Source organism: Limisphaera ngatamarikiensis (genome assembly GCF_011044775.1).
Lineage (GTDB): Bacteria > Verrucomicrobiota > Verrucomicrobiia > Limisphaerales > Limisphaeraceae > Limisphaera > Limisphaera ngatamarikiensis.
In genome coordinates this window covers 5015-62685 of record NZ_JAAKYA010000048.1, presented here as the reverse complement: position 1 = coordinate 62685, position 57671 = coordinate 5015, and the positions used below count along the sequence as shown (strand labels likewise).

At 64.7% G+C, this 57671-nt stretch carries 44 protein-coding genes, 1 tRNA gene and 1 pseudogene (1 of these 46 cut by a window edge); 32 read left to right on the top strand and 14 right to left on the bottom strand.

Features of this window, described 5'->3' with window-relative positions:
* From G4L39_RS07180 to G4L39_RS07170, 3 genes are all read left to right on the top strand, one after another.
* Nucleotides 1-618, top strand: partial view of a cellulase family glycosylhydrolase gene (locus G4L39_RS07180; protein ID WP_165107042.1) — the final stretch only. It extends 675 nt beyond the left edge of the window; only the last 618 of its 1293 coding nucleotides appear in the window; its start codon lies off the left edge, out of view; the stop codon is at nucleotides 616-618.
* Nucleotides 619-726: 108 nt separating this feature from the next.
* On the top strand, nucleotides 727-1656 hold the full coding sequence (gene grpE / locus G4L39_RS07175; RefSeq protein WP_165107040.1) for a nucleotide exchange factor GrpE: 930 nt from the start codon (nucleotides 727-729) through the stop codon (nucleotides 1654-1656).
* A complete protein-coding gene (locus tag G4L39_RS07170) occupies nucleotides 1640-2458 on the top strand; it encodes a WecB/TagA/CpsF family glycosyltransferase (protein ID WP_165107038.1) in 819 nt (272 codons plus the stop codon). Before grpE ends, G4L39_RS07170 begins: the two co-directional genes overlap by 17 nt.
* An 83-nt stretch (nucleotides 2459-2541) precedes the next feature.
* Here G4L39_RS07170 and lipA read toward each other — a convergent pair whose 3' ends face one another.
* From lipA to gcvH, 3 genes are all read right to left on the bottom strand, one after another.
* Nucleotides 2542-3477 carry a lipoyl synthase gene (gene lipA / locus G4L39_RS07165; protein WP_165107037.1) on the bottom strand — a complete coding sequence of 312 codons (936 nt, stop codon included), beginning with the start codon at nucleotides 3475-3477 and terminating at the stop codon, nucleotides 2542-2544.
* Between the two features lie 14 nt (nucleotides 3478-3491).
* Nucleotides 3492-3752 (bottom strand): glutaredoxin domain-containing protein, encoded by a 261-nt coding sequence (locus G4L39_RS07160; RefSeq protein ID WP_165107035.1) that lies wholly within the window; start codon nucleotides 3750-3752, stop codon nucleotides 3492-3494.
* A 63-nt stretch (nucleotides 3753-3815) separates the two neighbouring features.
* Nucleotides 3816-4202 carry a glycine cleavage system protein GcvH gene (gcvH, locus tag G4L39_RS07155; protein WP_165107034.1) on the bottom strand — a complete coding sequence of 129 codons (387 nt, stop codon included), beginning with the start codon at nucleotides 4200-4202 and terminating at the stop codon, nucleotides 3816-3818.
* Between the two features lie 272 nt (nucleotides 4203-4474).
* On the opposite strand from gcvH, the gene G4L39_RS07150 reads away from it, so the two are divergent.
* The 10 genes from G4L39_RS07150 to G4L39_RS07105 all read left to right on the top strand — a co-directional run bounded on the left by G4L39_RS07150 (nucleotide 4475) and on the right by G4L39_RS07105 (nucleotide 13483).
* On the top strand, nucleotides 4475-5176 hold the full coding sequence (locus tag G4L39_RS07150) for a carboxypeptidase regulatory-like domain-containing protein (protein ID WP_165107032.1): 702 nt from the start codon (nucleotides 4475-4477) through the stop codon (nucleotides 5174-5176).
* 65 nt (nucleotides 5177-5241) lie between these two features.
* Nucleotides 5242-6438 (top strand): COX15/CtaA family protein, encoded by a 1197-nt coding sequence (locus G4L39_RS07145; protein WP_165107031.1) that lies wholly within the window; start codon nucleotides 5242-5244, stop codon nucleotides 6436-6438.
* Nucleotides 6439-6446: 8 nt separating this feature from the next.
* Complete coding sequence (cyoE, locus tag G4L39_RS07140; protein ID WP_165107029.1) at nucleotides 6447-7370, top strand: heme o synthase; 924 nt, start codon at nucleotides 6447-6449, stop codon at nucleotides 7368-7370.
* Between the two features lie 24 nt (nucleotides 7371-7394).
* Nucleotides 7395-9224, top strand: a complete 1830-nt coding sequence (locus tag G4L39_RS07135) for a cytochrome c oxidase subunit I (RefSeq protein ID WP_165107028.1) — start codon at nucleotides 7395-7397, stop codon at nucleotides 9222-9224.
* A gap of 27 nt (nucleotides 9225-9251) precedes the next feature.
* Nucleotides 9252-10028 carry a cytochrome c oxidase subunit 3 gene (locus G4L39_RS07130; protein WP_165107026.1) on the top strand — a complete coding sequence of 259 codons (777 nt, stop codon included), beginning with the start codon at nucleotides 9252-9254 and terminating at the stop codon, nucleotides 10026-10028.
* 4 nt (nucleotides 10029-10032) lie between these two features.
* Nucleotides 10033-10365, top strand: a complete 333-nt coding sequence (locus tag G4L39_RS07125; protein WP_165107025.1) for a hypothetical protein — start codon at nucleotides 10033-10035, stop codon at nucleotides 10363-10365.
* 4 nt (nucleotides 10366-10369) lie between these two features.
* Complete coding sequence (locus G4L39_RS07120; RefSeq protein ID WP_165107024.1) at nucleotides 10370-10579, top strand: hypothetical protein; 210 nt, start codon at nucleotides 10370-10372, stop codon at nucleotides 10577-10579.
* Nucleotides 10576-10842, top strand: coding sequence for a hypothetical protein (locus G4L39_RS07115; protein WP_165107022.1), 267 nt, complete (start codon nucleotides 10576-10578; stop codon nucleotides 10840-10842). The genes G4L39_RS07120 and G4L39_RS07115 overlap by 4 nt, the downstream gene beginning before the upstream one ends.
* Entirely contained in the window at nucleotides 10839-11591 is a 753-nt protein-coding gene (locus tag G4L39_RS07110) for a cytochrome c oxidase subunit II (RefSeq protein ID WP_165107021.1), read from the top strand. Before G4L39_RS07115 ends, G4L39_RS07110 begins: the two co-directional genes overlap by 4 nt.
* 371 nt (nucleotides 11592-11962) lie before the next feature.
* Entirely contained in the window at nucleotides 11963-13483 is a 1521-nt protein-coding gene (locus tag G4L39_RS07105) for a hypothetical protein (protein ID WP_165107019.1), read from the top strand.
* Nucleotides 13484-13637: 154 nt separating this feature from the next.
* Here G4L39_RS07105 and G4L39_RS07100 read toward each other — a convergent pair whose 3' ends face one another.
* Genes G4L39_RS07100 through lgt form a run of 3 tightly spaced genes read right to left on the bottom strand, consistent with a single transcriptional unit; the run spans nucleotide 13638 to nucleotide 16052 of the window.
* A complete protein-coding gene (locus G4L39_RS07100; protein ID WP_165107018.1) occupies nucleotides 13638-14219 on the bottom strand; it encodes a thioredoxin family protein in 582 nt (193 codons plus the stop codon).
* A 52-nt stretch (nucleotides 14220-14271) separates the two neighbouring features.
* Nucleotides 14272-15234: a tRNA (adenosine(37)-N6)-dimethylallyltransferase MiaA gene (miaA, locus tag G4L39_RS07095; RefSeq protein ID WP_165107017.1), complete on the bottom strand. Its 963-nt coding sequence runs from the start codon at nucleotides 15232-15234 to the stop codon at nucleotides 14272-14274.
* Nucleotides 15235-15260: 26 nt separating this feature from the next.
* Nucleotides 15261-16052 carry a prolipoprotein diacylglyceryl transferase gene (gene lgt, locus G4L39_RS07090; RefSeq protein WP_165107015.1) on the bottom strand — a complete coding sequence of 264 codons (792 nt, stop codon included), beginning with the start codon at nucleotides 16050-16052 and terminating at the stop codon, nucleotides 15261-15263.
* 363 nt (nucleotides 16053-16415) lie between these two features.
* On the opposite strand from lgt, the gene G4L39_RS07085 reads away from it, so the two are divergent.
* Together G4L39_RS07085 and G4L39_RS07080 are read left to right on the top strand one after the other, a co-directional pair.
* Nucleotides 16416-21692, top strand: coding sequence for a beta strand repeat-containing protein (locus tag G4L39_RS07085; protein WP_165107014.1), 5277 nt, complete (start codon nucleotides 16416-16418; stop codon nucleotides 21690-21692).
* 167 nt (nucleotides 21693-21859) lie between these two features.
* Nucleotides 21860-23218: an SGNH/GDSL hydrolase family protein gene (locus G4L39_RS07080; protein WP_165107013.1), complete on the top strand. Its 1359-nt coding sequence runs from the start codon at nucleotides 21860-21862 to the stop codon at nucleotides 23216-23218.
* 44 nt (nucleotides 23219-23262) lie between these two features.
* Here the strand turns inward: G4L39_RS07080 and G4L39_RS07075 are convergent, their stop codons facing one another.
* The gene (locus G4L39_RS07075; protein WP_165107011.1) at nucleotides 23263-24147 is read right to left on the bottom strand and encodes a CbiX/SirB N-terminal domain-containing protein; all 885 of its coding nucleotides are present in this window, start codon (nucleotides 24145-24147) and stop codon (nucleotides 23263-23265) included.
* Between the two features lie 243 nt (nucleotides 24148-24390).
* On the bottom strand, nucleotides 24391-25527 hold the full coding sequence (gene hisC, locus G4L39_RS07070) for a histidinol-phosphate transaminase (RefSeq protein ID WP_165107010.1): 1137 nt from the start codon (nucleotides 25525-25527) through the stop codon (nucleotides 24391-24393).
* A gap of 522 nt (nucleotides 25528-26049) precedes the next feature.
* On the opposite strand from hisC, the gene G4L39_RS07065 reads away from it, so the two are divergent.
* The 3 genes from G4L39_RS07065 (at nucleotide 26050) to G4L39_RS07055 (ending at nucleotide 28805) form a co-directional block, all read left to right on the top strand.
* Nucleotides 26050-26126: transfer RNA gene (locus G4L39_RS07065), tRNA-Asp, on the top strand.
* A 351-nt stretch (nucleotides 26127-26477) separates the two neighbouring features.
* On the top strand, nucleotides 26478-27848 hold the full coding sequence (locus G4L39_RS07060; protein WP_165107009.1) for a 3-isopropylmalate dehydratase large subunit: 1371 nt from the start codon (nucleotides 26478-26480) through the stop codon (nucleotides 27846-27848).
* Nucleotides 27849-27929: 81 nt separating this feature from the next.
* Nucleotides 27930-28805 (top strand): alpha/beta fold hydrolase, encoded by an 876-nt coding sequence (locus tag G4L39_RS07055; RefSeq protein WP_165107007.1) that lies wholly within the window; start codon nucleotides 27930-27932, stop codon nucleotides 28803-28805.
* Here G4L39_RS07055 and G4L39_RS15780 read toward each other — a convergent pair.
* The 5 genes from G4L39_RS15780 to ppdK form a co-directional block, all read right to left on the bottom strand.
* On the bottom strand, nucleotides 28797-29129 hold the full coding sequence (locus G4L39_RS15780) for a DUF2752 domain-containing protein (protein ID WP_205880845.1): 333 nt from the start codon (nucleotides 29127-29129) through the stop codon (nucleotides 28797-28799). The two genes, G4L39_RS07055 and G4L39_RS15780, sit on opposite strands and share 9 nt — an antisense overlap.
* 420 nt (nucleotides 29130-29549) lie before the next feature.
* A complete protein-coding gene (locus tag G4L39_RS07045; protein ID WP_165107004.1) occupies nucleotides 29550-30440 on the bottom strand; it encodes a radical SAM protein in 891 nt (296 codons plus the stop codon).
* A 159-nt stretch (nucleotides 30441-30599) separates the two neighbouring features.
* The gene (locus G4L39_RS07040) at nucleotides 30600-31718 is read right to left on the bottom strand and encodes a phytoene/squalene synthase family protein (RefSeq protein ID WP_165107003.1); all 1119 of its coding nucleotides are present in this window, start codon (nucleotides 31716-31718) and stop codon (nucleotides 30600-30602) included.
* A 43-nt stretch (nucleotides 31719-31761) separates the two neighbouring features.
* Entirely contained in the window at nucleotides 31762-33174 is a 1413-nt protein-coding gene (argH, locus tag G4L39_RS07035) for an argininosuccinate lyase (protein ID WP_343203315.1), read from the bottom strand.
* Nucleotides 33175-34108: 934 nt separating this feature from the next.
* Complete coding sequence (ppdK, locus tag G4L39_RS07030; RefSeq protein WP_165107000.1) at nucleotides 34109-36877, bottom strand: pyruvate, phosphate dikinase; 2769 nt, start codon at nucleotides 36875-36877, stop codon at nucleotides 34109-34111.
* Nucleotides 36878-37186: 309 nt separating this feature from the next.
* Here ppdK and G4L39_RS07025 point away from each other — a divergent pair, with 309 nt between their 5' ends.
* Entirely contained in the window at nucleotides 37187-38929 is a 1743-nt protein-coding gene (locus G4L39_RS07025; RefSeq protein WP_165106998.1) for an endonuclease/exonuclease/phosphatase family protein, read from the top strand.
* A gap of 7 nt (nucleotides 38930-38936) precedes the next feature.
* On the opposite strand, the gene glgP is transcribed toward G4L39_RS07025, so the two are convergent.
* A complete protein-coding gene (gene glgP / locus G4L39_RS07020) occupies nucleotides 38937-41117 on the bottom strand; it encodes an alpha-glucan family phosphorylase (protein ID WP_165106996.1) in 2181 nt (726 codons plus the stop codon).
* 205 nt (nucleotides 41118-41322) lie between these two features.
* Between glgP and G4L39_RS07015 the strand changes: the two genes are divergently transcribed.
* From G4L39_RS07015 to G4L39_RS15045, 13 genes and pseudogenes are all read left to right on the top strand, one after another.
* Complete coding sequence (locus G4L39_RS07015) at nucleotides 41323-41991, top strand: glutathione S-transferase N-terminal domain-containing protein (protein ID WP_165106995.1); 669 nt, start codon at nucleotides 41323-41325, stop codon at nucleotides 41989-41991.
* Nucleotides 41988-43301: a PhoH family protein gene (locus tag G4L39_RS07010; RefSeq protein ID WP_165106993.1), complete on the top strand. Its 1314-nt coding sequence runs from the start codon at nucleotides 41988-41990 to the stop codon at nucleotides 43299-43301. The genes G4L39_RS07015 and G4L39_RS07010 overlap by 4 nt, the downstream gene beginning before the upstream one ends.
* 86 nt (nucleotides 43302-43387) lie before the next feature.
* Nucleotides 43388-44527, top strand: a complete 1140-nt coding sequence (dusB, locus tag G4L39_RS07005) for a tRNA dihydrouridine synthase DusB (protein WP_343203314.1) — start codon at nucleotides 43388-43390, stop codon at nucleotides 44525-44527.
* A gap of 1272 nt (nucleotides 44528-45799) precedes the next feature.
* The gene (gene dapA / locus G4L39_RS07000) at nucleotides 45800-46738 is read left to right on the top strand and encodes a 4-hydroxy-tetrahydrodipicolinate synthase (RefSeq protein WP_165106991.1); all 939 of its coding nucleotides are present in this window, start codon (nucleotides 45800-45802) and stop codon (nucleotides 46736-46738) included.
* Between the two features lie 29 nt (nucleotides 46739-46767).
* Nucleotides 46768-47520, top strand: coding sequence for a 4-hydroxy-tetrahydrodipicolinate reductase (gene dapB, locus G4L39_RS06995; RefSeq protein WP_165106990.1), 753 nt, complete (start codon nucleotides 46768-46770; stop codon nucleotides 47518-47520).
* 324 nt (nucleotides 47521-47844) lie between these two features.
* Nucleotides 47845-49119 carry an MFS transporter gene (locus G4L39_RS06990; protein WP_165106988.1) on the top strand — a complete coding sequence of 425 codons (1275 nt, stop codon included), beginning with the start codon at nucleotides 47845-47847 and terminating at the stop codon, nucleotides 49117-49119.
* A gap of 190 nt (nucleotides 49120-49309) precedes the next feature.
* On the top strand, nucleotides 49310-50266 hold the full coding sequence (locus G4L39_RS06985; RefSeq protein ID WP_165107048.1) for an ABC transporter ATP-binding protein: 957 nt from the start codon (nucleotides 49310-49312) through the stop codon (nucleotides 50264-50266).
* A 75-nt stretch (nucleotides 50267-50341) separates the two neighbouring features.
* Nucleotides 50342-51085, top strand: coding sequence for an ABC transporter permease (locus tag G4L39_RS06980; RefSeq protein ID WP_165106986.1), 744 nt, complete (start codon nucleotides 50342-50344; stop codon nucleotides 51083-51085).
* Nucleotides 51086-51103: 18 nt separating this feature from the next.
* Nucleotides 51104-52975 (top strand): GldG family protein, encoded by a 1872-nt coding sequence (locus tag G4L39_RS06975; RefSeq protein WP_165106985.1) that lies wholly within the window; start codon nucleotides 51104-51106, stop codon nucleotides 52973-52975.
* Nucleotides 52972-54210: a DUF4340 domain-containing protein gene (locus G4L39_RS06970; RefSeq protein WP_165106983.1), complete on the top strand. Its 1239-nt coding sequence runs from the start codon at nucleotides 52972-52974 to the stop codon at nucleotides 54208-54210. Before G4L39_RS06975 ends, G4L39_RS06970 begins: the two co-directional genes overlap by 4 nt.
* Nucleotides 54211-54489: 279 nt before the next feature.
* On the top strand, nucleotides 54490-55335 hold the full coding sequence (locus tag G4L39_RS06965; RefSeq protein WP_165106981.1) for an AAA family ATPase: 846 nt from the start codon (nucleotides 54490-54492) through the stop codon (nucleotides 55333-55335).
* Nucleotides 55325-56458 (top strand): glycine cleavage system aminomethyltransferase GcvT, encoded by a 1134-nt coding sequence (gcvT, locus tag G4L39_RS06960; protein WP_165106980.1) that lies wholly within the window; start codon nucleotides 55325-55327, stop codon nucleotides 56456-56458. Before G4L39_RS06965 ends, gcvT begins: the two co-directional genes overlap by 11 nt.
* Before the next feature lie 972 nt (nucleotides 56459-57430).
* Nucleotides 57431-57671, top strand: a pseudogene (locus G4L39_RS15045) (serine--tRNA ligase); the annotation flags it as partial.

The following is a 57671-nucleotide window of genomic DNA, read 5'->3' as shown; positions in this document are numbered from 1 at the left end:
CGGCGCCCGCCGGAGACGGCCGCGGTGGATTACCAACGGTTGCGGGAGCAGGTGGACCGTCATGCGCCGGCGGACCGGGCCGGGCGGGTGCCGATTGTGAGCAGCGAGTGGGGGTGGTCCACGGATGGCAAGGATGTGTCCCTTGAGACCCAGGCGGCGTATTTGGTGCGGCAGCAGTTGTTCCATCTGTTTGTGGGGGTGCCGCTTTCGATCTGGTACGATTGGAAGAATGACGGGCGGGACCCGCAGGAGCGCGAACACAATTTCGGGGTGGTGGACGCGGATTTGAAACCGAAGCCCGCCTATCATGCGATGCGGACGCTGGCGCGGGAGTTGGCGGGCTACTCCGTGGAGCGGCGGCATTCGGTGGGGCGGGAGTCGGACTGGGTCCTGGTGCTGAGGGACGGGCGGGGTCGGGTGAAGCTGGCTGCGTGGACTCTGGAGGAGCCGCACGAGGTGCGGCTGAATGTGGATGGTCCGGTGCCGGCGGACGGGTGGCGGGTGGTCCGTGGAGATGGTCGTGTGGAACGGGTCGCCGGCTCTGGCGACACGCTGGTGTTGGAGTTGCGGGAGTTGCCGCAGTATGTGGAGTTGGGCACGGCCCGGCCACGACCTTGAGGGTCGGGCGGGGCGTGTCGGGAGCCGGGCGAGGGCCCGGCCTGGGTGCCCGGGGTGGCTGCGGTTGGGACCTTGAAACGGTGGGCGTGGCCCGGCAGACTGCGCGGCATGGATTCATCGGAAGTGCCTCGGGTTCGTGTGTGGCCGTTTCTGGTGGGGGATGCCCTGTTATTGGCTGCCGCCGTGTTTTGGATTGTGCAGTCCCGGCCGCCCATGGGGGCGGCGGTGATCTGGGGAAGCACGATTTGTTTGGTGGCGGGGGCGGTGCTGGGGGTGTTGCCGTTTTGGCTGGAGTATCGGGCGGCTTGTCGACGGCTCGAGGCGGCGACGCTGGCCGAGGGGCTGAGTCATGCGCGGCATGCGGAGACGGTTGCCCGGCGGATTGCAGAGGCGACGGACAACTGGCAGGCCATTCATGATCAGACGGCCCGGACGGCGGCGCAGGCGAGGGAGATTGCGGAGCGGATGGCTGCCGAGGTGCGGGAGTTCACGGCTTTTTTGCAGCGGGCGAATGACGCGGAAAAGGCCACGCTGCGGTTGGAGGTGGAGAAGCTGCGTCGGGCCGAGGGGGAGTGGCTGCAGGTGTTGGTGTGGATTTTGGACCACGTGTTTGCGTTGTATACGGCGGGGCTGCGGTCGGGGCAACCGCGGTTGATCGAGCAGTTGACGCAGTTTCAGAACCACTGTCGGGATGCGGCCCGGCGGTTGGGGGTGGTGCCGTTTGAAGTGGCGCCGGGCGAGGCTTTTCAGCCGGATCGGCATCAGACGCCGGATGGGCAGACGCCTCCGGAGGGTGCGGTGGTGCGCGAGACCCTGGCCACGGGGATCATGTTTCAGGGGCGGCTGGTGCGGCCGGCGGTGGTGGCGGTGGAAGCCGGGCCGGGGACCGTCCTCCGTGGGGGGGACAGCGAACCGGCGGGCCAGCCGGGGGTGTCCGCGGCGGAGTCCGGGGAGGCTGCCGCCGTCGCGGCCCGGGAGGCTTCGGAGGCCGGGACAGTGAGCCCGGGAGAGGGACGTGGCGATGAAGGCAGGGTCTGAGCAACCTCGTTACGTGCATGTCCTGGGGGCACCGCTGTTGGTGACGACGTATGCTGATCTGACGAGGCGGTGCGTGGAATGGGCGGGTTGGTCGCGGCCGACCACGGTTGCGTTTTCCAACACGCAGATCGTGACGATGATCCGGCACGATCCGGCTTTTCGGCGTGTGATGGGGACTTTTGATTGTCTGGTGTCTGACAGCACGCCGCTGACGTGGTGCATGAATTGGGCGGGGGCGGGTTTGCGGGATCGGGTTTATGGGCCGGCGTTCATGCGATACTTTTTGGAGCGCGCGCCGGCGGGCAGTACGCATTATCTGGTGGGTGGGAGTGAGGAGTGCGCCGAGCGTTTGCGGCGGAGGTTCACGGCTGCGAATCCGGGTCTGCGGTTTGTGGGTGGCTACCACGGGCGGTGTTTGGAGGACGGGTCGCTGGACCCGGCGGACGAGGCCCGGGTGTTGTCGGAGATCAACCGGCTGGGTCCGGATTTTTTGTGGATTTGCTTTGGTGCGCCGAAGCAACAGCGGTGGGCGGCCCGGTACAAGGAGCGGCTGCGACGCGGGGTGGTGTTGGTGGTGGGGTTTGCGTTTGAGGCGAATGCCGGGTTGAAACCGGACGCACCGGCATGGATGCAGCGGGCGGGGCTGACGTGGTTGTACCGGATGGCGACCGAGCCGCGCCGGTTGGGCCCGCGGTATTTGAAGTACAACACGCTGTTTTTGTGGTATTTGCTGCGGGATGGGATGCGGGGTCGGGCGTGGGGCCCGTGGCCGGTGGCGGGGTCGCATCCGGTCCGGGTTTGAGTGATGCGGGTTTCGGCTTGAGTTCGCGCATCCCCGGTTGCTGAGGGGTGTGGGGCCGGGCGGGGCACTGCAGACGGGGGCGGTCAATGTCGGTCCGGCTCTGTTTCGCGCGGTTCGATTTGGAAATCGTCGGCGTGGTAGGAGCTTCGGACCATGGGGGCACTGGCGACGTGACGGAAGCCCATGGCGCGGGCCTGTTGGCCGTACCAGTCGAATTGTTCGGGGGTAATGAATTCCACCACGGGCAAGTGGGCGGGGGTGGGCCGGAGGTACTGCCCCAGGGTGACGATTTCGCAACCGACCTGGCGGAGGTCTTGGAGGGCGGTGAGGACCTCGTCCGGGGTCTCGCCCAGGCCGAGCATGAGGCCGGACTTGGTCCAGACCCTGTCCCCGCCGATTTGCCGGGCCCATAGGAGGACCTGGAGCGAGCGGTCGTAGGTGGCGCGGTGGCGGACCTGGGGCGTCAAACGGCGGACGGTTTCCAGGTTGTGATTGAAGATCTCGGGCCGGGCGGACAGGACGGTGGCGATGTGTTCGGCCCGGCCGTTGAAGTCCGGGGTGAGGACTTCGATCACAACGCCGGGGTTGAGCTCGCGGACGGCTTCGATGGTGCGACGGAAATGGTCGGCGCCGCCGTCGGGCAGGTCGTCGCGGGCCACGGCGGTGATGACGACGTGGCGCAATCCGAGGTGGCGTGTGGCCTCGGCTACGCGCCGGGGTTCATCGGGGTCCAGTGGAAGTGGCTTGGCGGTGGTGACAGCGCAGAATCGGCAGGCGCGGGTGCAGCGGTCTCCGCCAATCATGAAGGTTGCGGTACCGCGGCTCCAGCATTCCCAGTGGTTGGGGCAGCGGGCGCTTTCACAGACGGTGTGGAGGCGGAGTTCCTGGAGGAGGTTGCGGGTCTGGGCGAAGACGGGGGTGGTGGGCAGGGGTCTGCGCAACCAGGCGGGCAGGCGGGGTGCGGATGCTGTGGTGCCGGTACCGCAGCCTGCTGGTGGTGGATGGATTTTGATGGCCATGGGATCCGATACGCCTACCGGGGCTTCCGGGTGACCTTTTCTTCCCAGAACCTGGCGAGTTCTTCAGGGCCGAAATCGGCCAGGACCGCGCCGTCCACTTCGAGGACTGGCGCGAGGGTTTGGCCGGAGAGCTGGACCATTTCCTGCCAGGCCTGGTGGTTCCGCGTCACGTCGAGTCGTTCGTAGGTGATGCCCCGGGTTTGGAGCCAGGCTTCGGCCCGTTGGCACCAGGGACACCAGGGTTTTACGAACAGTCGCACCCTTTGAGGTTGCACGGCGGGAGAGTAGCCGGGCCGGGCAGGCGGTGCAAATCGGCCACGGGCTGGTCGGCGGCCGGATCAGGTTTCGCCCAGCTGGGCGCGGTATTGCTCGGGGGTGAGGAGCTGGTCCCATTCCTCGGGACGGCCGGTGACCAGCTTGAAGAGCCAGCCCTGGCCGTAGGGGTCGGTGTTGATCCAGCCGGGGTTGTTTACCAGGGCTTGATTGACCTCGGTCACGCGGCCGGTGAGGGGGCTGTAGAAATCGCTGGCGGTTTTGACTGATTCGACCACGCCGCAGGCTTCGCCGGCCTGGACCTCCCGTCCCACGGAAGGCAGTTCCACGAACACGATGTCGGTGAGCTCCTTTTGGGCATGGTCGGTGATTCCCACGGTGGCGATTCCGTTGGCAAGTCGAACCCATTCGTGGGTTTTTGTGTAACGCAAATCCCCAGGCACGTTTGACATGGCGACATTTGGGCACTGGCGAGTTCTGGGGTCAATGGGTTTTCGCGGGCTCAACCCGGGACATGGCGGGCGGGTTGGCGAATTTGGGCTTGATAGGGGGCTGGGTCGCTGCTCAGGGCGGCGCGGCCGCGGGTCTGGATGAGCCGGGACCCGGCGAACCGCTCCCGGATGGTGGGGGTGGGTGAACGGGGTGGGCTTGACCCGGGGCCGGGCGTGCATAGATTTGGGGCGCAAACGGGTTACTGGGCACGATTATTGGGTCAAAGGGTACCATGAAAGCGAACATTGGGCTTTGGATGGCAGCGGTGGTGGCTGTTGCCACCTCCGCAGGGGCTGGGGAAATTCGGGGCAAAATTACGTTGAAAGGATCGCCACCGCCGAATCCGGTGGTCAAGGACCTGTCGGCCGATCCCAACTGCAGCAAGCTGGTCAAGGAAGCCTTCCAAATTCCGATGCACCGCGTGGCGCCGGACGGGGGGCTTGCGGACGTATTCGTGACCCTGGCCGGGATCACCGGGAAGAGCACGGGCGCCAGTGCCAAACCGGCGGTGCTGGATCAGAAGGGTTGCCAGTATGTGCCCTATGTGCTGGCCATACAGACCAAGCAGACCTTGTTGGTGAAGAACTCGGATCCGCTGCTGCACAACGTACATGTCACGCCAACGGCAGCGGGGAACAAGGTGCGAAATTTAGCGCAGCTTCCCGGCGGTCCGGATCTGGAGTTTTCATTTGATGCTCCCGAGAAGTTCGTGCGGTTCAAGTGCGACGTGCATCCGTGGATGTTTGCCTATGTTTGCGTGGAAGATCATCCGTGGTTTGCCCTGAGCGGCGAAGACGGCACGTACGTGATCCGGGATGTTCCTCCGGGCAAGTACACGCTGGAAGCATCGCACCGGAAGCTCGGCACCTTGAAGAAGGAGATTGAGGTGACCGACGGTGTGGTGAACGTGGACTTTGTGTTTGAGGTGAAGTAAGGGGCAAGAGAGGCGGCCGCGCCGGGGTCGGGTCGGGTGTGGATGCGGCGGCCCTTTGTGGGAGCGTGGAAGTGTCGAGTGGTTCAAATCGAGCGCTGCACCGTTTTGCGGTCCTGACGGCCGGTTTCGTGCTGGTGTTGATCGGGGCGGGCGGGTTGGTGACCAGTCACGGGGCCGGCCTTGCAGTTCCCGACTGGCCGAACACGTACGGGTACAACATGTTTTTTTTCCCGGTGTCGGCCTGGATCGGGGGCATTTTTTACGAGCATACGCATCGGTTGCTGGGCGCGTGGGTGGGGCTGCTGACATTGATCCTGGCGGTGTGGATGCACGGGGCGGCGGCGCGTCCGTGGCTGGTGCGGGGCGGCTGGGTGCTGGTGGGGCTCGGGGTTGCGGTTCTTGGGTTGGCGCCGGGGCGGTGGCAGGATGCGGTGGTACTGGCCGGGGCGGGCCTTGCGGCGGTGGTGGCGGGTCGGTTCTGGCCTCAAGGGGCGCCGCAATCCCGGCGGTTGCGGAGATTGTCGCTGCTGGCCGTGGGGTTGGTGGTGTTGCAGGGGATTTTGGGCGGTCTGCGGGTGGTTTGGCTGAAAGATGAGATTGGGATCGTGCACGCGACGCTTGCCCAATTGTTCTTGATTCTGATGGCTGCGTTGGCCCTTTTCACGTCGCCCTGGTGGAAGCGTTTTGAGGAAGGGGGCGGGGTGGCAATGCTCCGACAGCTTCGGCCGTGGTACGTGGCGGCAAGCGTGCTGATTTTGGTGCAACTGATTTTGGGTGCAACCATGCGTCATGAACATGCCGGCCTGGCGGTGCCGGATTTTCCGCTGGCGTACGGGCGGCTGTGGCCGGCCACGGATGCGGAATCTGTTGCCCGGTACAATCGGGAGCGGATTGTTACGCGTGCCTATAATGACATCACCGCCACCCACATTCATGTGCACATGGCGCATCGGGTGATGGCGCTGGTGGTGACCGGGGCGATTGCGGCGGCGTGGTGGCGGACGCGACGTTGTTTGCCGCGGGGTCATATGGTGCGGCGTGTTGCCGGGTTCTGGTTGCTCCTGGTGTGTGTTCAGTTTGGGTTGGGCGCTTGGACGGTTTGGTCGGACAAGGCGGCGGATGTGGCCACGTTGCACGTGGTGACGGGGGCGCTGACGTTTGTGACGGGTGCATTGTTGAGCGTGGCGGCCTTTGGAGCGCGCGTGCAAGGGAGGGAGTCGGCACTGGAGACCGTGGCGGTGGCGCCGGCGACGGTTTCGTGAGGGGTGCAATGCAATCCGGGTATCCAGTCAAGACTGCCGAATCGGCCCTGGCGCGTGCCGTGGGGCGAGAGCGGTCGGGTTGGTGGTATTGTTGGGCGGAGCTGGTGAAGGCCCGGCTGACGTCGTTGGTCCTGTTGACGACGTTGGTGGGGTTTTACCTCGGTCTTTCCGGGCCGGTGGATGGCGTGCGGCTGGTGGCGACTCTGGTGGGGATGGCGTTGCTGGCCGGGGGCGGGGCCGCGTTGAACGAGTGGATGGAACGGGACGCGGACGCTCTGATGCCGCGGACCCGGCACCGGCCGTTGCCGGCCGGGCAGATGCAGCCCGTCACGGCTTTATGGGCGGGGACCGGGATGGTGGTGGCGGGTCTGGGCGTTTTGGGTGTGGGGGCGCACGGGTTGGCAGCGGTTTTGGGGGCCGTGACCCTGGCGGCATACCTGGGTTTGTACACGCCGTTGAAACGGGTGACCTGCTGGAACACCTGGGTGGGCGCAGTTCCCGGGGCGTTACCGCCCGTGGTGGGGTGGGCGGCGGCGGCCGGTTCGGTCCCGGCGGAGGCGTGGTCGTTGTTTGGCATCGTGGCCTGTTGGCAGATGCCGCATTTTTACGGGATTGCCTGGCTGTATCGGGATGAGTACGCGCAGGCCGGGTTTCGGATGTTACCCCAGGTGGATCCGGACGGGCGTCGGACGGGGCGCCAGGCGGTGTTGTGGACGAGCCTGCTGGTGCCCGTGTCCCTGTTGCCGTGGTGGCAGGGTGTGGTGGGTTCGATGTATGCAGGGGTGGCGGCGGTACTGGGTCTGGCCTACCTGGTCACGGCGATTTGTTTTGCCCGGGAGCGATCCCCGGGATCGGCCCGCAGGCTGTTTTTGGCGTCCATTGTGTATCTGCCGTTGTTGCTGGTGTTTTTGACGATCGACAAGGTGCGGTAGAGCAGGGAAGCGAGGAAGGGAGCCATGGTACAGGCGACATCCAAGACCGTGACGGTCCCCGGCGTGGGGGGTGCGGTGCATGACCACGAGCTGGGATTCTGGCGAAAGTACGTTTTTTCCACCGATCACAAGGTGATTGGCATTCAGTACGGGCTGACGGCACTGTGCTTTTTGCTCCTGGGATTCTTTTTGATCCTGGTGATGCGCTGGCAGATTGCGCATCCGGGTGAACCGGTGCCGGTCGTGGGGTGGTTTTTGGAGAAGGTGCTGGGCAGCCCGGCCAGCCGCGGGGTGATGTCGCCGGACTTGTACAACATGTTCGGGGCCATGCACGGGACCATCATGGTGTTTCTGGCGATCGTGCCGCTGGCGGTGGGTGCGTTTGGCAATTACCTGGTGCCGTTGATGATCGGGGCCAATGACATGGCCTTTCCGCGGCTGAACATGCTGAGTTACCAGCTGTATTTCCTGGGCGGGGTGGTGATGCTGGCGAGTTTCCTCATCCCGGGCGGGGCGGCGCAGGCGGGTTGGACCTCGTATTCGCCGTTGGCGACGGTGATTCCCACCGACGGGCAGACGTTCTGGTTGATCGGGATGGTGCTCCTCATCACCTCGTCCCTGTTGGGTTCGGTGAACATCATTACGACGATTGTGCAGTTGCGGGCGCCGGGCCTGACGTGGATGCGGTTGCCGTTTTTTGTGTGGGCGCAGTTGGCGGCGTCGTTCCTGTTGTTGCTGGCCTTCCCGCCGTTGGAGGCCGCGGGGATCATGCAGTTGATGGACAAGGTGGCGGGCACGAGTTTCTTCCTGCCCACGGGCCTGGCCGTGGGTGGTGCGACGGCAAACATCAGCGGTGGCGGGAGCCCGTTGTTGTGGCAGCATCTGTTCTGGTTTCTGGCCCACCCGGAGGTGTACGTGCTGATTCTGCCGGCGATGGGGATCGTGGCGGAGGTGATCGCCAACAACATCCGGAAACCGCTGTGGGGTTATCGCACGATGGTGTACGCGGTGCTGACGCTGAGTTTCCTTTCATTCATTGTCTGGGCGCATCACATGTACCTGACCGGGATGGGGACGAGGATTTCGACCTTCTTTCAGACGACGACCATCATCATTTCGATTCCGTCAGTGATTCTGCTGACGTGTCTGTTGATGTCCTTGTGGGGCGGGAGCATCCGGGTGCATACGCCGATGCTGTTTGCGCTGGCCTTTCTGCCGATGTTTGGCATTGGCGGGCTGACGGGGTTGCCCCTTGGTTTTGCGGCCAGTGACATTCAACTGCATGACACGTATTATGTGATCGGGCACTTTCACTACGTGGTGGCGCCGGGGACGATCTTTGCCCTGTTTGCCGGCATTTATCACTGGTTTCCGAAGCTGACCGGTCGGAAAATGAACGAGTTCTGGGGTCGGGTGCATTTCTGGTGTTCGTTGTTGTTCATGAACGCGGTTTTCCTGCCGATGTTTGCGCAGGGTTTTGCCGGGATGCATCGGCGGCTGTCGGATGGTGGGTTGAGTTATTCGACGCGGATGGGGCCGGGGATTGAGGGAACGCTGAGTGACTTCATTTTGGGGTTGAACAATTATATTTTGTGGGCGGCTGTGGCTCTGGGACTGGCGCAGATTCCGTTCATTATCAACCTGTTTGTGAGCATCTGGCGGGGTGAACCGGTGCGGAGCGACAATCCCTGGCAGGCGACCACGCTGGAGTGGCAGACGCCGACCCCGCCGCCGCATGGCAACTTTGTGGAACCTCCCCGGGTTTATCGGGGGCCCTACGAGTACGGTGTGGCCGCCGGAGATGCTGATTTTCTGCCGCAGAATCGCGCGGCCGGGGCGGCGACGCCGGCCTGAGGATTGGGAAAGGGATCGAAGCGAGCCATGGAAATTGCCTACACGGTCGAGCCGCGACCCGACACGGGCGTCTACAACGCCAAGCTCGGGATGTGGTTGTTTCTGGCTTCGGAGGTGATGTTGTTTGGGGGGTTGTTCAGTGCGTATGTGTTTTTGCGCGTGGGGGCGCCCCCGGACACATGGCCCCGGGGTTGGTTGAGCGTGCCGTTGGGGACGTTGAACACGCTGTTGCTGGCGTCCTCGGCCGTGACCACGTTTCTCGCATGGGCGGCCTGCCGGGCGCGGCGGTTTGATCTGTTCAAGTTGCACATGGGTTTGACGTTGCTGCTCGGCACGGTGTTTCTCGGGATCAAGGCCTACGAATACCACGACAAGTGGACGCATTACGAGGTGCGACTGAAGGACGGGCGGATTGCTGATGGTCACCTGGTGAAGGCTCGTACGACGGAAGCGGCGGTGGTGTTGAAGGGACGTTGGGTGACGGATCGAAGGGAATTGTTGGACGGGCGATCGGCTCACGGGGCGCATGAGGAAATGGTGATTCCGCGGGACCAGATTGAGCGAATGCAGAACTATGCGCCCCGTCACAACACGTTTCTGGCGATTTACTTTACCCTGACGGGGCTGCATGGTTTGCACGTGCTGGGTGGGCTGGTGGTATTTGCGTACTTGTGGGGGCCGGGGAGCCGGTTGTGGCATCTGGATCCGGCGCACTTCACCAACCGGGTGGAGGTGGCCGGACTGTTCTGGCACTTTGTGGATCTGGTTTGGATCTTCCTGTTCCCGCTCCTTTATCTGACGTGAGATCATGAATGAGACGACCCAGACTGGCGAGTTGTACAGGGCGGCGGTAACGCGAGGGCGGACCGTGCTCCTGGTGGTGGCGGCGGTGACGCTGTGCATGGTGGGGGTGGCGTATGCGCCCCTGCCGGATTCGGGTTGGCGGGTGGCCCTGATTTTGGGGGCGGCGGCGGTCAACGCGTTTCTGGTGGCGGGTCATTTGATGCATTTGCTGCAGGAACGGTACGTGGTTTATTTCCTGTTGGCGTTTACGGTGTTGTTTTTTGTGGCGCTGATGGGCTTGTGCATTTGGGCCCATGGGGATGTCCCGCACCCGGGTGCCGGCCCTGCGAAAGGCTGATGTTATGTCGCTGAAGGTTGTGCATGTGGTATTTGTGACGGCGTTGAGTCTGTTGTGTTTTGGCACGGCAGGTACGCTGCTTGCCCGGGCGGCAGGTGAGGGGGGCACCGGATCCGACCTGGCCTGGGGACTGGTTAGTGCGGTGTCCGGGGGCCTGGTGGTGTTTTACGGAGGGTACGTGTTGAAGAAGCTCAAGAGGACGGCGTACCTATGAGGGTGGCGACGCATCGGATCTGGAAGGGGCTGCTTGCGGGAGGTACGGTTGCGGGGTCACCCGGTGTGGCGTGGGCGTGCGCGGTCTGTTATGGCGATCCGGGTGCACCTGCGGCGAAGGGGCTGACGTGGGCCGTGGTAACCCTGGTGCTGGTGGTGGCGTTGGTGTTGAGCGGGGTGGTGGCCTTTTTTGTTCACGCGGTGCGTCAGGAATCCAGGCAGGAACTTGCCGAGAACGGTCGGAGAGCGGAGGAACGGCTATGACGAAGTGGCTGGGATTGCCCGAGGTGGCTTCGGCTCACGGGGTGGCCATTGACCGCTTCATCGGGTATGTCCACTGGTTGATGGCCATTCTGTTTGTGGGCTGGCTTGTGTATTTCGTGTACGTGTTGTGGCGGTTCCACCACCGGCGGAGTCCTCGGCCGGACGTGGTGGGTGCGCGGAGCCATGTTTCAACGTATGCCGAGGTGGCGGTGGCGACGGTGGAGGGGTTGCTGCTGGTGTTTTTGGCAGTGCCGATCTGGGCTTACATGAGCGAGGCATTTCCCCCGGAGGAGGAATCCACGGTGGTGCAGGTGATGGCGCAGCAGTTCAATTGGAACTTTCGCTATGGGGGTGCGGACGGGCGATTGGGCCGGCAGGATCCGCGTTTCGTTAGTGAGACCAATCTGTTTGGCATCGACCCGGAGGATCCGGCCGGCAGGGATGACGTGACGTCGCTGAATGAGATGCGCGTGCCGGTGGGCAAGCCGGTGATCGTTTACGTGAGTTCGAAGGATGTGATCCACTCGTTCAAGATACCGTCCATGCGGTTGACCGTGGATGCCATTCCGGGGATGCGGGTGCCCGCTCATTTCACACCGACGCGGGAGGGGCGGTTCCGGATCATTTGTGCTCAGTTGTGTGGGAACGGGCACGCGGCGATGGCGCAGGGGGTGTTGGTGGTGGAGAGTGAAGAGGCCTTCCAACGGTGGCTGGCATCGCGATCGGGTGGGAGCGTGAGTTACGAGTAGGGCTGGGCTGCCGCCGGGGAACCGGGTCAAAGGAAGGGACACAAGGACGCTGAGGCGGGACAGGGAGCGGCCCAAGTCGCCCGCCTTGCGGGGCGGTGTTGATCGCGGTTTGGGATGATCGTCTGGGGGGCGGCTCCGTCCCCGGCGGTGCGGGAACCCGCGCGGTAAGGGTGAAGGGCGCGCGTTGCGGGTCAACCCTGGGGGCGCTTGAGATGGGTCGCGAGGCACGGGCCTGAGCGGGCGAAGGTTACGGGTGGAGTCGGGTCCGGAGTCTGGATCCGTGGGGACAGGACGGGACGCGGTCCCGGGCGGGCGGTGCTGCGCAGGCTTGTCGGGGGCCGCCGACCGGTTTGGAGCCAGTGAGGCTGACCATGGGACAAAACTCGCAGGGTGGCCGGGTGAAGGCGTGGGTCCGGCGGATGGCCAGGGTATTGGTCCTGGCTTTGTTGCTGCTGGCGGTGTTGTTCGGGGTACGTTGTTGGTACGCATTTCGGGATCGAACTCCGGGGTACCGGCTGGATCTCGAGCTGACGCCGGAGAGGGAGGCGGGGGTGTTCCGGGTGGGGTTTGGCCGGGTACGCATCACGCCCGAGTTGGAAGGGGGCCGGCCGGTTTACCTGGCGGGGTTTGGTGCGAACCGGGTGGCGGCACGGGTGCAGGATGATTTGTGGGCGCTGGCGTGTGTCATGGACGACGGGCGGCGGCGGGTGGGGTTGGTGGCGTTGGACGCGATCGGCTTTTTCCATGACGATGTGGTGCGGGTGCGTCGGCGGCTGCCGGAAGCCTGGGGGCTGGATTATGTGATGATCTGCAGCACACACAATCATTCCACACCGGATTTGATGGGGTTGTGGGGGCCCGTGCCGTGGCGGAGCGGTGTGGATCCGGAGTATCTGGAGCAGGTGCGACGGGCTTGTGTGGACGCGCTGGGGCAGGCGGTGGCGCGTTTGGAACCGGCCGGGCTTGTGTATCATCATGTGCCGTGTGAGCCGCAGGGGTTGCTGGCCGACACGCGTCCGCCGGAGGTGTACGATGCGGATCTGCGGGTTCTTCAGTTTGTGGCGCCGGGGACGGGTCGGACCCTGGGCAGCCTGATCAACTGGGGGAATCATCCCGAGACGCCGTGGTCGGGCAATCGTGATGTGACGGCTGATTTTTGCGGGGTTTTGCGGGATGCGCTGGAGCGGGGTGTGCGGGAGGGGGATCAGGAGCGGTTACCGGCGGTGGGTGGGGTGCATGTGTTTGTGAACGGGGCGGTGGGGGGTCTGATGACGACGTCGCCCGGGGTGACTGTGCGGGATCCGTGGTCGGATCGCGCGTGGAGGGAACCCTCGCATGAGAAGGCACGCGCGCTGGGGTATCAGTTGGCAGCGCGGCTGGCGCCGGTGTTGTTGTCGGCGCGTGAACCGGAGGAACGCGGGGTTGTGCTGGGGGTTTGGGCGCAGACTGTGGAGGTGCGGGTGACCAACTGGCGTTACTGGCTGGCGGGCGTGTTGGGGGTGCTGGACCGGGGGTATGTCCGGTGGCCGTATGTACGGAGCGAGGTGGCCTTGATTCGCGTGGGCGAGGCGACGTTGGCGTGTGTGCCGGGCGAATTGTATCCCGAGATTGCGAATGGCGGCGTGGAGAGCCCGAAGGGGGCTGATTTTCCGGTGGCTCCGGTGGAGGCTCCGCCCTTGCGGAGTTTGATGCCGGGGCGGCTCAAGTTGGTTGTGGGCCTTGCGAATGACGAGCTGGGGTATTTGATTCCCAAGAGCCAGTGGGACGAGCGCCCGCCGTTTGCTTATGATCGGGACCGGCCGCCTTATGGCGAGATCAACTCTTGTGGTCCGGACGCTGCCGGGGTGGTTTATGAGGTGCTGGCACGGATGTGCCGTGCTGCGTCGTGGTAGAGTCGGGTTCTGTCCATGACCCGGCCGCCCGGACGGGGGTCCGGTGGTTGCGCTTGGTGTCGGCACCGGACCGCGGCGTGGGGCCGGGTCAGGTCACCGGGGCTATCCGGCTCTGGTGGGTTGGGGGTGGGCATTGGGCGACGGCCCGGGGAGGTTATTTGAAGTAATCGGGCTCGTTCCCGGGCTTCCACTTGATGTTGCAGCCGATGCTGGGTTTCTGGTTGGCGGGGACGGGACGGCCGGCCAGCACGGCGTCCAGGGCGGCTCGCAGGTCCCGGCCGGTGACCGGGATACCATTGCCGGGGCGGCTGTCGTCGTATTGACCGCGGTAGACCAGTTTGCGCTCGCGATCGAACAGGAAGAAGTCAGGCGTACAGGCTGCGCGGTAGGCTTTGGCGACCTCCTGGGAGGCGTCGAAGAGGTAGGGGAAGGTGTAGCCGGCTGACCGGACTTCTTCCTTCATGCGTTCCGGGCTGTCTTCCGGGTAGCGTTCCACGTCGTTGGCGTTGATCCCGACGATGGCCACGCCCTTGGACTGGTATTCGCGGCACAGGGTGGCCAGGTGGGAGCGGATGTGCTTTACGTAGGGGCAATGGTTGCAGATGAACATGACCAGGTAGGCCGGCGCGCCATTGAAATCGGCAAGTGAAACCAGCCGGCCTTCCGTGTCCGGCAGGCGGAAATCGGGGGCCGGCGTGCCCAACGGTAACAGCATGGTGGAAGGTGTCAGTGCCATGCGCTGAATATGACGGGCGGAGGGGTTGCTGTCCAGTGGGTGCGGGCGGAGTTCAGGTTGAGCGGGGTCTGGGAATGTCGCCGGCGGCCCGCCAGCGTTCCAGAATGGTCTGGGCGACGGATAGGGCTGGTGTTTCCGGGTAGATCTCGATCCAGTCCAGGGGCATTTGGTGTCGGAGCCATGTCATTTGGCGGCGTGCGAATTGCCGGGTTCGGAGTTTGACCTCGGCAATGGTTTCGTTCAGGGACCGGCGGCCTTTGAGGTGGTCCAGCACCTGTCGGTAGCCCAGGGCTTGGAGGGCGGTGGCGGTTTCCGGCACGCCCCGCTCCAGGAGGGCGCGGGTTTCCTCCACGAGGCCGGCGCGGAACATGTGGTCCACTCGGAGTTCGATGCGGCGCCGGAGGTCGTCGGGATGCCTGCGGAGGGCGAACATTCGGCCCCGCCATGCTGTGGGCCAGGCTTGTGGGTGCCAGGGAGCTTGTTGGGCGGAGAAAGGTCGGCCGGTCAGGCGGATGACCTCCACGGCACGGATGACGCGGCGTGGGTTGCGTCGGTCGATGCGTTCGTAGGTTACGGGGTCTTTTTCGGCGAGTTCACGGAGCAGTTCCGGCAGGGGGGTGGCCTCGAGTTGTGCGCGCAGGGCGGGATCCGGTGCCGGCGTCCTTCCCAGGCCGAGGGCGAGGGCTTTGAAATATAGTCCGGTGCCGCCGCACAGGATAGCCGGCCGGTTGCGGGCGGCGATTTCCGCCAGGGCCGACCGGGCCAACTGCACGAATCGGGCGGCATCGAACGGCTCGGTGGGTTCGACGACGTCGATCAGGTGGTGTGGGATCCGGGCGCGGTCCGCGGGAGGCGGCTTGGCCGTGCCGATATCCATGCCGCGATAAACCTGCATCGAGTCCACCGAGACGATTTCGCCGTCGATTTGCTCGGCCAACAGCAAAGCCAGTTCGCTTTTGCCCGAGGCGGTCGGGCCGGCCAGCACGAGCACCGGGACGGTGGGCGATTCTTCCATGAGTCGGCTGGAGACCGTGGACGCGATCAGTTTGTGCGGTTTGGGCCTGGCGGCGCGGCTGTGCGGGCGCGGGTGTAGAGCACGGTGAAGCCGGCCAGGAACACCAGGAGACTGGTCCAATGGCCGGGGGTGAGTCCGAGTCGGATGTGCTCGGGTGGATAATCGCCGCGGAAACACTCGACGACGGACCGGGTCAGTGCGTAGCCGATGAGGTAGGCGCCGAAGACCTGGCCGTCGAAGCGCCGGCGTCGGAACAGCCAGGCCAGTGCGCCGTAGAGCCCGAAGGACAGCAACGAATCATAGACCTGGGAAGGGTGGACCGGGAACGTGGGCGGACCCAGCGGGTTGTCGGGCGGGTAACGGACCGCCCATCGGAGGTCACAGACCCGGCCGTAGCAACAACCGTTCAGGAGGCACCCCCAACGCCCCACGGCGTAGCCGAGGGCGATGCCGGGGGCCAACACGTCGGCGGTCCGCCACACGGGAAGTTTGCGGCGGTGGAGGAACACCAGGCCGGCCAGGACGGCTCCGGCAAGGCCGCCGTAGAACACCAGGCCGCCGTGATGGACCATCAAGACCTCCCACCATGGCGCCCGGGCGAACTGTTCCCGCCAGTAGGTGAGCACGTAGAGGAGTCGGGCACCCAGCACGGCGCCCACGATCAGCCAGGGGCCCATGTCGGCGACGGCTTCGCCGGACAGGCCGGCTGCGGGTGCACGGCGGGCCGCGTTCCAGAGTCCCAACAGGAATCCCAACGCGACCAGCACGCCGTACCAGTGCACGGTCAAGGGTCCGAGCTGAAAGGCCACCGGATGCATTGCCGGTCTGTAGGGTACGCGGGTCTTGGTGGCAGGGAAGGAAATTTCCCCTGGCTGGCTGAGGTCTTTCGGAGGTTTGGCCCGCGAATTTAACCGCCTACAGGCGGGGGAGGCTTCGGGTAGTTTCCGGTGGGCGTGCTTGGGCGGCTTCGGCGCGTTCCAGGCGGCGTATCCCCAGAATTGGCCATGTGCAGGGAGGAGGGCTCGGGGTAGAGTAGGACGCGGTATGAACCCGGGTTTTGTTCGGATCCGATCTGTCGGCGTGGGGCGGGTACACCGCCGGGCGGGTGTGCCTCCTGTCTCCGGGCCGGGATCCGAACCCTTGCCAACCCTGCCAACGGAGGTATGAAACCAGTGAAAGCCATGAAGCCAGCCAATCGGTTGATCTGTTTGGTCTCTCGGTCGGCTCTGCACATCTGCAAGGTCGTCACGGGCGTTGCTGTCGGGGCCCTGGCGTTTTGTGCGTGGGGCCAGAGTGGTACGTGGTACAGCACCCTGCCCGGATTCTGGAGCGATCCCAACAACTGGGTGAACGGCATTGTGGCGTACGGGCCGGATCAGACGGCGCTGTTCCAGGCGGATCCGGCCAGTGGGAGCACCGTGGGTGTTACGGTGGACCCGCGCAACGGCGTGGACCCGGTGGTGATCGGGCACATCACCTTTGAGGATCCGGACCCGTCGACCGTGGACAACTGGTCCCTGGACAACGGCGGTGCTCCCCTGGTGCTGAGCAACAACACCGCGCCGGTGGCCATTGTGCGGGTGAACCTTGCCCAGGGCGGGATGACGAATCTTCTGACCGGCTGGGGGCTGGCCACCATCACGGCCAACCTGGTCACGACCAACACGTTCGTCAAAGCCGGTCCGGGCACGCTGGTGCTGAATCCGGATCCGAACGGCCCGCTGATGGGGATGAACCAGTTCAGCGGGGGCACGATCATCAGCAATGGCATGTTGCAGTTGGGGCCGACGGCCCGGGACGATTCGCGCAATCCTGTCAACAGCACGGCGCTGGGCGGTGCGGCCGGCGGTCCGGTGATTTTCCGGGGCGGGATTCTGCGCAGCTACCTGGCGGCCATTCCCGGCAGCAACCCCAGCACGACGCCCACGGTTAGTGGTTTGCCCAATGACCTGGTGATTGAACCCGGGCAGACCGGCACGCTGTACCTTTCGCCCCGTGCGTTTCCTGCGTTCAGCGGTAGCGTGTACGGTGGCGGCACAATGAATCTTTTCGTGGACTTTGTGCGGGATAATCTGGGCGGCAACTGGAGCGGGTTCACCGGCCGTGTGGTGGTGGCAGCGTCGCCGCGGGGCAACGGTGATCTGCGGTTTACGGATGAGTTTGTGAACAACGGTGGTTGGGCCAATGCGCGCGTTTACATCACCACGAACGGGGTCAACACCAGCACCGTGAACGTTTACAACAACGGCACGGCCGGCAACCAGGTGGCGATTGGTGAACTGGCGGCGGACGTGCCGGGGATTGCCACCCTGTTTGCGAACAACACCACGGCAGGCGCGGGCAACTCGCTACCTTTTGTCTTGCGTGTGGGTGGGTTGAACACCGACGCCACGTTCAGCGGCAATTTTGCCGCGCCGGGGGTGGCCAACGGTGTGGGCATCATCAAGGAGGGCACCGGTACATGGATTCTGAACGGTCCCACGATTGAGTACAACGGCATCACGGTGGTGAGCAACGGCGTGTTGCAGTTTGGGAGTGGTACCAGTGGCAAACCGGGTCGCACGCCGGTGATTACCAATTATGCCACCCTGGCTTTTGGCCGGAGTGATGACCTGGTGGTGACGAACCTGATTGACGGGCCGGGCAACGTGGAGCAGCGCGGTACCGGCACGTTGTTCCTTGCTCCTGCCGGCGGCGCCAACCCTTATACGGGTCGCACGATTGTGCGCGCCGGATTTCTCAGCGTGAGCAACGAGGCGGCGCTCGGTCCTGCGCCGGGCAGTTACCGTGCCGATGCCATCACCCTGGCCGGTGGTGGTTTGAGGGCGGTGCAGGACCAGACCCTTGGCGAGCCGACTCGCGGCATCCAGGTGGATCCTGCAGGGGGTTCTCTGGCCGCCGACGCCGGCACGACGCTCACCGTGGGCAACGTGATTTCAGGTACCGGCCCGTTGCGGATTGTGGGGCCGGGCAATGTGCGTTTGACCGGTGCCAACACCTGGACCGGGCGGACCATCCTCCAGGGCGGAACCCTGTTGTTGGAGAGCGAATCGGTTCTGGGCAATGCCCCGGCGACGTTTGCGCCGGATCAATTGACCCTGGACGGTGGCAGGTTACAGTCCACGACTTCCTTTGCCATTGACGATGCCAACCGGGGTGTGACGGTGGCGGCCGGTGGCGGCGTGATTGCGCCGGATGCGGGCACCACACTCACCCTTGCCACACCGATCACGGGTCCGGGCAACCTCGTCAAGAACGGTGCGGGCACGTTGCGACTGGCTGCGGTGGACAATCGGACCGGAGCGACCACGGTCGAATCCGGCACCCTGGCCATTGCCGCTGGCGGGAACCTGGTGACCTCCACTCCGATCACGGTGGCTGGCGGTGCGGTGTTGGACGTGAGTGCAGCGGGTTACACCCTCAACAACGGCCAGACCCTCACCGGGTCGGGTGAGATTCGCGGTCACCTGACCGCCGGCAACGGCAGCACCATCAGCCCCGGTGAAAGCGTGGGTACGCTGACGGTGAACGGGGACCTGGACCTCACCGGTGGTGCGACCTTGCGACTGGATGTGGCGGCGGCGTCCCGCGATCAGCTGGTGGTGTCCGGCAACCTGGGTTTGTCCGGGGTCAACACGGTGAGCGTGAATCTGTTGGAGGCGCTTCCTCCGGGTTCGTACCGCCTGATCACCTATGGTGGCACTTTGAGTGGCGGCGTGGGGAATCTTACGCTGGCCGGTTACCCGCCTTCCCGCCTGGTGCCCTCGTTGACGCACGACGCCGCTGCGAAGGCGATTGACCTTACCATCACGGGGCAGGCGGCCCAGTTGATCTGGAGGGGTGGCCTGGCAGGGAACGCTTGGGACGTCAACACCACGGCCAACTGGCTCCACAATGGCGCCCCGGATGTGTTCCTGAACGGTGACACGGTCCAGTTTGACGCCACCGGTGCGGACAACTCGCAGGTGAACCTCGTGGGGAGCCTTTCACCCGGCCAGGCCATCGTGGATGCGGCGGCCAATTACACCTTCCAGGGCACGGGCAAGATCACCGGGCTGGCCTCGCTCATCAAGCGCGGCAGTGGGACGCTGACCGTGCTCACGGACAATGACTACACGGGTCCGACCCGCATCGAGGCCGGTACGGTGCAGGTGGGCAACGGGACGACGGGCGGCTCTCTGGGCAGCGGCCCCGTCACTAATGCGGCTTCGCTGGTGTACAACCTGCCGGGCGAGCGAACGGTGGCCTCGGCCATTCACGGCTCCGGTCAATTGAGCCTGCAAGCCGGGGCCCTGGTGTTGACGGGTGACAACACCTATTCGGGCGGCACCACGGTGGCTGCGGGTGCCCGGTTGCAAGTGGGCGACGGTGGTACAACCGGTTCGCTGGGCTCCGGCCCCGCCAATGTTCAGGGTGAGTTGGTGTTCCATCGGGATGGTGTACTCACCAATCCAGCTCCTATCACTGGCTCGGGCAGTGTGACCGTGCGCGGCCCGGGCCGGGTGGCGTTGGCGGCCAACAACAGTTGGTCCGGCACCACCACGGTGGACGGTGGGACGTTGCAGGTGGGCATCGGGAGCACCAACGGCACGCTGGGCACGGCCGGTCAGGTCACGCTGAGCAACGGGGGCGTGCTGGCCTTTCACCGGAGTGACAACGTGACCAATGCGGTGGCCGTGGTGGGGGATGGTACCCTGGCCCAGTTGGGCCCGGGCAAATTGGTGGTGACGTCGGATGCGAACCAATACGGCCGCACGCTTGTCTCGGGCGGGGTATTGGAGCTGGGCGACGGCGTCAATCCCGCCGGCCAGCTCGGCACGGGTCCGATCACCCTGCAGGCGCCCGGCCTCCTGGTGCTGAACCGTGCGCCCTACACGTTGACCAATCTTGTGGAGGGCACGGGCGGTCTGGTGATCCTGGGCAGCAGCAACCGGATCAGCACCGTGGGTGGGCCGAACACCTACAGCGGTGGCACGCTGTTGAGCAACACTTACGTGACCCTGGTGCCGCCGGCCACCAGCCCTGCCATTGACGGCTACGTCAGTGTCAACAGCAGGGCGTTTGGCACGGGGACCCTTCGGGTTGCCGGCAGTAACGTGGTGGAACTGGCCGGGGCCACGGTGAACGATCTGTCGGGCGCCATAGCTGTGGGCGAATTCAGTGTGCCGGTGAACGTGCCGGCTGGCAGCCGGGTGCGATTCGAGTTGCCGGGTCGGTTCACCTGGTCCTCCACCGTGACGGGTGAGGGCGTTGTGGAGCTGGGCGTGAATTACGTCCGCGGCGACATTGGCGGCGACTGGACCGGGTTCGAGGGCGTGTTGAACGTGGTGACCAACTCGGTGAACGGTGCCCCTTCGGGCTGGGACTTCCGCGTGGCCACGGCCAGCGGGTTCCCGCGGGCCCGGGTGCATCTGGTTGACAATGTGACCATGTATTCCCGTGCGGCGTCCGGCTCGGCCATTCCGTTTGGCGAGTTGAGCGGGGACCCGCTTTCCACCATCCGCGCGGCTTCGGCCGGCGGTGGCTCGCCGGGTCAGACGGTGACCTTGGTGGTGGGCGGCTTGAACACCGACGCCACTTTTGCCGGGACCCTGTACGACAACGTGAGCATTGTGAAGGTGGGTACCGGCCGATGGACGTTGACGGCCTTCCACAACCACACCGGCAACACCACGGTGAGCAACGGTGTGCTGGCGCTGGCCATGTCGCCCGAGGGGAGCAACGGGGACATCGGGTCGTCGCCCGTGATTACGGTGGCGGCGCCCGGGGTGTTGGATGTCACGGGCCGGTCCGATGGTTTGCTGGACGTGGGCGCCATGGCCCTGCAGACGTTGCGCGGAAACGGCACCGTGCGCGGCAACGTGCAGATCAACTTCTCGGGCACGTTGGCGCCCGGGTTCCCTGAAGGACACGGGGCGCTGACCGTGCAGGGCACGTTGACGCTGTACGGCAACACCACCCTCCGAATCAGCCGGACCCTTGGCCCGCAGAGCGACCGGGTGATCTGCACCAACATCGTGGTCCAACCCGGCGCCACGCTTACGGTCACCCAGTTGGACACCAACAACCTCGTTACCGGGGACGTGTTCCAGCTCTTTTCCGGACCCGTGGCGGCGGAGAACTTCGGGCTGATTGACCTGCCCCAGATGAACGCGGACGGCACGGTCCAGTACGTGTGGACCAACATGCTGGCCGTGGATGGCACCATCCGGTTGCTGCAGGGTGGTCAACCCAGCGTGAACACCACGCCCACCAACATCATGGCGGTCGTGAGTGACGGGCGGCTGGAGCTGTCCTGGCCGGCTGATCGCATCGGCTGGCGGTTGTTGAGCAACTCCGTCAGCATCACGGCGTCGGATCAGTGGTATCCCGTGGCCGGGTCCGAAGCCACCAATCGGGTGATCATCACGCCGAATCCGGCCCGGACCAACGTGTTCTACCGCCTGGTTTATCCGTAACCCACCTGCAGGCGTGAGCAGCACGCGGGGGACGCCACCCGACGGGCGTCCCCCGCTTTCCTTTTCGGGACGCAACCCTGCCCGTGGCGATGCGCCGGGGCCTCGGGGTGTGCGAGGATATCCCGTCCTTGACCCGGGAGACGGGGCGGTTGGAGAATGGTCCTGCCATGCGTGCCAAATGGATTTTCTTGGTTCTGGGGCTTTCGCTGGGGTTGATCGCCTGTCGGACACCGCAGGTGGCTTTTCAGGAACCGGCCCTTCCCGGGTACGTGCCACTGCCGGCGCCGTCGGTGACGCGTCTCTGGTTGCAACCCGGCGATCGCGTGGCGATTTGCGGCGATTCGATCACCGAGCAGCGGATGTACTCGCGGTTGATCGAGGATTATCTGACGGTTTGTGTGCCGCAGTATCAGGTCTCCGTGCGGCAGTACGGTTGGAGCGGTGAACGGGCCCCGGGTTTTTTGGCCCGGATGACGAATGATTGCCTTCGTTTCCGACCGACCCTCGCCACCACCTGTTATGGTATGAACGACCACGAATACCGCCCTTACGAGGAGCGGATTGGACGGGCGTATGTGGAGAACCTGGGTGCGGTGGTTCGGGCCTTTCAGGCCCATGGGGCCCGGGTGATTGTGGGATCGCCCGGCTGCGTGGGGAAGGTGCCGCACTGGGTCAAGTCGGCCACCGGCACGGTGGCGGATCTGAACCGCAGTCTGGGTACGTTGCGAAATCTGGCGCTGCAGGTGGCGGAGCGGGAGGGCGCGGGTTTTGCGGACGTGTTTGTGCCGATGTTGCGGGCGGGTGAGCTGGGTCGCCAGCGGTTCGGGACCAACTTCATGATCGCGGGTCAGGACGGCGTGCACCCGGATTGGGCCGGGCATGGAGTGATGGCGTACGCATTTCTCAAGGCCATGGGTTTGGACGGGGACATCGGAACCTTCATGGTGGATTTGCGCGATAATTCCATCCGGGTTTCGCCCGGGCACGAACTGGTGTCGGCCGTGGGGCGCACGTTTACCATTCGCAGTCATCGGTACGCGTTTCCCGCGTGCCTGCCGCGTGCGGTGATTCCGGAGGGGCCGCGTCCTGCGTTTCCAGCGTGTGAGGATGAACCGGGCAACGAGACGGCAAGTTTACGGGCGGCCTTCGGGCTGGTGCCCTTTCATCAGGACCTGAACCGCCTGATGTTGGTGGTTCGGGGCGGGAGCGCTGGCAGCTACCGGGTCCGGTGGGGCAACACCAGCAAGGTCTTCACCGCGGCGGAACTGGCCCGTGGCGTGAATCTGGCCGAGGCGTTTGAGGAAACCCCGTTTGCGGCCGCGTTTGCGCGGGTGGACGCGGCCGTGGCGGCCAAGCAAGCGTTCGAGACGCGCCAGGTGAAGCAAATCTTCCACGGTCCGGAGGGGCGGGCCGACCTGGAAAAGGCCGTCCGACAGACCGAGGCCGAGCGCGACCGGTTGGTGGCGGCGATCCGGGCGGCCTTTGTGCCTGTCACGCATACGCTGAGCATACTGCCCGCGTCCTGAAGGGCCCGGGTTGCAGGCCCGGCACAGCGCTGAGATGGGCCCGGTCACCGGGGCCAGGCATCGGCCGGCACGTAAGGACCGGCTTCGCGGATGCGCTCGAGGATCACCTCTTGGAGTGCGGGTTCGGATCCCAGGGCCGGCGTGTACCAGACCAGTTTGCCGTTGCGCTCGGTGGGGTTTCGCCAGGGGAACCGGCCCGAGTCCAGTCGTTCCTTCACCACGCGCGCCGGCTCGCCCAGAAGGACGGGAATATCTTCCAAGGTATGCAGGCCATCGCTGATGAAGGCCGGGACCACCACGATGCGGCGTGTCGGGGCCAGGTCGTAAACGGCCGGGATGCGCGGCTCTTCGTCGAGGAAGACCGCATCCACCCGCGCATACCGTCCCAGCGCCCGGATTTGCCCGGCGAGATCCTCCACGGACCGTCGCGACTGAGCGTCGCGCCCGGTACCGTGTCCTGCGAGGAAGAGACTGATCTCCGAAGGTTGTGGAACCCGGGGGAACGGATGGGCGCGCACGATTCCCTCGGCACGCGCCAGGGCCACTTCCGCCAGGCGCGGGTGAGTGCCGACCGGCGCGCAATAGACCAGGACACGGCCGGGCTCGATCCTCAGTTTCGGCCAGGAACGACCCGGTTGGGCTGGCGCTTGAAGTCCCAGGGCCTCCGGAATGATGCGGGCGGCAAAGTAACCTTCGGCCATGAACAGGGGCACCACATAGACCAGGGGCGAAGCGACCTCCGCCAGCACGGACTGCAAGTGCGGTTGTTGTTTCCAGAACGCCTCGCGCACCGCGGCAAAAAGCCGTTTTGCCTGCAGCTCACGTGCCTGAAAGCGGACCGCCTCGGCGGACCGTGGATTTTCCTCCGTGCCGTGACCCAGGATGATCACCGTGGCCTGCTGCCACATTGCAGGTTCTAGGTCGCTCATAGCCACTGCTCAACAGGGGCCACTTTAACCGCAGTTTACGAGGTCGCAAACGGGTCAGGTCCGGAGGTGGTTTCCAGGCTTGGAACGTCGGGGTTGTGATTCGGGAGGGTGAGGAACGGCCTCAAGGGCCGGATGATCCGAGGCGCGCCCACCGGGAGCTCCGGCTCCGGCTGGTCAATCGAACGGCGCAGACCCGGGAAGACCGGCTTGGGAATGGGGTTGACGAGAAGTGAGCCAAATGCTTCAGCGAAGCAACCGTTTCGCCACCCGCACCAACGTTTCCATGTCCTTCGGTGTACCGATGGTGATGCGCAGGTAGGGGGAGAGTTCGGGGGTATCGAACCAGCGGACCAGGATGTTGTTTTGACGGAACTGCGCGTACCAATCGCCGGCCGGTGGTCCCGGGGGGCGTGTCAGGATGAAGTTCGTCTGGCTGGGCAGGACCAGGAAGCCGAGTTGCTGCAACTGGCGTGTGGTCCACTCGCGCGTCTCGATGATTTTTCGGAAATTCTCGCGGTAATAAGCCAGGTCATCCAGTGTGGCCTCGGCCGCCACCTGTGCCAGGCCGTTGACGTTGTAACTGTCCCGCAGCTTGTGCATGGCCTGGATGAGAGGCTTGGGCCCGACGGCGTATCCGATGCGGAGGAAACAGAGCGAATACGCCTTGGAAAAACTGCGGCAGACGATCACGTGCGGGTGTTTCAACGCCAACGCGAGGGCGTTTTCTGGTGCGAAATCCGCGTAGGTTTCATCCAGGAGCAGCACCCCCCGGGTCCGGGCGCAAATGTTCTCGATGTCGCGTGTGGCGTAACCGCGGCCGCTGGGGGCGTTGGGCGTGGTGATGATCGTCAAGGCGGCCTGGGGTTGCCATTGTTTCAGGTGTTTCAGCTGGCCGGCCTCCGGGAGTGCAAACTCCATCTGCAGGGGCACCGGGTTGAAGGCGGCTCCGTGTTGTGCGGCCAGGACGGGATACAACGAGTAACTGGGGACGAAGCTCTGGACCGTGGCGGGGGCCGGTGGGACGAGGTAGCGCCGGCTCAACGGTCCCCGCTGGGCTGCCAGGGGTTCCACGAATGTGTGCACGGCCAGACGCAACACTTCGTCGGCTCCGTTGCCCACGAGGATCTGGTCCGGGTCGCACCCGTGCAGCCGGGCCAACTTGTCCCGCAACCGTTCCGCTGTGGGGTCGGGGTAGAGTCGGAGCCGGCCATCCACGGCGGCACGCACGGCTTCCAGGACGCGCGGGGATGGCGGGTAGGGGTTTTCGTTGGTGTTGAGCTTGATCAACCCCTTCACACGCGGTTGTTCCCCCGGCACGTACGGCTGCAGGGTACGCACCAAGGGCCGGATCAGTTGTTCCGAGACCGTTTCCCTTGCCATGGCCAGCGGCAGGATAATGAACCGCTGCGCCGCTCACAAAGGCAATCCTGCCAGAGGCTTTGCAGCGGGGAAGGCGTGCATGGGGCCGTTGGGTCGGGCACTGCGCGGCTGACGGGTGCCCTGGCCGGTGGGGTTTTGCCCGGTTTGCGCCAAGGCTGCCCGGGGAAGGGTCGGTGTGGTGGGGGCGAGATTTGTGACATGCTGTCGGATTGCTTGGGCCGGGGTGCTGGGGGTCGATGGGGCTTCGGTTTTTGGATCTTTGGTTGTTGTGATTGTGGTTGTGGGAGGGGCTGCTGTGGGGGAGCTCCGCAGGTTGCGGCGTTGGGGGATTGACAGGGCGGGCTGTTTTCGTACAATGGGCAGTGTTCGGGTGGCAGCACGTTTCTTCAGCGGGGTTCCCCACCCCCACCTCCTTGGCGTCTGCCGCCCGAACCGGTTTTTTGCGAGGGCCGCGGCGGGGAACGATCCCATGGCCTTGACGAGGTCGGGTGGGTTCCTCTAGGTTGGCGGTGTCCGAGTTGCGGGGGCGTAGCTCAATTGGTTAGAGCGCTGCCCTGTCACGGCAGAGGTTGCGGGTTCGAGACCCGTCGCTCCCGCCACTTTTCATTCCGCCCTCGAGTTTACGGCCATTTTTTGCGGTGCCGATCTTCGTCACGTTGCCGTCCGTTTCATGGGGCGCGTCCGGGGGAAGTGCCTGGGGGTAGCGGTTGGACGTTCGGGCCGTTGTTGAACTGTGTGCGGGTTGTCCCGCAAGTCGTGGGGTCGTCACGGGGGTACGGTGTTGGAACGCACGCGTTGGTTCGACGGGTGGAGTTGCGCGCCGGACCGCGGGCGTCCTCCAGCGGCAGCCCTATGTTTCAGGTTTGCGGTCGGGGTGCGGGCATCTTTTGGGCGGATGCCCCGGCGCGGTCGTTGCGGGGGCGCAGGGGGCCGGCTATTTTTGTAGAACTATGACGCTGACGGAAAAAGTGTTGGCGCGTGCCGCTGGCAGGGCACGGGTGGAAGCGGGCGAGAACATCTGGGTCAAGGCGGACATTCTGATGACCCACGATGTTTGCGGCCCGGGCACCATTGGCGTGTTCAAGCGGGAGTTCGGGCCGAACGCGCGGGTGTGGGATCCGAAAGCGATTGTGATCATCCCGGACCACTACATTTTCACCGCCGATTCGAAGTCGAACCGCAACGTGGACATCCTGCGCGAGTTCGTGAAGGAGCAGGGGATCGAATATTTCTATGACGTGATTGACGATCCGAACGGGGTGTGGCGGTTTGACCCGGTCAAGGGGATGCTGCGCCGGCAGTACGGGCTGCGGTATGCCGGCGTTTGCCATACGGCGCTGCCGGAAAAGGGGCACACGCGGCCCGGGGAGGTCCTGTTTGGGACGGACTCGCACACGTGCATGGCGGGTGCCTTCAACGAGTTTGCCACCGGCATTGGCAACACCGACGCCGGTTTCGTGATGGGCACCGGCCGTCTGTTGTTGAAGGTGCCGCCGACGATGCATTTCTACCTGGAGGGCAGGCTCCAACCGGGTGTGATGGCCAAGGATGTGATTCTTCACATCATTGGCGAGATTGGTTTTGACGGCGCCACCTACCGGGCCATGCAGTTTGACGGTCCGGGTGTGGCCCACCTGTCCATGGACGATCGCATGACGATCGCGAACATGGCGATCGAGGCCGGCGCCAAGAACGGGATTTTTCCCTTCGACGCGCGCACGGCCGAATACGTGGAGGCCCGGACCCGGCTCAACAACACCAAGCGAACGTACGAGCCGGTGGAGCCGGACAAGGACCAGAAGTTCATCTACGAGCTGGTGGTGGATCTTTCCCGGTTGGAGCCTCTGGTGGCCTGTCATCCCGATCCCGGCCGGCGCAAAAAGGCGAAGGAACTCGGCCATATCCGGCTCGACCGCGCTTACATTGGTTCCTGTACCGGGGGCAAGGCCAGCGATTTTGTCGAAGCAGCCCGAATTTTGCGGGGACGCAAGGTGGTCATTGACACCTTCGGCGTGCCGGCCACGCCCGAGGTGGTGCGCGAGCTGCAGACCACCTTTTGGGGCTGCGAAAGCATCTGGGATGTGCTGGTCAATGCCGGGGTGCAAATGACTGAAAACGCCAGTTGCGCCGCCTGCCTCGGCGGTCCGGTGGACACATTCGGACGGATCAACCGGCCCGGCATCAAATGCATCAGCGCCACCAACCGCAATTTCCCCGGGCGGATGGGGGATAAGGAGTCCGAGGTCTACCTGGCCAGCCCGGCCACGGTGGCGGCCAGCGCGCTGACCGGACGGATCACCGATCCCCGCGAGTTCCTGTAATTGGCGGTTGTCGGGCGCAGCGCCCCGCATCCCCGGCTTGTCAGGGCCCGGGAGGGCAGGGAACCCTGCCCTTCAGAGGCCATGACCGTTTTACACATCGCAGGGTTGACCGTGCGCCGCCATCAGCCCGAAGGGGCGCCCACCTTGCTGTATCTGCCGGGCATCCATGGCGACTGGACCCTGGTCACCAGTTTCCGTCGCGCCGTGTCTCCTCCGGCGCAGTTCGTGGAGCTGGTCTATCCGGACGCGACCCATTGGGATGTGCCGGATTACGGTCGTGCGGTTTTGGAGGCGGTCGAGGCCCTTGATCTGCAGCGTTTCTGGCTCCTGGCCGAGTCGTTCGGTTCGCTGGTCGCATGGGCTGTACTGGAGCAGCTGTGTGTGCGGGCAGCGCGACAGGAGTTGGCTCCGGATCCGGGCTTTCCGGTGGAGGGTTTGGTGCTGGCGGGTGGTTTTGTTCGGCATCCCTGGCCTCGACGGGCGCGATTCCTGGCCGGTGCCCTGAGTCGGATCCCACCCTGGTGTCATCGCCGGATGCTGGGGCTGTACGTCCGTTATGCTCAGTGGCGACACCGCCATGCACCGGAGACGCGGAACACCGTGGCCGAGTTTGTGGCGCGTCGGACGCCGGAGAATCGGCGGGCGATTCAGACGCGATTGGAGTTGGTGGCGCGGACGGATTACCGGGCGTTGGCGCAACGAACCCGGCTGCCGGTCTTTCTGTTGGCCGGCGGATTGGATCCGATCGTCCCGTGGTGGCACGTGCGTGCCTGGCTCCGACGGCACTGCCCCGGATTTCGCGGTGCCGAGATCATTCCCTGGGCGGATCACAATGTCCTGGGTACCGCCCCGCGCCCCGCGGCAGCCCGGATCCTTTCCTGGATTCGATCCGCGTCCGCCTCCGGCGAGGCCTCCGCTGAGGGTTGGGCTGCCGACTCGTCGCACCCGTCATCGTAGGTTTCGCAACACGCCGAACGCCACCAACGCCAGTAACGCGGTCCAGACCAGAGCGGGAGTGATGTCCCACCGGAATTCCGATCCGCCCTTTCTGCGCCACCAGGCGACGAGCGCGGCGCCGGCCATCAGCGGCAGAGTCAGCAAGGGAATGGGATTGTAATGCCAGGACTCGGCCCAACGACCGTGCAGCAGCGCGTGAACCGATCGCAGTCCGCCGCAACCCGGGCACTGCCAACCGGTCAGCTCGTGGAAGGTGCACCGGGGATAGAACCCATGACGCGCAGGATCGAAGTGCCAGATGACCGCCAATCCCACCCCGAGCACCAGGACCAGTGCCGGCCACCACGACCGTCCGCATCGTGATGGCGCTGCGGTCGGTAAAACCGGGGGCACCGGCCCCGGTTTGGAGGGCTTGGAGGCTTCGGCTTGTGCCTCCGATCGGTTCGGGCTTGAACCGGAGTTGGCCGGTTCGAGTACTGCGGGTGCGCGGTCGCCGCCGTGATCTGCCCCGGCGGGGTTTCCTGCGCTTTGCCAGACAGAGAGCCTTTGGTCCATTGCCAGCGGGATCGAGCATGCCTGTGAACCGCCTCCGGAGGCCAGCCCTGAAAACTGCACCCGGTCGTCCCTTTCCCGTGCGCGGCGCGGGCTCCAGGTGCGGACCTGCCCCGGGCCGCTACCGGCAGGGCCCTGTGTACGGGCGGCAGGACGGCAGCCGCGGTGGCAGACCGCGCCGGCCCGTGTCGATCAGAAGACCTCGGCCTTGACGCCGGCCACCAACCGCACGGTCTGGGCGATACGCGAGAGGGAACGCAGGGGTAGATGGCCGTAGTCTGACTTGGGCGACGGTCGGGTAGCCGAGTAGATCTGGACCAATTCGATTTGTGCTCCGGCCTCCCTGAGTTCCTTCAGCCGTTGGGCGTAGGCCAGGATTTCCTCCTCGGGCGGTTCCTCACCCCGGATGGAGGGGAACAGGCTTTGGATGATGACGGGGCGCTGCCGGCCGAGCGTGAGAATGTTGTGCAGGATTTTTTCGAGGGGCACGTTCACCCCGCTGACCCGGTTGAGGTACGCCTGGGTGCCACCATCCAATTTGGCCCAGATCTCGTCGCTGCGGGTGAAGTGGCGCAGACCGGCCTGGACCTCGGCGCGATCCAGTTCGGTGGCGTTGGTGATGAGAACCAGCTTGAAGAACTCCCGCAGGGCGCGCACGTGCACGACCTTTTCCACCGCCTCGGCGAAGTTGGGGCAAAGCGTGGGTTCACCATCGCCGCTGAGGGCCACGTGCCGAAGTTGCAACAGCTCGGCCGGCACCCCGCGATAGTTTGCCCGGTCCTTCAAGGCCCCGCTGCGGACCAGGTCGAGCGTCCGGTGCAGTTCGGCGGCCATAACCTCGACGTCAAGACGGGTCTCCCGCGGCGGAATGTGGCGGTTAACCTCGCAGTACAGGCAGTCGAAGTTGCACAGTTTGTCGGGATTCATGTTGATCCCGACGGACAATCCCCGGGCACGCGGCGAGATGACGACGTAGACGAACCGGTTATCCAGGAAATCCCGCGGCGCGCCAAAAGCGGTCTCGGCTCCCGGCGGAATGGAGCGCGACTCCGGGGCTCGACCGGATCCGGCCGTGTCGGTCATACGCTGGGTTTTGTCGGAGTCTGTGCGCACGATTAACACGGCCAACTTATGTCGTGCGTAAGCCCTCTCCTACACCGACCTTGTCAAAAAGCGCGCATTTTTTGACGGGCCGGCGGATCTTTTCGCGGGATCCACCTATTTGGGGTTGGCGGGACGGGTTTACGAGGTGTGGAGGGCCCGGTGGAACAAACGTGCCCAAACCCGGGGCAGGACAGAACCCGCCAGGCTTCGCCATATCCAGCGGCGGACCTCGCGCCGCGGAATCTTGACGCGCTGTGCGGGGTCCAGAGGGTTGACCCGACCCAGTTCCTGAAGGGTGCGCACCCCGAGGAGCAACGGCCAGGCACAGGCGAGCCGGAGGCGCTTTTGATGGGCGGGAATGGCCAGGGTGTAGGCCCAACCGGCCTCGAGGAAGGCCATGGCACGCTGCCGCCAGTGCTCATAACAGGGCTTCACCCGCGGCCAGGATTGGGGATCCAGCAAATCCGGGGGCTGCAGTCCCAGGGCTTGGAGTTCCACGGCGGGCAGGTAGCAGCGACCCTGCCGAAGGTCGGCCGCACAATCGCGGAGCACGTTGACCAGCTGCAAGCCTTTGCCGAACTGAACGGCCTGCGCCAGCCACTCCGGTTCCCTCAAGGGTTCCCGGGGGAACAGATGCCTCCGGCAGACCCGGCTCCAAAACTCGCCCACGCTACCCGCCACGCAGTAGGTGTAGTGATCCAGTTCCTCTGCTGTGGTCACGGCGATGGGCCCGAGGGGGCTGCGGCCGGGCGTGCCGAATCGGGCCAGGTCCCAGGTCTGTCCGTTCAGGATGTGATGCAGCACGGTTCGGACCTCGTTTTGGTCTTCCGGGGGCAACAGTCCCAGTGCTGCCAGGCTTGCCGGCCAATGAAGCAGGAGCTTCTCCTCGGGCCGGGCTGCGTCGGGGTTGGCCGGCCGGGGCAACGGGAGGGGACCGGGGTCGGCCAGACCGGCAATCTGGCGCCGCATGCGATCCAGCAGTTGGAGGCGATCGTTCACGGGGAGCTGTTCCGCGTCGGCCACCGTGTCGGTGGTCCGAGCGAGCAGATACGCCAGCCCGATGGGTTCCCGCACCGGTCGGGGCAGCACCCGCAGGCTCAGGTAAAAGGACCGCGACGTGGCGCGGAGCAGTTGCCAGTGGGCGGGTGTCATTTGCGGGAGTGCAGGGGGCGACCGCTGGTTTGATGGAGCGCGGGCCGAGGTGTTGCAGAGGTGTGTGTGGTTGGCCCGGCTGCGGGGGCGCAGGGGCGCTTCCATGGTTGCGGGTTTTTGTCCGGGCCCTCCGGGGTGCTGGGGCTCGTCATGCCAACCGCCGTTGCCATAGTTTCAGTTCGCGGTTGACCTGGCCGGGGCCGGGCGATCCGGGCAGGGTGCGTCGTTCCATGGCCCTGGCCAGGTCAAAAACCTCGAGCAGGGAAGGGTCGAATTCCGGCCAGATTCGTTTCCATTCCTCCCGGGGCAGTTGCGGGAGTGGACAACCCAGCTGTTCGGCGCGTGCGACTGCGGCGCCGACGAGGTGATGGGCCTGGCGGAAGGGTACGCCACGGCGAACCAGGGCATCCACGAGGTCGGTTGCCAGCAGGTTGGGATCGGCCACCGCCGCGGCGCAGCGGTCGGGTTGGAACTCGACCTCGTCCAGCATTTGGGCAAGGACACGCGTGCAGGCGCGAACGGTGTCGGCGGTGTCGAACAGCCGTTCTTTGTCCTCCTGGAGGTCGCGATTGTAGGTCAGGGGCAGGCCCTTGAGCAGGACCAGCAGGGCGGTGAGGTTGCCGATCACGCGTCCTGCCTTGCCGCGCACCAGCTCGGCGACATCGGGATTTTTCTTCTGCGGCATGAGCGAGGAACCGGTGGTGAACGCGTCGCCGATGCGGATGAAACCGAACTCGGCGCTGTTCCACAGGATCAGGTCCTCGGCCAGCCGGGAGAGATGAACGGCCAGCAGGGCGGCGTGGGCGCAGAATTCCACCACGAAATCGCGATCGCTCACCGCGTCCATCGAATTGCGGGTCACTCTGGGGCGTCCGCGCTCGTCCACGAAGCCGAGTTGGCGGGCGACAAAGGCCCGGTCCAGCGGCAGCGTGGATCCGGCCAGCGCACCCGAGCCCAGCGGGCATTCGTTGAGGCGCCGGCGGCAGTCGCGGAACCGGCTCCGATCCCGCTCCAGCATCTCCACGTAGGCCAGCAGGTGATGGGCGGCGGAGACCGGCTGGGCCCGCTGGAGGTGGGTGTATCCGGGAATCCAGATTTCGGTGGAGCGCCCGGCCAACCGGACCAGGGCGCGCATGAGGGTGCGGATGTCTTCGAGCAGGCCGTCGATTTCGTCCCGTACCCAGAGCCGAAGGTCCACGGCCACCTGGTCGTTGCGGGAGCGGCCGGTGTGGAGTTTGGCGCCGGCGGGTATGCGGCGGGTGAGCTCCGCCTCGATGTTCATGTGCACGTCTTCCAGTTCCGGTTTCCAGACGAAGTGTCCGGAGCGGATCTCCCCGGCAATGGCCTCCAGACCCGCCCGGATGTCCCGGTATTCGGCACGCGTCAACAGGCCCACCTTGTGCAGCATGGCCGCATGGGCCAGGGAACCCTGAATGTCCTGGGCCCACAGGCGACGGTCGAAGCTGACCGACTCGGTGAACCGGGCCACGGCCTCGCTGGGCCCGCTGACAAACCGGCCACTGCGAGAAATGGGCGCATGCGATGGACGTTTGGTTTTCACGAGTCCGGCACCTTGCCGCAGCCGGAGTCCAAAGTCACTTCCAAAGCATGCTCTGCAGGACCGGCCCGCAGGTTCATGATCGGCACCCGGTGGTGCCGGCTCGGATCCGGCCAGGAGGCTTAAGCCTGAACCGGGTCCAGCCTCCCCAGGTTGTTTCGGAGCCGCGGGGAGTGCCCTGGCCATGACCCTGGCAACGAGGGTTTGATGAGGTCCTTGGATTTCTTATTGCCTGTGACAGGTGGCCTGCTGAGCAGGTGAGGGACACGGGAGCCTGCTGCGGCGCACACGGTTGGGCGTCTTTTTGCGGATGGATGCGGTGCGGTCGTCGTCTGGAATCCGAGGGGACGGTACGAACGTGGGATCATGGTGTTTCAGAGTCGGGTGCTACGCGCCCCGGCTTTCCGGCTTTGTGCCCTGCGACCGGGGAGGGGCGGGCTGCCCGTCCCGGGCCTTTGCCCTCCGGGCCGTTTGCTGATGCGTTTGTGCGCCTTGCGGGTTCGGTTGCGTGGTCCCGGTCATGCCAAGCGAGGTTTGGCAGTGTGAATGCCGCCTTATGCTTCGGCAAACGCCGGCTGATGCCCCTCGGAACCGGCCGTGCGCCGTGGGCCGGAAGTTGAAGTTGCGGCCAGCCCCTTGGTCGACGTTGACGCCCGTGGTCGGGGTGCCGGTGGCTTGTGCGCTGGCCCGGGCGACTTACCGTCTTCGGCGCCTGCGGGACGCGCCGAAGACCGGCGATGGCGCAAGCCGGGCCGGGCCCGGGCGCAAGCCCATATGCCCGGGGGAGCGGGTTGCCCTTCGAATACCGGTTTGGTTGAGCTGGAGGGGTGCCCTTGGTGAGAAGCCACCGGCTCCTGTCGGTGGCGGTTGCAGGCAAAAAAGAGCCGGTTGCGGGAGGGCCCGCAACCGGCCGGATCAAGTCGATCCGAAGTCTGACCTACTTCCTGGATTTGGCCGTGGCCTTGTCCTTGGCGGCGGCTTTGGCGGCCCGCTCTTCCTCCAGGGCAGCCTGGGCGGCGGCCAGCCGCGCCACCGGCACGCGGAACGGCGAACAGCTCACGTAGGTGAGGCCGATACGGTGGCAGAACTTGACCGAATCGGGATCGCCGCCGTGCTCACCGCAGATGCCGAGCTTGATGTCGGGCCGGGTCTTGCGGCCCTTTTCGACGGCGATCTGCATGAGCTGGCCCACGCCGGTCTGGTCGATCGTGGCAAACGGATTGCGTTTGACGATTTCCAGTTCCGTGTAGGTGGGCAGGAACGTGGCCGAGTCGTCGCGGCTCATGCCCAGGCAGGTCTGGGTGAGGTCGTTTGTGCCGAAGCTGAAGAACTGGGCCGTCTGCGCGATCTCGTCGGCGGTCAGGGCGCCGCGCGGCACCTCGATCATGGTGCCGACGAGGTACTGGATCTTCACGCCGGTTTCTTTCATGACCTCCGCGGCCACGCGATGGACGACCTCCACTTGCAGATCGAGTTCCTTCTTGAACCCGACCAACGGGATCATGATTTCGGGGCGGACCTTGATGCCCTGTTTCTGGACCTCGGCAGCGGCCTCGAAGACGGCGCGGGCCTGCATCTCGGAGATTTCCGGATACACGATGCCGAGCCGGCAACCGCGGAAGCCGAGCATGGGGTTGAACTCGTGGAGTTCCTTGACCCGCTGGCGGATCTTCTCCACCGGCACGCCCATTTTGGCAGCCAGGTCCTCCTGGGCGGCTTCCTCGTGGGGGAGGAACTCGTGCAGGGGCGGATCCAGGAACCGGATGGTGGCCGGATAACCGCGCAGGGCCTTGAAGATGCCGATGAAGTCCTGCTTCTGGTAGGGCAGCAGCTTGGCCAGGGCCTTTTTCCGCTCCTCGACGGTCTCGGCGAGGATCATTTCCCGCATGGCATCAATGCGGTTGCCCTCGAAGAACATGTGTTCGGTACGGCAGAGACCAATGCCGGTGGCACCGAAGGCCAGCGCGTTCTCGGTCTGCTCCGGTGTATCGGCATTGGTGCGGACCTCCAGGCGGGTGACCTTGCTGCACCAGTCCATGAGGGTCTTGAACATCTGGTAGGTTTTGCTGGCCTTGGGATCGAGGGTCTTCTGGATGAGCACCTGCACGATTTCCGAGGGTGCCGTGGGGATTTGCCCGGCGTAGACGTTGCCGAGGGTGCCGTTGATGGAGAGCCAGTCGCCCTCCTTGAAGACCCGGCCGTTGACCGTCAGGGTGCGGGCCTCGTAATCGAGTTGCAGGGCCCCGGCACCGCAGACGCAGACCTTGCCCATTTGACGGGCCACCAGGGCCGCGTGCGAGCTGACGCCGCCCTTGGCGGTGAGGATGCCCTCGGCGGCGATCATGCCGCGCAGGTCTTCGGGGGTGGTCTCATTGCGGACCAACAGGACTTTTTCGCCCTTCTGAGCTGCGGCCACGGCGCGTTCCCAGCTCAGGTAGATTCGGCCGGAGGCAGCGCCCGGCCCGGCGGGCAGGCCCGTGGCGATGACCTCGGCGGCCTTTTCCGCCTTTGCATCGAACACCGGGGCCAGGAGTTGATCGAACTGGTCGGCCGGGTTGCGCAGGATGGCCGTTTTCCAGTCGATCAGTTTCTCCTTCACCATGTCGATGGAGAACTTGAGGGCGGCCAGGGCGGTACGCTTGCCGTTGCGGGTTTGCAGCATGAAGACCTTGCCGTCCTGGATGGTGAATTCGAAGTCCTGCACATCCTTGAAGTGTTTCTCCAGGATGTTGCGGATGCGCTCGAGCTCCTTGTACGCCTCGGGCAGCACCTTCTTGAGCTCCACCACGGGCAACGGCGTGCGGATACCGGCCACGACGTCCTCGCCCTGGGCGTTGATGAGGAACTCGCCGTAGAATTCTTTCTCCCCGTTGGCCGGGTTGCGGGTAAAGGCCACGCCGGATCCGGAACGTTCTCCGGTGTTGCCGTACACCATGGCTTGGACGTTGACGGCGGTGCCCCAGTCGTGCGGGATGTTGTATTTGCGGCGGTAGACGATGGCGCGGTCGTTCATCCAGGAACCGAACACGGCGCCGATGGCGCCCCAGAGTTGTTTCCACGGGTCCTGGGGGAACTCCTTGCCACCGGTCCGCTCCTTGATCAGGGCTTTGAACCGGTTGACCAGCTCTTTCAGGTCATCCACGGTCAGTTTGGTGTCGTCGATATCCTGGCCGTAGCGTTCTTTTTTGAGCTGATGGATGACCTGCTCGAAGGGCTCGTGATCATCGCCGGAACGTTTCTGGACGCCCATGACGACGTCGCCGTACATCTGGACGAACCGGCGGTAACAGTCCCAGGCGAAGCGTTCGTTGTTGGTGGCGCGGGCGAGCGCCTCGACGGTCTGGTCATTGAGGCCCAGGTTGAGGATGGTGTCCATCATGCCGGGCATGGAGTCGCGCGCGCCGGACCGGACGCTCACCAGCAGGGGCAACGCCCTGGTGTCGCCGAACTTGGTGCCCATGATCTTCTCGATGTGGGCCATGCCGGCCTTGACCTGGGGCTCCAGGTCCTTCGGATAGGTTTTCTTGTGGGCGTAGTAGTAGGTGCAGACCTCGGTGGTAATGGTGAAGCCGGGTGGCACGGGCAACCCAATGCGCGCCATTTCGGCAAGGTTGGCGCCTTTGCCGCCGAGCAGGGCTTTCATGGAGCCGTCTCCATCGGCTTTGCCGTTTCCGAACAGGTATACGTATTTCGGTGCTTTGGCCATAAAACGATCCCAACGGTTCGTGTTCGATGATCAAGTTTTGCTTGCGTCCGGACACCTCCGCAAGAATTGAGCGCGACTCTACCAGAGGACCGCAAGATGTCAATGGGCCTGTGGAGAGAGGGCAGCAGCGGAAAGGCCTGTTTCAAGGGAATTGCGGGGCGGGAAAAGGCTGGCGATGTCCCGGTGGCACGAGGGCGAAGGTGGGGCAGGGGCGCGGGCCAGCGGTCACGCACGGGAGCCGGTGGTGATCGTGGGGTGTGGGACCGACTTGTGGTTGGCGTTGGGCGGCTGGGTGGGCGAGAATCGGGCATGGATGGGCGAAGAAAAGGCTCGTGGTACGGTGGATGGACCGGGGTGTGCTGGCTGCGGCTGGCCCTGGCGGTCCTGGGGGCGTATGGCTGGACAGGCTGGGCCGGGGAGGTATGGCCTTACCTGGCGGTGTGGAGTTTCAACAGTGAGCCTCCGGATGGGAGGGCCACCACCGGACGGTGGGAACCGGTCTCGGGTTGGGGCGTGGTGCGTCTGGTGGGTGGGATGACCGGTGATTTCGGGTCCGGTGCGGGGTCTTCGGATCCTGCCGTGGCGGATAACAGTGCGCTTGTGATAAGGAACGGACCGGCTCAGGGGACCGGGAACAAACAGCACGGGTTGGAACTGGAGTTGAATCCATTTGGGTGGCGTCCTGTGGCGCTGTTGCTGGATGTGCGGGCGGAGGAGGGTGCCAGTCGGTATTGGCGGGTTCAGTTCCGCGCCGGCACCGGGTCATGGACGGACGGGTCGGTGTTGGAGTTGAGGTCTGGTTTGTGGGTTTGGTGTGTCAGGGTGGATTTGCCGGCATGGGCTGAGGGGGCGGAGTCACTGGGGATCCGGATTGTGAGCGAGTTTGAGGCTTCGGCCCGGGGTCGAGGGGCGGCGGCTTACGTAGCGGCGGGCGATCGGTCTGCGTATGATCCGGCGGGCGGATTGTGGGTGGACCATGTGCGGGTGGTGGGTCAACCGGTGTTGGAGAGGGTTCGGGCGGTGACGTGGAACCTGAGCGGCTTTGGGGTGACGAACTGGGGTGTGGAACATCCGCAACTGATGGCTGCGGCGCGTGTGTTGCGGGCGTTGGATCCGGTGGTGGTGGGGTTTGAAGAGGTGCCGGAGGGGAGGGAATCGGAGATGACCAACTGGGTGAGGTCGTGGTGGCCGGGTGCGACAGTGGCGGTGGGGACGCGCACGGATGGGGCGCTTCGGTTGGCGGTGGCGTCGCGGTTGCCCGTGGGTGGGGTGCGCTCATGGTTGCGGCGGGCGTCCTTGTCGCCGTGGGGGTATGAGGGCGTGTTCACCCGGGAGCTGTTGGAGGCGGAGATCTGGGTGCCGGGCTGTGCCGAGCCGATGCATTTGTTCGTGGTGCATCTGAAGGCGGGTGGGGATGCGGACAGTGCGGCTCGGAGGGCGGCGGAGGCGCTGGCCATTTCGAACTTTTTTGCGACGACGTGGCCGGCACGGTCCCGGGGGCGTGCCATGATGTTGGCGGGGGACTGCAACGAGGATCTGGCGCGTCCACGGGCGGGCGAGCAGGGCGCGGTCCGAATTCTGGCGGGATCTCCGCCGGGGCTGACGGTGTTGACGCCGGTCAATCCGGTCACCCGGGATGAGCGGACGTGGTCGATCCGGGATTCGGTGTTGCGTTACCGTTTTGACTATCTGCTGGTGGGCGGCTGGTTGGTGACCAACCTGGTGGAGAGCGGGGTGTTTCGGTCCGATGTGGCTGGTGCGGGTGCGGTGCAGCCGGAGGATTCACGGACGGCGTCGGATCATCTGCCGGTGTGGGCCGGATTTGCGAATCCGGGTGCGATTCCGCGGTCAGTGTTGGCACGGGACACGAGTGGCACGTGGCGGTTAAGCTGGTGGATGGCGCAGGGGGTTCGGTATCGGGTTGAAAGTTCAGTGGATCTGGGGGAGTGGTTGCTTGTGACGGAAGGGGTGGCCGTGCGTCCCGGGTATTGGACGATTGCGGTCGGCGGGGGCGGTGGACCCCGGTTTTTCCGCGTGTTGCGCCTGGAGTGAGCGCGGGTCAGGTGCCGGCTTTGGAGGAGGGTTTGGAACCGGCCTGCGGGGCCTGGCGGTAATAGCGTTCGACGTATTCCTTGACCATGCGATCGGTGGTGAACCGGGGCACGGTGGCCATGGAACGCCGGATGCGCTGGATCCACTGGCGCGGGATGCCCTGGGCGTCGCGCTGGTAGAACAGGGGGATGACCTCTTCGGAGAGCACGCGGTAGAGGTTTTCCGCGTCCACGCGGTCCTGTTCTTCGACGGAATCGGGGTGGGCATCCGGGCCGATGGCGAAGCCGTTGGTGCCGTCGTAGGCTTCGCGCCACCAACCGTCCATGATGCTCAGGTTGAGGCAACCGTGGCAGAGGGCTTTCATGCCGCTGGTGCCGCTGGCTTCCAGGGGACGACGCGGGGTGTTGAGCCACACGTCGCAGCCGGAGACCATCTGGCGGGCGACGTGGATGTCGTAATTCTCGATGAAGACCAGGTGCCCCTTCAGTTCGCTGTATTTGCTGAGGTGGATGATGTGCTGGATGAAGCGTTTACCCTCGTCGTCGCGGGGATGGGCCTTGCCGGCGAAGATGAACTGGACCGGACGGGCCTTGTCCCTGGCCAGGCGGACGATGTCGTCGAACCGCTGGAAGATCAGCGGAGCGCGTTTGTAGGTGGCGAACCGGCGGGCGAAGCCGATGGTGAGGGCGTCCGGGTTGAGCAGGTGATCGAAGGTGATGAAATCGCTCTGGGTGACGTGGTGTTGTTGGAGGAGGAGCCGGCGGCGGGTGAACTCGATCAGTTCGCGCCGGAGCTTGTACCGGAGGGCCCAGAGTTCCTCATCCGAGATGAACGAGGGATCCAGGATGCGGTTCCAGAATTCGGGTGAGTTGATATAGGCGTCCCAGTGGTGATGATGTTCGGCCAGTTTGCGCCGCCAGTAGCTGCGCAGCGTGCCTTTCATCCAGCCCATGAGATGGACGCCGTTGGTGATGTGGCCGATGGGGACCTTGTCCACGGGCACGTCCGGATAGAGCGCGTGCCACATGTGGCGGGTGACGCGGCCGTGGAGTTCGCTGACGGCGTTGGCGGCGCGGGACATCTTGAGGGCCAGGACGGTCATGCAGAACGGTTCGTTGGGGTTGTCCGGGTGGACGCGGCCCAGGGCCATGAGTTTGTCAGGGTCCAGGCGCAGCTCCTCCAGGAAGAGGTGCCCCGCATAGCATAGGAGATCCCTGGAGAAACGGTCGTGACCGGCCTCGACCGGCGTGTGGGTGGTGAACACGCATTCCTGGCGGGTTTCCTGAATGGCTTGTTCGAAGGTCCGACCGGCCGCCAGCTTTTCGCGCAGCAGTTCCAGGGTCAGGAAGGCGGAATGCCCCTCGTTCATGTGGAAGACGGAGGGGACGATGCCGAGGGCGCGCAGCATGCGCACGCCGCCCACGCCCAGCAGGATTTCCTGCATGATGCGCACGGAACTGTCGCCCCCGTACACGCGCCGGGTCAGGTCGCTGATGAAGGCTTCGTTCTCGGGGAGGTCCGTGTCCAGGAGGTAAAGGGTGACCCGTCCGACGTTGACGCGCCAGGCCCGCACGCGTGCCAGGGACATGGCGATGCGGACGGTGACGGTGATCGGCTCGCCCTTGGGATCGAGCACCGGTTCGATTGGCAGGTGGCGCGGATTCAGCAGGGAGTAGTACTCGGTTTGCCAGTTGTTGGCGTCGATGGCCTGCTGGAAATAGCCTTCGCGATAGAAGAGGCTGACGCCGACCAGCCCCAGTCCGAGGTCGCTGGCCGACTTGAGGTGGTCGCCCGCCAGGACGCCGAGACCGCCGGCAGCGATGGGCAAACACTCATGCAGGCCAAATTCGGCGCAGAAATAGGCCACCGGCCTGCGGGCGAATTCGGGTGCGTGCTTACCCGCCCAGGTGCTGGCCGGTTTCATGTAGGCGTCGAAAGCCTCCAGGACCTGGCGGACCTGGGCGGCGAAATCCGGATCCTGCAAGCGGACGCGGAGTTCGTAATCCGAAACTTCGCGGAGGATGGCGACCGCATTATGGAAGAGATTTTGCCAGCCGCGGGGTGACAGTTGGGCAAAGACGTCCTGTGCCCCCTGGTCCCAGGTCCACCACAGGTTGTAGGCCAGGCGGTTCAGGCCCTGGACCAGTTCGTTCACAGTTTCCGGTGGCAAAGGTTTCGTGGCGCTCATGATTCGTCAGGCTTCACGCAGCATGCCGCTTTGCAGGCCGCGTCCTGGACGGGCACGGCGGTGGATACCCTAGGGGAGCGGCTCGGCACGGTGCAACTGAAAAAGCGGCCGGTGGGCCGACGCCTTCTCCGGACGCGGCGGTCTTGTGGGACGGGGGTGTCGGGTCTAGAGTGGGGCGCGATTGCGGCCGCAATTGCGCAAGGTCATGATCGAGCTGATTCAGATTCCGTGGAGTCCGTTTTGCCTGGTGCAACGGCGGATTCTTGAGTTTGCCGGGGTGCCGTTCCGGGTGGTGAACATCCCGAGCAATGACCGGTCCCTGGTGTGGCGCCTGACGCGCGGCCGGTATTACCAGGTGCCCGTGATTCGCGACGGAAGGGCGGTGCTGTTCGAGGTGTCGGAGGAGTCCCAAGTGCTGGCGAAGTACCTGGATTTGAAATTGGACCTGGGCCTGTTCCCCCGGGCGTGGGAGGGGCTGCAATCGATCCTGTGGCGCTACATCGAGAGCGAGGTGGAGGGATGCACATTCCGGTTGAACGACATCCACTGGCGGGAGTTCGTGCCGGAGGCTGAGCAGCTGGACTTTCTCCGGTTCAAGGAACGTCGGTTTGGCCGGGGATGCCTGGAACAATGGCGGCGGGAGCGTCGGGAATGGGAACGCCGGCTGGTGGAGCGGCTGATGCCGTTCGAGCAGATGCTGGAACGGCGTCCCTGGCTGCTGGATGAGCGGCCGCGGTTTGTGGATTTTGATTTGTGGGGGATGCTGGCGAATTATCTTTACACGGGCCGGAACCGGTGGCCGGCGCGGTGTCGGCGTTTGCGGGACTGGTACGGCCGGATGGAACAGGTTCGATTGGCCACGTTGCAACCGTGAAGACGTACGTTCTGGACACCAACGTCCTGCTGCACGATCCGCACTCGCTCTTGCAATTTCAGGAGAACCAGGTGGTCATCCCCATCGAGGTGATCGAGGAGATTGACCGGTTCAAACGCGAGCCCAGTGAATTGGGCCAGAACGCCCGCACGGTATCCCGGCTGTTGGACGGGTTGCGCGCCCAGGGTCGGCTGAGCGAAGGGGTCCCCCTGCCCAATGGCGGCCGGTTGCGCGTGATCTGCCCGCGCCGACCTCTCCGCAACGGCAGGAACGGCCGGGCCACCGAGATGTCCGTGGACGACCGGATTCTGGCGTTGTGCCTGCAGTTGAAGAAGGAAAACCCGCGGCAACCGACCATTCTCGTCTCGAAGGACATCAACCTGCGGGTCAAGGCCGACGCGTACGGTCTGGAGGCGGAGGATTACGAGAGCGACCGCGTGTACATCACCGACCTGTACACGGGAATGATCGAATTCACGGTGAGCCCGCAGGAGATCGCACGGTTTCGGGCCAACGGCGAGTTGGAGGTGCCGAAAGGGCAGCCCGTGTATCCGAACGAGTATTGCACACTCATCGACGAGACCAACCCGAAGCGCACGGCCCTGGCGCGGGTGGACGTCAACGGCAGCCGTCTGATCCCGATCCTGGACACGCGCGAGGGGGTCTGGGGCATCAAACCACGGAATCGGGAGCAGCATTTCGCCTTTGATGCGCTGCTGGATGATCGGATCAAGCTGGTGACGCTGATGGGCAAGGCCGGCACGGGCAAGACGCTCCTGGCCATGGCGGCCGGGTTGAAACGGACGGTGTTGGACCGGGAGTTCCGACGGGTGGTCGTGGCGCGACCCACGGTTTCCATGGGACGTGAACTGGGGTTTTTGCCGGGTACGTTGGAGGAGAAACTGGCGCCTTGGATGCAGCCGATCCACGATGCGCTGGAGCTGCTGAGTGACTTGAACATGGGCCAGGACCAGCGGCGCAGCACGGACCTGCTGCGGTCGGGCAGCATCGTGGTCGAGGCCCTCAGCTACATTCGCGGCCGCAGCATTGCCAACCAGTTCATGATCATTGACGAGGCACAGAACCTGACCCCCCTGGAGGTGAAAACCATTGTGACGCGGGTGGGGCCGGGCACGAAGATCGTTTTCACGGGTGACCCGTATCAGATTGACAACCCCTACGTGGACTCTTCGTCCAACGGGTTCAACTACATCGTGAGCCGTTTTCGCGAGCAACCCATCGCCGCCCACATTGAACTGCAGAAGGGTGAGCGGTCCGAGCTGGCGGAGCTTGCGGCCAACCTTCTGTGAATTCACCGCAGCCGGTCGGCGGCCGCCCGGAGTGCAGGCCCTCCGGCCGACTTGAGCCAAACCGGCCCGTGAAGCATGTTGGGCTTGTGCGGATTGGTTCGCTGGAACTGGCTACCAACCTTTGTCTGTCGCCCCTGGCAGGGTATACCAACCTGCCTTTCCGACTGGTTTTGCGGGAGATCGGCGGGTTGGGATTGGCGACGACCGACCTGGTGAACGCGCGGTCGTTGCTCGAAAACCGGCCCAAGGCGCTCAAGCTGGTGGAGACACGGCCGGAAGACCGCCCGTTGGCCGTCCAGTTGTTCGGGGCAAACCCGGATGAGATGGCCGCGGCGGCCCGGAAGGTGGAGGCGCTGGGGGTGTCGTGCATCGACATTAACATGGGCTGTCCCGTGCGCAAAGTGTGCCGCGTGGGCGCCGGCAGCGCCATGATGAGGGATATTGACCATGCAGTGGCGGTGGCGCGGGCCGTGGTGAACGCCGTGCGCATCCCCGTGACGGCCAAGATGCGCCTTGGCTGGGATGCTCAAAACATCACCGCACCGGAGCTGGCCCGGGCGTTGGAGGACGTGGGGGTGGCGGCCGTGTTCGTGCACGGACGGACACGCGAGCAGGGGTTTTCCGGCCGGGTGAGTCTTGAGGGGATTCGGAAAGTGGTGGAGTCGGTACGGACCATTCCCGTGATCGGCAACGGGGACGTCACCACACCGGAGGCGGCCTGGGTGATGCTGCAGCAGACCGGTTGCGCGGGTGTCAGCATCGGGCGCGGCGCCTTTTATGATCCGTGGATCTTCCGGCGCACGTGGGCGTACATCCGTCGGAAGCAATTGGAACTGGTCGGGGCGGATCCGTCCACCCTTCCCGAGGTGCCACCCGAGCCCTCGTTTGAGGAACGGGTGCGGGTGATGCGGCGGCATCTGGATCTGCTGGTGGAGGTGTTTGGAGAGGAAACAGCCTGCAAGATGTTCCGCAAAATTGGGCCCTGGTATGCGCGGCGGTTCGGGCCCAACCATGAGTTCAACCGGCGCATCGTTCATTTGCGGAAGCGCGAGGAGTTCGAAGAGATTCTGGAGGCCTACTGCCGCTGGCGGCAACAGTTCCTGGACGACCAGGGCAACCTCCTGCCCCGCTATCAACCGCCGCCGCTGACGGTGTCCTTTCAAGAAACCGCGGGGGCGGACGCGGAGGCAATCCCCGTCCCATCGGGACCTGTCGAGTACTGGTGAGCCGGACACCTGCACAGCCGAGGGCGGGTGGCGCCCGTCCCACAGCGCGGATTCAGCAGGTGCAAAGGTGTCGGCGGGGGAGGAACCGGGCAGGGGAGCCCCCGCCTCCCGCCGACCCTTTTCAGGCAGTCCAACCCTGCGTGCCTCCATGGCCTTCAACATGGGCCGGTCCCTCGGGCATTCCCAACCTTTCTGCCCCGGCGTTTTCCGATGCAATGCCGATGCGGAAAACCGTTGCGGGGCGATTGGGTTCTGCGTCCATCGCCTTCTGGTGAACGTCATCCGGGCGGAGGGGCATCTCTGTTACGTGGCCCACTGTTGGAGTACTTTGACCGGCCCGGTCGGGGTCGAGGACCCGCGGGTGGCCGCTTGTCCCCGCCAAGCCTGGGCCGGGGAATCCAGCGCAGGCGATCAAGTGGTCGGGGCCCTGTCGCTCGCCCGGCCAGAGCGGCGTTCGGATCCGGGTTGGATCGAGCCGTTTCCGTCCCGAGCCCTTTTCCCGGCCGCCTGCCACGCTCTGACACGCCTCCGCAGGTGCGGTTGGAAGGTTCCCATGCCTGAGCCTCTTCACGGCAGTGCTCCCCGCCCGTGACGATTGGGAGCTTGACTCATCAGCGGTGAGATTGGGGCGAGCCTGGGGGGATAGAGCCTTCGGCAATCGGGTCACCGGAGTCGGGTGCGAGGGCGGGGATCGACATTCTCGGATTGGCGCAGCCCCTGAACGGACCTGATCCAAACCCGTGGCCGCTGTTTCGCAAGAGCCTGCAGCGGGCGAGGGCGCCCGGATGCCCTGACGATCCGGGGAGGCAGAAGGCGGCCGCCATCAGGGCTACGGATTGTGTTCCGTGGAACCGTTGCGTGCGGCGATCATGCGAGATGGGTACCGTCAGACCGACTTTGAGGACGGCGAGATCGAGGTGCAACCGCGTGTTTTGGATGGGGCAAATCGCGGTTGGTGGTGTGGTGTCCCTTGTTCCGTGCCGCGGGATCGTGTCGCCCTTTTCCGATGGTCCGGGGGGCGGGAGGGACTGCATCGCCGAGGTCTTCAGGAAGGCGGGCGTTGGTGACGGTGCAGTTCCCGGGGAAAGCGCGGAGACGCGGAGGTGCGGATGGGATTTTCCGGGAACCGCGGAGACATCGAGGGCACAGAGACGGGACAACAAGGGGACGCGGATCCGGTCACGCAAATGGCGTGGGCGGGTGAGGTCGCGGGGGCGGGGTGGCGGTCTTTGGACTGGCGCAGTGTTGAGGGGCTGGTTCATGCTGGGGGCCATGCGACGGACAACGGATTGGCGGGGCACATACACGGCCCTGGTGACACCCTTTCGGGACGGCAAGATTGATATTGAAGCGCTGAGCCGGCTGATCGAGTTCCAGGTCAGGGCCGGTGTGGACGGTGTGGTTCCCGTGGGGACCACGGGAGAATCAGCCACGTTGGATTACGACGAGCACATCGCCGTGGTGGAGATGACGGTCCAAAAGGTGGCCGGGCGGGTGAAGGTGATGGCCGGAACCGGGGCAAACTCCACACAGGAAGCCATTGAACTGACGCGGCGTGCCGAGGCCGTGGGTGCGGACGCCTCCCTGCAGGTGACGCCGTACTACAACAAGCCCACCCAGGAGGGGCTTTTCCAGCATTTCAAGGCGGTGGCGCAGGCCACGCGATTGCCCATCATTCTCTACAACATTCCGAGCCGATGCGGGGTGGAGATTGCCGTGGAGACGGTGCGGCGTCTGGCGGAGGCCTGTCCCAACATCGTGGGGATCAAGGAGGCCGGCGGCAACCCCGATCGCGTCAGTCAGTTGCGGGCGGCGCTGGGGCGCCGGTTCGTGATTCTGAGCGGGGACGATTCGTTGACGTTGCCGTTCATGGCGGTGGGTGCCGAGGGTGTCATCAGCGTGGCATCGAACGTGATCCCGCGTGAAGTTTCGCGCATGGTACGGGCTTTTCTGGAAGGACGGGTGGCCGAGGCGCAGCGGCTGCATGCGCGGTTTTACCCGCTGTTCAAGGATCTGTTCCTGGAAACGAATCCGATTCCGGTGAAGGCGGCCCTGGCCATGATGGGGATGGTGGCGGAGGAATATCGGCTGCCGCTGGTGCCCATGGCGCCGGCAAACCGGGAACGGCTTGCGGCGACGCTACGGGCCTGTGGGATCCTGCAAGATCGTGCACGGCGTGGCGGGCGTACGTCGGCCCGTACCGCTGCGTAATTCGGGGCGCGGATGGGAGGAAGTCGGTTATGGAGGCGACGGTGCGAATCATTTTGCATGGGGCCCGCGGCCGGATGGGTCGGGCGATTTTGAACGTCGTGGGGCAGCACCCCGGGGTCACGATTGGTGCGGAAGTGGATCAGGGGGACGACCTGGCGGCTGCCTTGGAGCATGGCGACGTTCTTGTGGATTTCAGTGTGCCCGCCGCCACGGAGCGAATGCTGACCTTGTGTGCGGCCCGGGGCGTGCCCGTGGTGTTGGGGACCACGGGGCATGAAGAGGAGGGCCGCCGCAAAATCCGCGAGACCGCCGCGGTCATACCCATTGTGTGGGCGTCGAATTTTTCCACGGGCGTGAACCTGCTGTTTTGGCTGACGGAACGCGCGGCGGAGATTCTGGGTTCAGGGTATGACGTGGAGATTGTGGAGATGCACCACCGGCACAAGCAGGATGCCCCCAGTGGCACGGCCCGGACGTTGGCGGAGATCCTGGCAGCGGTGCGGCGGGCGCAGTGGGATCGGGACATTCGTTACGGTCGGCAGGGGCTGGTGGGGCCGCGCCGACCGGAGGAGATTGGTGTGCATGCGGTGCGCGGGGGTGACGTGGTGGGGGATCACACGGTGATCTTTGCCGCGCCGGGCGAGCGGGTGGAGCTGGTCCACCGCGCTTCGAGCCGTGAGACCTTCGCGCACGGGGCCCTGCGCGCGGCGCGATGGATCAAGGGCCGGCCCGCCGGGCTGTATGACATGAGGGATGTGTTGGGCCTGCGTGTCCGGTCGTGAGGTGGCGCGCCCCGGTGTTTTGGAGCTTCGGACTGGCCGGGAACTCCCGCCCCGGTGAGGTTCACCTTTCCGGAGCAGCCGGTACGAACTTCCTGCATTCAAACCGGAGGATGCGGTTGAGGCGGTTCCGCAGGCGATGGCGCCGGTCCGCTCAGCCGGCCGCGCCCCGGCCCGAAGAAGGTCCGGGTGCCACAAACGGAGAGGGGTGCGTCGTGAGGGTTACGGGTTGGGGGCACTTGACGGCCTGAGGCGGGGCTCTAGATTCCGCGGCATGTTGGGCTTTTCGGCTTTGCCGGGTCGTACCGGGTCCCGGAGGTGGAACGTATGAGGCGTCCCGCTCTGGGTGTCATCTGGCTGACGGTGTTTTTGGACCTGGTCGGGTTTGGCATCGTGGTGCCCCTGGTGCCGTTGTACGGTCGGGAGTGGGGCGCGCACGGGTTTGTGCTGGGCCTGATCATTGCGTCGTTTTCGGCGTTGCAGTTTTTGTGTGCGCCGTTGTGGGGGCGTTGGTCGGATCGGGTGGGTCGGCGTCCGGTTTTGCTGATCAGCACGGCGGGCGCGGCGCTCTCCTATGTGATGTTCGCGGTGGGGAGCCGGGTGTCGGATCCGGCGATCGCGCTCTGGTTGCTGGCGGCCTCGCGTGCGTTTGCCGGTGCGTGTGGGGGCAACATCACGGTGGCGCAGGCGTACATTGCGGACATTACGCCGCCGGAACAGCGTTCGCGGCGGATGGGCCTGATCGGCATGGCCTTCGGGCTGGGGTTCATTTTTGGTCCGGTCCTGGGCGGCTTGAGCCTGAAATGGTGGGGGTTGAGCGGGCCGGGCTGGCTGGCGGCGACGCTGTGCGGTCTGAACTTTTTGCTGGCGTTTGGCATTCTGGGGGAGAGCCGGCGGCCGGGCAGCGTGGCGGTGGAGAGGCGGCCGCACTGGGCGCAGTATGTGCATACGCTGCGGACGCCGCGGGTGGGTCTGTTGGTGATGGTGTTTTTTCTGGCCACGTTCGCTTTCAGTTGTTTTGAGAGCACGCTGCCGCTGGTGGTGAGCGACAATTTTGCCCTGGACCTCACGCATGATGGTCGGGCTGCTGCGACGGTGGTGTATTTGTTTGCGTACTGCGGGGTTTTGGGGGCGTTGTTGCAGGGCACGGCGGTGGGGCGGTTGGTGGCGCGGTTTGGCGAGGTGCGGTTGATCATCGGCAGTTTGGCGTGCACGGCGGGGAGCCTGGCGGTGCTGCCGTTCATCCGGGGGGAAGGGCATTTGTCGTGGTCGGCCCTGTGGGGGGGCCACGGCGCGGGTTGGTGGGCATTGTTGGGGGCGCTGGGGTTGTTGTCGGTGGGTTCGAGTCTGACGCGGCCGCCGTTGTTTGGCCTGCTGTCGAACCTGACGCATGAGGACGAACGCGGTGCCACGTTTGGCGTGGCTCAGAGCCTGGGGAGCCTGGCTCGAATCTTGGGTCCGGTGTTTGCGAACACGACGCTGCATTATCTGCCGCCGCTGCCCTACCTGGTGTGCGCGGTGTTGTTGTTGGGGACGGCGGCGGTTCTGGGCCGCTGCTGGGGTGTGGAGCCGGCCGGGGTGGTTCCGGGTCGGGCCGGTTGAGGGCCGCTGGAGGAAAGTTTGAACGCGGGTGCGGGGCCGGTTGTCAGCTGGGGTGAGATGGGGCGCCGGCCGTGTCGGGGTCGCGGCCGCCCCGGCTTCCGGATGGATTCAAAAGGGATGGACACGGAGGCGGTGCTGCGTTATACGCAGGGATCCGTCCGATCGGTTTCCTGAGGAAGCGAGCATGACGATGATTCGGGTCGAGCAACTGACCAAACATTTTGGGGCCAAACGTGCGGTGGACGGGGTGTCGTTTACCGTGGAACCGGGGGAGGTGCTGGGTTTTCTGGGGCCGAACGGTGCGGGCAAATCCACCACGATGCGCATGATCACGGGGTTCATTCCCCCGACGGCGGGTCGGGTGTGGATTGGCGGGCATGACATGTGGGAGCAGCCCATTGCGGCCAAGCGGTTGATTGGTTACCTGCCGGAGAATGCGCCGGCGTACACGGACATGACCGTGTACGGCTTTCTGAACTTCATAGCGGAGCTGCGGGGGTTGCGGGGTCAGGCCCGGAAACAGGCGGTGCATCGGGTGGTGGAGATGTGTTTTCTGGAGGGGGTTCTTCATCAGAGTGTGGAGACGCTGTCGAAGGGTTACCGTCACCGGACCTGCTTTGCCCAGGCGATTTTGCATGATCCACCGGTTTTGGTCCTGGACGAACCCACCGACGGGCTGGATCCCAACCAGAAGCACGAGGTTCGCACATTGATCCGGCGGATGGGTGAGAAGAAGGCGATCATTTTTTCCACGCATATCTTGGAGGAGGTGGACGCGGCCTGCACACGGGCGATCATCATTGATCGGGGGCGGATCGTGGCCAACGGCACGCCGGCCCAGCTCCGGGCGCGATCCGAACTGGCCGGGGCGGTTACGTTGTGGGTGGGTCGTGTGTCCCGGGAGCAGGTGGTGGATCGGCTTGCGCAGGTGCCGGGGGCCAAACGGGTGAACGTGTTGGAGGAACAGGACGGTCGGATTCGTGTGCGGGTGTATCCCCGCGAACCCGGAATCAACGGGAGCTTCACGCGGGCGGTGGCGGAGGCCGTGCAGGGGTGGGCGGTGGAGGAGCTGAGGGTGGAGGAGGGTCGTTTGGACGAGGTCTTCCGCAGCATCACCATGCCGGACACGGTTCGGGAGGCGGCGTGATGGAGGGAGTGGCGGCCTGACCGACACCGGTGCGGGCAGGGTCCGGCGGGTGGAACGATCAGTGGACCGTGAGGTATGAAGGAATCCTGGAACAACATCTGGGCCATCACCAAGCGTGAGTTGTCGGGGTACTTTGCCTCGCCGGTGGCCTACGTTTACATCGTGATTTTTCTGCTGTTGAGCGGGTTTTTCACCTTCATGGTGGGAGGGTTTTTCGAGCGCGGCGAGGCATCGTTGGCCGCGTTTTTCCTGTGGCATCCGTGGTTTTATCTGTTCCTGGTGCCGGCGGTGGGGATGCGGCTGTGGGCGGAGGAGCGGCGGGTGGGCACGCTGGAGCTGCTGTTGACGCTGCCCATCACGGCCTGGCAGGCCATTGTGGGGAAGTTTCTGGCCTCGTGGTTGTTTTTGGGGCTGGCCCTTGCCCTGACCTTTCCGCTGTGGATCACGGTGAATTATCTGGGCGAGCCGGACAACGGGGTGATCCTGGCGGCGTATTGCGGCAGTTTTCTGATGGCCGGTTCCTATCTGGCGATCACGTGCATGACTTCGGCGCTCACGCGCAATCAGGTGATCAGTTTCATCCTGTCGGTGGTGATCTGTTTGTTTCTGATTCTGGCCGGGTTTCCTCCGGTGACGAATTTGGTGGCGCAGTGGTCGGCGCCGCTGGTGGAGCTGGTGGCGTCGTTCAGTTTCATCACGCATTTTGATGCCTTCCAGAAGGGCGTGCTGGATACGCGGGATATCCTGTATTTCCTGTCGGTGACGGTGTTTGCGTTGTTTACGACCAGTGTGATTCTGCGCAGTTTGCGCGCCGGTTGAGAGGGATTGGATGGGGTCATGAACAAGCGGAGTTGGGAGACCTGGGTGTTTTCGACCGCCGGGGTGGCGGCGATGTTCGTGGTGTTGCTCGGGCTGAATGTGGTGCTGGCCCGGTTCAAGCAACGCGTGGATCTCACCGCTGAAAAGGCCTACACGCTTTCGCCCGGCACACGGGCGGTGTTGTCGCGCCTGGACACGCCGGTGACCGTCCGTTTTTACTGCTCGCGGCTGGAGACCGCCACGCCGGAGACCGTCTTTTTGCGGAATTACGCGCGGCGGGTGGAGGATTTGCTGGAGGAGTTTCGGGAGGCGGCGGCTGGCAAACTGCGCATTGAAAAGCTCGACCCGCAGCCGGACTCCGACGCGGAGGATTCGGCGCGGCTGGACAACATTGAACCCCAGCAACTGGCGACGGGCGACCGTTTCTACTTGGGTCTGGCGGTGAGCCTGTTGGATTCGCGTGTGTCGATTCCGTTTCTGGCACCGACACGGGAACGGTTGCTGGAGTATGACATCGTTCGGGCCATCAGCCGCGTGGTGAAACCGGAGAAACCGGTGGTGGGCATCATGAGTCCCCTGCCGGTGTTCGGCGGGCCCGGGGCGGCTTTTCCGCCGACCCTGGGGCCTCGAAATCAGGAACCGTGGGCGGTGGTGAATGAGTTGCGTGCCGACTTTGACGTGCGCCGGGTGGAAATGACCGCCGAGAAGATTGACGATGACATTCAGGTGCTGGTGGTGATTCATCCGCGGGACATTACGGAAAAGGCCCAGTATGCGATCGACCAGTTCCTGATGCGGGGTGGGAAGCTGGTGGCGTTTTTGGATCCGGTCTCGCTGGCCGACAGCCGGCAGCAGGGGAACCTGCCCTTTTCGGTCCCCGGGGCTCCGTCGAACCTGGAAAAGCTCCTGACCGCGTGGGGGTTGAAGTTCGATACGACCAAGGTGGTGGCCGACCTGAACTTCAAGATGCAGTTGATCGGGCAGCGCAATCAGCTGGTGGAGGCACCTGCATTTCTGAATGTGAGCCGGCTGGGGATGAACCCCGACGATCCGGTGACCAGCGAGTTGGGGCCCGTGTGGCTGCCCTTGTGCGGGGCGTTCAGTGGCGTTCCGGAGGAGGGGCTGAAGCAAACCGTCCTGCTGAAGAGCACGCCGGAATCGCAGCTGGTTGAGGCCTTCATGGCTCATGTCAGCGGCGAAAACATCCTCAGGGAGTTTCGTTCCTCGGGCAAGGAACATGCGCTGGCCATCCGGCTAACCGGGCGGTTCAAGACCGCTTTTCCGAATGGTCCGCCGGGGTCCACCAACGAGGTGGACTTCCTCAAGGAAAGCCAGAAGGAAACGGCGGTGGTGTTGGTGGGGGATTCCGATCTGTTGTTTGACCGGTTTGCCATCCGCGAATTGAACAGTCCGTTTGGGGTTCTTCGGATGCCGGCCAATGCGAATCTTACGTTTTTGCAGAACGTGGTGGAGCAGATGGCCGGGGACGTGGATCTGATTGCGGTGCGGAGCCGTGCGATTCCGAGCCGGCCGTTCACGCGGATTCAAAAGATGCAGGCTGCGGCTCAGGAACGGTACCAGGCCGAGATCAAGAAGCTTGAGGAAAGCCTGGCGGAGACCCAGCGCCGCCTCAACGAACTGCAGCGGCAGAAGGAACCGGGCCAGCGATTCATCCTTTCGCCGGAGCAGCAGGAGGAGATCGCCCGGTTCCGCCAGCAGGAGGCACGGACCCGCGAGGAATTGAAACGGGTGCGCAGGGAATTTCGCAGGGAGATTGACGCCCTGCAGACCCGTGTTCAGTGGACCAACATCCTGGCCATGCCGCTGGTGGTGTCACTGTCCGGCGTGGTGATTGCCATCATTCGGCGCAAACGCACTTCGGCCCGATGAACCGGAAACAGTTCTTGCTGCTGTTGGGTTTGGTGATTGTGTTGGGGGGGGCGGCCTGGTGGCTGTACCGTCAGGAGGGCCGCACCTGGCAACGGACCGGTGTGACGGCGCAGGCGAAGTTGCTGCCCGATCTGCCGGTGAACGAAGTGGCCCACGTCCGCATCCGCCAGGGGACCAACGAGCTGAACCTGGTCAGAAAAGACGGGCTCTGGCGCGTGCAGGAGCGCGGGGGTTACCCGGCCAACTTCCAGCAGATCAGTGATTGGATTGTCAAGGCGTCGGAGTTAAAGGCTGTGCAGGCCGAGGAGGTCGGACCGTCCCAATTGTGGCGGTTGTCGCTTCTGCCGCCCGGGCCGGAGACCAACACGGCCACGTTGGTCGAGTTTCTCGACGGTTCGGGCAGGCGGTTGGGCGGGTTGCTGCTGGGCAAGACGCAGAGCCGTGCGTCTGCCACCGGCCTGGGGGGTGGAACCGAGGATGGGTTTCCGGCCGGCCGATGGGTGATGACCCTTTCGGCCACCAACCGCGCGCTCATGATCTCCGATCCCCTGTACGGCATCGAACCGCGGCCCGAACAATGGATCAGCAAGGAGTTTTTCAAGGTGGAGCGGCCCCGCTTGGTGCGCGTGGAGTTTCCGGACGCGTCCCGGTCCTGGGCCATGCGGAGGGAGAAGGAGACGGATTCGTGGCAGTTGGTGGATGCCCGTCCCGGTGAGACCCTCGACGGTTCCAAGGCCACCAGTGCCACGAGCGGCCTGAGCTGGCCGTCGTTCCTGGACGTGTTGCCGCCCGATACACCGCCGGAGCAGGTGGGCCTGGATCGTCCGGTGAAGGTTTACATCGAAACCTTTGACGACTTCGTTTACGACCTGAGCCTCGGCGAGAAGACCAATCAAAGTTACCATCTGCGGCTGACGGTATCGGCGAACCTCCCGGAACAGCGTACGCCGGCCCCGGACGAGAAGCCCGAAGACAAGGAACGGCTCGACCGGGAATTCAAGGAAAAACGGGACAAGCTGGCTGAGAAACTGGCGCAGGAGAAGAGGTTGGAAGGCTGGATCTACCAGGTGTCAACCTGGACCTTTGACAGCCTGCTCAAACCGCGGGATGAGATGTTGACCCAGCCACCTGCGTCCGCCGGACAAACGGACGCCGCTTCCCAAGGGGGAGAGTCTGATGGTAGTGGGGAACACACCGGGGACGAGTGGACGCGGATTCCGGAACTGGAGGAGTAGTTCCTAATCCGCCCCCGGCCGGCGCCCGTGCCGGGTTATTTCTCCGAGGGCTCTATTGTTGACCGGGCGCGCTTATTGGATCGGGAGTGCCGGGGTGGGGGCGCATTGGTTCGGGGGCCGGGTGGGGGCGGTTCTGCATGGAACCCGGGGATCGACGACCCCCGGACTTCGGTGGGGCGGCTGATGGATGGTCAGGTCCTCTGCGGAGCGTGGTCTGGTTTGTGACCCCGCGGAGAGGTGCCGCTTGAAAGCCGACTGCGCATCCGATACACCGGGAGCGTGGCAACCACGGTCATAGCGGTGGCCAACCAAAAGGGTGGCGTGGGCAAAACCACCACCGCGATCAATCTTTCAGCCTGCCTGGCCAGGTTGGGGCATCGGGTGTTGGTGGTGGATCTGGACCCGCAGGGCAACGCCACCAGCGGCCTCGGACTGGAAAAGGCTCCGGGCGGCAGTGTTTACGAGGCCTTGTTGGGTGCGGCGCCGCTGGAGGAGCGCATCCGACCCACGGCGTTTCCGAACCTGGAGATGATTCCGAGCGAGCTGGACCTTTGCGGGGCCGAGGTGGAACTGGCTCGTGCCGAGCAGAACCTGTCCCGACTCCGCACGGCCCTGGACCCCTTGCGCGGGGCCGACCGGTACCCGTTGATCGTGGTGGATTGCCCGCCCTCGCTGGGCTTGCTGACCATGAACGCGTTTGTGGCCGCGGACGCGGTTCTGGTGCCGTTGCAGTGTGAGTATTATGCCCTCGAGGGCATTTCCACGTTGCAACGGGTCCTGGATCAGGTGCGGACCCATGCATTGAACCCCTACCTCCGACTGTTGGGGATCCTGATGACCATGTATGACGGTCGAACCCGGCTGGCCAACCAGGTGGTGGACGAGGTGCGCCGGTATTTTGGGGACCTGGTCTTCGAAACGATGATTCCGCGGACCACGCGCGTGGCCGAGGCACCCAGCTTCGGCAAGCCGATCCTCGAATACGACCCCTACAGCAGCGCGTCCGCTGCGTACGAACTGCTGGCGCAGGAGGTACAGGGCCGGTTGGAGCGGATCCGGCAGGGCCTGGATCCGGTTGCTGCACCTGCGCCCGCCGCAAACCCTTCGTCCTCTCATGCTTCGTAGAACCGCTTTGTACGAGGAACACCTCCGATTGGGGGCTCGACTGGTCCCGTTTGCAGGTTGGGAACTGCCGTTGCAATTCCGTGGCATTGCCGAGGAACATCGGGCCGTCCGGGAAGCGGTGGGTATTTTTGACATCTCACACATGGGCGAGGTGGTGGTGAGCGGTCCGGCCGCCCTGCAATTTGTGAACTTCGCATTGACCAATGACGCGAGCCGGTTGGGGCCCGGCCAGGGACAGTACACCCTGATGTGCCATTCCGGTGGCGGGATCCTGGACGATTTGTATGTGTTCCGTCTTTCCGAGGAGGTGTTCCTGCTGGTGGTCAACGCGGCTCGAACGGCTTCCGACGTGTCCTGGTTGAAGGAGCAGGCCGGTGCGTTTGGCCCGCCTGATGCCCTCGTGGTGACCGACGCCTCACACAATTACAGCGCGGTGGCGGTGCAGGGACCACGTGCGGCCGAACTGATGGACGCCTGCATCACGGAGCCGGCCCTGTCCGGGACCCGTGTGCCGCGCCCCTCCGCACTCAAAAAGAATCAGGTTGCCGGCTTTCCCTATCAAAAGGAGGGCCTGTTGGTTTCCCGTACCGGGTACACGGGCGAGGACGGCTTTGAGGTCATGGGAATGGATCATGCCATCGTGGCACTGTGGCGGGCGGTGCTTGAACGCGGTGCGTCCCTGGGCGTGCAGCCGTGTGGCCTGGGGGCGCGCGACACTCTGCGGCTGGAGATGGGCTATCCCCTGTACGGCCAGGAGTTGGATGAGACCACGACCCCGTGGGAGGCCGGCCTGGGACGCTTCGTGGCGATGAACAAGGGCGAGTTCATCGGGCGACGGGCCCTGGAAGAACAGATGCGTCAGGGTTGGAAACGCCAGAACGTGGCGTTTCGCATGAGCGGTCGGACGCCGCCGCCCCGAACGGGATATCCCATTTGCGTGGACGGTGCTGTCGTGGGGCGGGTGACGAGCGGAACCCAGAGCCCGAGTCTCGGAATTGGCATAGGTCTCGGTTATGTGCCCACCCCGGCGGCCGCGCCCGGACGGCAGATTGAAATTGAGATCCGCGGCCGGCGACATCCGGCCGAGATCGTGGAAAAACCGATTTACCGCCGGGGTGCATAGGCTCGGACCCGGCGTTTGGCCGACCGGGGCGTGGCATCGCGCACGAACTCCCTCCGAGGTGTGAGTCCTGTCAGGCCGTTCGGCGCTGTTCGCCCCCTGGCCAGGCAAGTGCATGAGAGGACGCCTGAATTCTGGATCCCGGCCTGTTGCCCCTGTGGGGTGGAACCGGATTGCAGTGAGCGGCCCCAATGCAGAAACGGTTCGGAGCAAACGATTCAAGCGGTGCCCACGCGCGTTTGACGTGGCTTGGCGGAGGGACTCGTAGGTTGTTGAACCGGTTGGGCAGGGGGACAGGCTGAGCCCTACGTGCCGCGGGCGTCACTGGTGATGGTCCCGATCTTTCCGAATCGGTTGTTCCGCTGCGGCGCCTCAATGGAGCGATGTGGTGGCGGGGCGGCACGGGGACCTGGCATCACAGCCGTTGGGAGATTGCCCTCGAGGGGGCCGGGCGCGGCCTCAGAAGTTCTGTTCCTTTCGTAGAGCCGCGGGTGGAGGAACTGCCCGGTCCGGCAGATAAAACCCCGGGCGGCCGGGGTGTGGGGGCGGTGGGTCCAGCGCGAGGACCGGGCGGCTTTGGATCGGTTGCCGGGTGAGTTGGAATGGCCTGGTTGGCCGTGGTGGATTGCGTTGGGGCCAGCGCAGTGGGCGTCTTGTAACCGGAGGTTGGCGGGTTGGAAAGGTGACGGATGAAGGGCATGGGCTGTGGGGGTTTGGATTCGTGGCTGGACGGCTGGGATTGTGAGGATGGGGAGCGGCGGCGTGGGTTGTGGGAGCGGTTGAATCCGCGGGTGCGGGGGAAGCGGGCATGGAAGGGGTGGTGGGTGGGGATTTCTGCGGGGCTGGGTGGGTCCGGTTGGTGGCGTATGGGGTGTGGTGTTTGGTCGGAGGTGAGGATGTCTGTATGGGAGGGTTGAAGGTTGCCGGGGTGGGTGGTTCCTTGCCGGGGTGCGGGGTGGTGGACATAATGCGGGCGTGCTGGACATTAAACAGATTCGCGAGGCGACGGAATTTGTGCGGGAACGGCTTGCGACGCGCGGGGCCGGGGACGAGGCGTTGGTGGATCAGGTGCTGGAGCTGGACGAGCGTCGGCGGCGTCTGTTGGCGGAGGTGGAGCGGTTGAAGGCGGAGCGGAACCGTGTTTCCAGGGAGATTGGTCGGTTGATGGCAGAGGGGAGGCGGGAGGAGGCGGAGGCGAGGAAGCAGGAGGTGCGGC

Bases quoted from the DNA above. Each gene is read 5' to 3' on its own strand.
- glgP (WP_165106996.1), bottom strand. From the start codon at position 41,117: ATGAGCGCCACGAAACCTTTGCCACCGGAAACTGTGAACGAACTGGTC.
- gcvH (WP_165107034.1), bottom strand. From the start codon at position 4,202: ATGTCAAACGTGCCTGGGGATTTGCGTTACACAAAAACCCACGAATGG.
- ppdK (WP_165107000.1), bottom strand. From the start codon at position 36,877: ATGGCCAAAGCACCGAAATACGTATACCTGTTCGGAAACGGCAAAGCC.
- G4L39_RS07115 (WP_165107022.1), top strand. From the start codon at position 10,576: ATGAGGGTGGCGACGCATCGGATCTGGAAGGGGCTGCTTGCGGGAGGT.
- hisC (WP_165107010.1), bottom strand. From the start codon at position 25,527: ATGGCAAGGGAAACGGTCTCGGAACAACTGATCCGGCCCTTGGTGCGT.
- G4L39_RS07045 (WP_165107004.1), bottom strand. From the start codon at position 30,440: ATGACCGACACGGCCGGATCCGGTCGAGCCCCGGAGTCGCGCTCCATT.
- G4L39_RS07105 (WP_165107019.1), top strand. From the start codon at position 11,963: ATGGGACAAAACTCGCAGGGTGGCCGGGTGAAGGCGTGGGTCCGGCGG.
- grpE (WP_165107040.1), top strand. From the start codon at position 727: ATGGATTCATCGGAAGTGCCTCGGGTTCGTGTGTGGCCGTTTCTGGTG.
- G4L39_RS07135 (WP_165107028.1), top strand. From the start codon at position 7,395: ATGGTACAGGCGACATCCAAGACCGTGACGGTCCCCGGCGTGGGGGGT.
- G4L39_RS07150 (WP_165107032.1), top strand. From the start codon at position 4,475: ATGAAAGCGAACATTGGGCTTTGGATGGCAGCGGTGGTGGCTGTTGCC.
- G4L39_RS07130 (WP_165107026.1), top strand. From the start codon at position 9,252: ATGGAAATTGCCTACACGGTCGAGCCGCGACCCGACACGGGCGTCTAC.
- G4L39_RS07015 (WP_165106995.1), top strand. From the start codon at position 41,323: ATGATCGAGCTGATTCAGATTCCGTGGAGTCCGTTTTGCCTGGTGCAA.
- G4L39_RS07075 (WP_165107011.1), bottom strand. From the start codon at position 24,147: ATGAGCGACCTAGAACCTGCAATGTGGCAGCAGGCCACGGTGATCATC.
- cyoE (WP_165107029.1), top strand. From the start codon at position 6,447: ATGCAATCCGGGTATCCAGTCAAGACTGCCGAATCGGCCCTGGCGCGT.
- G4L39_RS07100 (WP_165107018.1), bottom strand. From the start codon at position 14,219: ATGGCACTGACACCTTCCACCATGCTGTTACCGTTGGGCACGCCGGCC.
- G4L39_RS07085 (WP_165107014.1), top strand. From the start codon at position 16,416: ATGAAGCCAGCCAATCGGTTGATCTGTTTGGTCTCTCGGTCGGCTCTG.
- G4L39_RS07055 (WP_165107007.1), top strand. From the start codon at position 27,930: ATGACCGTTTTACACATCGCAGGGTTGACCGTGCGCCGCCATCAGCCC.
- G4L39_RS07125 (WP_165107025.1), top strand. From the start codon at position 10,033: ATGAATGAGACGACCCAGACTGGCGAGTTGTACAGGGCGGCGGTAACG.
- dapA (WP_165106991.1), top strand. From the start codon at position 45,800: ATGCGACGGACAACGGATTGGCGGGGCACATACACGGCCCTGGTGACA.
- G4L39_RS07080 (WP_165107013.1), top strand. From the start codon at position 21,860: ATGCGTGCCAAATGGATTTTCTTGGTTCTGGGGCTTTCGCTGGGGTTG.
- miaA (WP_165107017.1), bottom strand. From the start codon at position 15,234: ATGGAAGAATCGCCCACCGTCCCGGTGCTCGTGCTGGCCGGCCCGACC.
- G4L39_RS06980 (WP_165106986.1), top strand. From the start codon at position 50,342: ATGAAGGAATCCTGGAACAACATCTGGGCCATCACCAAGCGTGAGTTG.
- G4L39_RS06990 (WP_165106988.1), top strand. From the start codon at position 47,845: ATGAGGCGTCCCGCTCTGGGTGTCATCTGGCTGACGGTGTTTTTGGAC.
- lipA (WP_165107037.1), bottom strand. From the start codon at position 3,477: ATGGCCATCAAAATCCATCCACCACCAGCAGGCTGCGGTACCGGCACC.
- G4L39_RS06970 (WP_165106983.1), top strand. From the start codon at position 52,972: ATGAACCGGAAACAGTTCTTGCTGCTGTTGGGTTTGGTGATTGTGTTG.
- G4L39_RS07040 (WP_165107003.1), bottom strand. From the start codon at position 31,718: ATGGAAGCGCCCCTGCGCCCCCGCAGCCGGGCCAACCACACACACCTC.
- G4L39_RS06975 (WP_165106985.1), top strand. From the start codon at position 51,104: ATGAACAAGCGGAGTTGGGAGACCTGGGTGTTTTCGACCGCCGGGGTG.
- G4L39_RS07170 (WP_165107038.1), top strand. From the start codon at position 1,640: ATGAAGGCAGGGTCTGAGCAACCTCGTTACGTGCATGTCCTGGGGGCA.
- G4L39_RS06985 (WP_165107048.1), top strand. From the start codon at position 49,310: ATGATTCGGGTCGAGCAACTGACCAAACATTTTGGGGCCAAACGTGCG.
- G4L39_RS07060 (WP_165107009.1), top strand. From the start codon at position 26,478: ATGACGCTGACGGAAAAAGTGTTGGCGCGTGCCGCTGGCAGGGCACGG.
- G4L39_RS07110 (WP_165107021.1), top strand. From the start codon at position 10,839: ATGACGAAGTGGCTGGGATTGCCCGAGGTGGCTTCGGCTCACGGGGTG.
- G4L39_RS07025 (WP_165106998.1), top strand. From the start codon at position 37,187: ATGGATGGGCGAAGAAAAGGCTCGTGGTACGGTGGATGGACCGGGGTG.
- gcvT (WP_165106980.1), top strand. From the start codon at position 55,325: ATGCTTCGTAGAACCGCTTTGTACGAGGAACACCTCCGATTGGGGGCT.
- lgt (WP_165107015.1), bottom strand. From the start codon at position 16,052: ATGCATCCGGTGGCCTTTCAGCTCGGACCCTTGACCGTGCACTGGTAC.
- dapB (WP_165106990.1), top strand. From the start codon at position 46,768: ATGGAGGCGACGGTGCGAATCATTTTGCATGGGGCCCGCGGCCGGATG.
- G4L39_RS07120 (WP_165107024.1), top strand. From the start codon at position 10,370: ATGTCGCTGAAGGTTGTGCATGTGGTATTTGTGACGGCGTTGAGTCTG.